Here is a 57,216-nt window from a genome sequence, read left to right as displayed (position 1 = left end):
CAATGTGATCCATATCTACATCAATCCAGGCGATCAGAAGGTTCATCCGGATGCGCTCGCCGTGCACGGCATCACCGACGAATTCCTGAAGGACAAGAAACCCTTTGCTGAGGTCGCCGAGGAAATCCTGACCTTCTTCGGCGACGCAAAGTGGATTGCCCATAACGCCACCTTCGATATGGGCTTCATCAACGCCGAATTGGCGCGGATCGGTTTGCCGCCGATCCTGCCGGAGCGGGTGCTGGACACCCTGTCGATGGCGCGGCGCAAACATCCGATGGGCCCGAATTCACTCGACGCGCTCTGCCGGCGCTACGGCATCGACAATTCGCACCGCACCAAACACGGCGCGCTGCTCGACTCCGAACTGCTCGCCGAAGTCTATATCGAGATGATCGGCGGCAGGCAGGCAGCTTTCGGCCTCAGCATGACCGCTACCTCAGGTCAGAACGGTCGCGGCGATGCGACTGAGGAGGACGATGTGGTGATTGCATCCGTGTTCGAGCGGCCTCGCCCGCTTGCCCCCCGGCTCAGCCAGTCCGAGGCGCAGGCGCATGAGGCGCTCGTCGCCAAGCTCGGTGAAAAAGGCATCTGGGCAAAATACGCCAGCCCGAACTAAACCGGCCGCAATTGAAAATGCCCGGGACTTGCCCGGGCATCTGCATCTCAAAACCGAAAAGATCCGATCAGTTCGGAACGGCCTCAACCTTTGCGCGGGCCTGTTCTTCGGCAACGCGCTGGGCGAACATCTGCGTGAAGTCGATCGGGTCGATCATCAGCGGCGGGAAACCGCCGTTGCGGGTGACGTCGGCGATGATCTGACGGGCGAAGGGGAAGAGCATGCGCGGGCACTCGATGAAGAGAACCGGCAGCATGTGTTCCTGCGGGAAACCGGCAACGCGGAAGACGCCGCCATAAGCGAGTTCTGTATGGAACACCGTCTTGTCGCCGTCCTTGGCTTCGGCATTCAGCGACAGCACGACATCGAAATCCGTATCCGAAAGCGGGTTGGCGTTAACGTTCACATTGATGTTGATCGTCGGCGCCTTGTCGCGGGCCTGCAGCGAACGCGGCGCACCCGGATTTTCGAAGGAGAGGTCCTTGGTATATTGCGCAAGGATCGAAAGGGTGGGGCTGGCCGCACCGTTGGTGTTGTTATCGTCTGCCATTGGCTTTTCCTCGAGGGGCATGGGAATGGTGCCGCCATCTAACATTTCAGGGAAGGGCTTACAACCCTGAGCGCTTGGCGCCGTTGATCGGTCGAAGCGCCTCAATCTCCGAGATGTTTGCCCGACCATGGCGAGTTGCGGTCCGGCTCCCTATGATAGTCCTCGTCGTCGAGGTCGACCACCTTCGAATTCCGGTTGCCGTCGCGGAAATCCGGTTGCGAGGAGGCGGAAAAGCCGCTCCTGGCGTTGACCGTGACGAAGCGTTTGGCGACCCACCGCCAGACGAAATCACGCACCGGCGGAATGAGGATCAGGATTGCGATGACATCCGTGATGAAACCGGGAACGATCAGCAGCAGCGACGCGATGACGTTCATCGCCGGCTGCAGCAGCTCGCGGCCCGGCATCACCCCGTTTCGTCCTTCGCTCGACATGCGGCGCAAAATACCGATGCCCTGCCGGCGCAGCAGAACCACCCCGAGAACGAAGCCCAGCATGACGAGCGCCAGTGTCAGCCACAATCCGATTGCCCGGCCGACGACGACGAAACCGGCAATTTCGGCGAGCGGCAGCAGTAGAATGAAAGCTGGCAGGATCGAAAAACGCATGGTCGTGATGTCCCGGGCTTGCCGGTCTCCTCTTGGCGCTGGCGAAGATGCCAGCCATCATTTGAATCATCTGTATAGGCAGACTATATGGGAGTACAAATCAGAGATGTTAACGGCGGCTGCGATACGATATGAGTTCGAACGACTTCATCACATTATTCTTCCTGGTCGCGGCTGTGCTGATTTTCTTTCAGCTCCGCTCCGTGCTCGGGCGCCGCACAGGAAATGAGAAGCCGCCGCGCGATCTCTATACGCCGCGCGATGCGGCTCCGGCCGAAACCGCCGATGCCGGCAAGGTCGTGACGCTGCCGCGCCGCGATGCGACGAGCGAGGATGAGGATCGTTTCGCTGCCATCGACGCCTTCGCCGCACCCGGAACGCCGCTCAACGAATCGCTGCGCGCGCTGAACAAGGCCGATCCGGCCTTCAGCCCGAAAGAGTTTTTGAATGGCGCCCGCATGGCTTACGAGATGATCGTCATGGCCTATGCCGATGGCGACCGGAAAACGCTGAAGAACCTGCTGTCGCGCGAAGTATACGACGGCTTCGATGCCGCGATCGGCGAGCGCGAAACCCGGGGCGAGAAAGTGAAGTCCACCTTCGTCGGCATCGACAAGGCCGAAATCACCCATGCGGAGACGAAGGGCAGTGAAGCGCAGATCACCGTTCGCATCATCAGCCAGCTGATATCGGCCACTTACGACAAAGCGGACGTGCTGATCGAAGGCGACGCCGAAAACGTCGCCGAGGTCAACGACCTCTGGACTTTCGCCCGCGACACCCGCTCGCGCGATCCGAACTGGAAACTCGTGGCGACCGAATCGGAACATGAGTGACCACGCATCGGACTTCGTCCTGCAGGCCGTAAGCTTCGACACTCTGGAAGGCTGGAAGGATGACGATCCCTCCGGCCTTTTTGAAGTCATGCGGCGCTGCCGCCGCCAGATCAGCGATGTCAAACTCTACCGCACCGGATCGCTTGGCCTGAGCTCGGAAGACCTGCTGCCGCTTCTGCACGCCGCCGAAGATTTCACGCCGTCATCGCCATCAGCGGCGCGCGCCTTTTTCGAGACGCATTGTCGGCCCTTCCTGATTCGCCGCAAGGATGGCAATCCCGGCTTCGTCACCGCCTTTTACGAACCTGATATCGAGGTGTCGGAGCGGCCGGACGAGGTTTTCCGTTTCCCTTTCTACCGGCGCCCGGACGATCTGATCGATCTCGACGATGCCAATCGCCCCGCCGATCTCGACAATTCCTATGCTTTCGGCCGCCTGCATGATGGCCGCATCGCTGCCTATCCGGATCGCCGCGCCATCGACCAGGGTTTTCTCGAAGGCCGCGGTCTTGAAATCGCCTGGGCGAAGTCGAAAGTCGACGTCTTCTTTGTGCATGTGCAGGGCGCGGCCCGTTTGCGTTACGGCGATGGCCGCATCGGCCGCATCACCTATGCGGCGAAGGCCGGCCATCCTTTCTCGGCGGTCGGCAAGCTGCTGATCGACCGAGGCGAGATCGCTCGCGCCGACGTCTCGATGCAGTCGATCCGCGCCTGGCTGGCGCGCAATCCCGAGTACGTAGACGAGGTGCTGTGGCATAACCGCTCCTATATCTTCTTCCGGGAAGCGCCCGTTGCCGATCCCGAGGCCGGTCCAGTCGCCGCCGCCAAGGTTCCGCTTTTGGCCGGACGCTCGCTTGCCGTCGACCGGATGATCCATACCTTCGGCTTTCCCTTCTTCATCCGCTCCGAAAGCCTCACCCATCTCGATGACGCCCGGCCCTTCCGCCGGCTGATGCTGGCGCTCGATACCGGCTCGGCGATCGTCGGGCCGGCGCGCGGCGATATCTTCACCGGCTCGGGGGATCTGGCCGGAGAAAGGGCCGGCACCGTTCGCAACGATGCCGATTTCGCCATCCTTATTCCCCAAGCTGCCGCCGGACGATTCGACTGATGGCCAGGGATCGGAAACTCAGCGCGGACGAGAGGATCCTCTGGGGCAAGGTTGCCCGCAGCACAAGGCCGATGCCCGGTAAGGCGGGTGAATTGACCGAACTCGATGCTTTTCTTGTCGAAGCCGAAGCGGCGGCCGAACAGGAGAAGGCAGGAAAGCAGACATCCGCCGCACCTCTGTCGCCGCAGCACGCAGCACCCTCGGCGCCGAAACCGCCGACAGGCGTGCATCATCCACTGGAAAAGCCGGTCAAGCGCAAGATCGCCAAGGGCCGGCTGGCGCTCGAAGCGCGGATCGACCTGCATGGGCTGGTGCAGAGCGAGGCTCATGTCATCCTGCTCGATTTCCTGATGCGCGCCCATGAGCGCGGCATGCGCCATGTCCTGGTCATCACCGGCAAAGGCAGCTCGATGGGCAGCGACGGCGCGCTGAAGCGGGCCGTGCCGCTTTGGTTCTCGAAGCCGGAATTCCGCTACCTGATCTCGTCTTATGAATCGGCCGCACAGCATCATGGCGGGGAGGGCGCTCTCTACATTCGCCTGTCGCGGCGGCATGGGGAAAAGCCATGACCCCTTTCGGAGAGGCGATTCGCAAGCTGAGAGCGCGTAAGGGTGTCTCGCAGAAGGAGATGGCGGAAGCGCTGAATGTCTCTCCCGCCTATCTCTCGGCGCTCGAACATGGCAAGCGTGGTTTGCCGACATTCGATCTGCTGCAGCGCATCGCCGGCTATTTCAACATCATCTGGGATGAGGCCGAGGAACTGTTTCTGCTCGCCCGCTCCTCCGACCCGCGCGTCGTCATCGACACATCAGGCCTGCCGCCGGAATATACCGAATTTGCCAACCGATTGGCGCGGCGGATCCGCAGCCTTGACAGCGCAGAGATAGGGCGGCTATCCGCTCTTCTCGAAAATGGCGTCAAAGGCGACGGAAAAGCGTCATAATCCCCTGTTTTATGCCTTGTTCAGGGGACTTGCCATTGGGAAGTGTGTCCAAAAAACCTATATACGAGAGTGAAGAAAGCCGGTGATTCGCAAGGCGCGCCGCAGCTTTACGACAACAGGGAAAATCTCGACAGAATGAGCGATACATCCGCGACGGAAAACGGCGTAAGCACCGAATATGGCGCAGATTCCATCAAGGTTCTGAAGGGCCTTGATGCCGTGCGCAAGCGTCCCGGCATGTATATCGGCGATACCGACGATGGCTCCGGCCTTCATCACATGGTCTATGAGGTCGTCGACAACGCGATCGACGAAGCGCTTGCCGGCCATGCCGACATCGTCACCGTCACGCTCAATCCGGATGGCTCGGTGACCGTCACCGATAACGGCCGCGGCATCCCGACGGATATTCATACCGGGGAAGGCGTATCGGCGGCCGAAGTCATCATGACTCAGCTGCATGCCGGCGGCAAGTTCGACCAGAATTCCTACAAGGTCTCCGGCGGTCTGCACGGCGTCGGCGTCTCCGTCGTCAACGCATTGTCCGTTTGGCTGAAACTGAAGATCCGCCGCCAGGGCAAGATCCATGAAATGAGCTTCACCCATGGTGTGGCCGATGCGCCGCTCAAGGTCACCGGCGAAGCGCCCAATGAGACCGGCACGGAAGTGAGTTTCATGCCGAGCACCGATACTTTCACCATGACGGAGTTCGACTACGGCACGCTCGAGCATCGCCTGCGCGAACTCGCCTTCCTGAACTCGGGCGTGCGCATCCTGCTGACCGACAAGCGCCATTCCGATATCAAGCAGGAGGAGCTGCGTTATGACGGCGGCCTCGAGGCTTTCGTCGCTTATCTCGACCGTGCCAAGAAGTCGCTCGTCGACAAGCCGGTCGCCATCCGCGGCGAAAAAGACGGCATCACCGTCGAAGTGGCGATGTGGTGGAACGACAGCTACCACGAGAATGTGCTCTGCTTCACCAACAACATCCCGCAGCGCGACGGCGGCACCCATATGGCCGGTTTCCGGGCAGCCTTGACGCGCCAGGTCGTATCCTACGCCGACAGTTCCGGCATCACCAAAAGAGAAAAGGTGACGCTGCAGGGCGAGGATTGCCGCGAAGGCCTGACGGCGGTGCTTTCGGTCAAGGTGCCTGATCCGAAATTTTCCTCGCAGACCAAGGATAAGCTGGTTTCCTCGGAAGTCCGTCCGGTTGTCGAAAGCCTCGTTAACGAGGCGCTGAACACCTGGTTCGAAGAGCATCCGAGCGAAGCCAAGATTCTGGTCGGCAAGGTCGTCGAGGCAGCGGCGGCGCGCGAAGCGGCCCGCAAGGCCCGCGAATTGACCCGCCGCAAGGGCGCACTCGATATCGCCTCGCTGCCCGGCAAGCTCGCCGACTGCTCAGAGCGTGATCCGACAAAATCGGAGGTCTTCCTCGTCGAGGGCGACTCCGCCGGCGGCTCGGCCAAGCAGGGCCGCTCGCGCGAAAACCAGGCGATCCTGCCGTTGCGCGGCAAGATCCTCAATGTCGAGCGTGCCCGTTTCGACAAGATGCTGTCGAGCCAGGAAATCGGCACGCTGATCACAGCACTCGGCACCGGCATCGGCAAGGACGAGTTCAACGTCGAAAAGCTGCGCTATCACAAGATTATTATCATGACGGATGCTGACGTCGACGGCGCTCATATCCGCACCCTGCTGCTCACCTTTTTCTTCCGCCAGATGCCGGAACTTATCGAGCGCGGCCATCTCTATATCGCCCAGCCGCCACTCTATAAGGTCTCGCGCGGCAAGTCGGTGCAGTATCTGAAGGACGAAAAGGCGCTGGAGGAATACCTCATCAGCCAGGGCCTGGAAGATGCGGCTCTGAAACTCGGCAGCGGCGAAGTCCGCACCGGCCAGGACCTGCGCGAGGTCATCCTCGACGCGTTGCGCATGCGCGCTTTGCTCGACAATCTCCATTCGCGTTACAATCGCGCGGCCATCGAACAGGCGGCGATCGCCGGCGCCCTCAATGCCGAACGCGTCAGCGATCGGGCAAGAGCGCAGGCATTGACGAGCGAGGTGGCAAGCCGCCTCGACATCATCGCCGAGGAAACCGAACGCGGTTGGCAGGGTGATCTGGCCAGCGATGGCGGCCTGCGCCTCGAACGCATGGTCCGCGGCGTCAAGGAAATCGTCGTGCTCGACATGGCGCTGATCGGCTCCTCGGATGCTCGGCACATCGACCAGCTGACGTCACGGCTCAAGGAAATCTATCAGACGCCGCCGTCCCTGCATCGACGCGAAGGCGACCTCGAGATCTCGGGCCCGCGCGCCTTGCTCGACGCCATCTTTGCAACCGGCCGCAAGGGCCTGACCATGCAGCGATACAAGGGTCTTGGTGAGATGAATGCCGAGCAGCTCTGGGAAACGACGCTGGATCCCAACGTGCGCTCCCTGCTGCAGGTCAAGGTCAACGACGCCACTGATGCTGACGGCCTCTTCGCCCGACTGATGGGTGACGAAGTCGAACCGCGGCGCGAATTCATCCAGGACAACGCACTGAGCGTCGCAAACCTCGATATCTGATTGTTATTTTACCAAGCAGAAGCCGCGCCGTCTCTAGATGGCGGGGCTTTTGCTTGTGAGGGGCGATTAATCCGCGAGGAAACGGCCGTTGAACGCGACCTCGGCGAGCGGTTTGCGCTGACTGGGGAATTCGCGCGCCTGGTTGCGTTCGGAAAGAACGCTCTTGTCGGCCAGACGGCCGACGGCAACGCCGGCTTCCACCCGGTAACCCTCGGGAATGCCGAAGCTCTTCATGATTTCCTGGTGTTTGATGCCGCCCATGCCATGGGCGTAGAAACCAGAAAGGCGCGCTTGCAGCGACAGGTGGCCCCATGCCGCGCCAGCATCGAAGGAATGGGTGTAGCTGGGTTTCTCCTCGCCGGAACCGGCAACGCCGGTAAAGCTGCGCGACACGACAAAAATCAGCGCCGAGGCATTCCTGGCCCATTCCTGATTGGCATCGACGAGCAATGCGACGAATTTCTCCCAATGTTCCGAACCCTTAAGCGCATAGATAAAACGCCAGGGCTGGTGATTGGACGAAGACGGCGCCCAATGGGCGGCATCGAGCAGGCTGAGCAGTTGGGCTTCCTCGATAATTTCGCCGGTGAAGGCGCGGGGTGACCAGCGGTCGAGAAACATCGGATCGATCGGATATTGGGATTCGCGGCTATTGCTCTTGGTCATGCTTATTCCCTGAGGGCAGAAATTTGGATCGGGGTTCGTGTTAGTCGGTCCAGACGATGTCGAGTTCCTCGCGAAAGGCGAAGCGCTTCAGATGATCGTCGATGACACCCTGCATTCTTAGCTGTTGTTCGGGGTCGGCGACGGAAAGTATCATGGTCAGCGCCGCATCATCGGCGGTGAACGTCACCTCTGCCGTCTCGCTGAACGGCACGCGGCCCTTGTTCGGATCGAAATCGACGCTGAATTTGTGACTCCAGTGTTTGCAGAGCTGCTGTAGATAGCGGCTTGCATGTTCCGTGCGCACGACAGCCTGGGAGAGATGCATTTTCGAACTCCACGTCATCTTCGGATCGGTTGGGAGTCATATTTCCTGCTTCATGGGCTTGGCAAGCGCAGCATCGTCGCAATTCGGGTGCACAGACTGTCTTCATAAAAGCGGTCTACGACATGCAAAACATCGCCGAAATCCGACTAAATTCGAGGAAAGCCGTACCGCTTCGCGCCAAAGCCGTAATGACACCGGTGAATAATTCGTTCATAGGTGGCTGCAAATCCGTTTTCGATGAGGAGGAAATTCCATGAAGCTGATGCGTGTTGGCCAAGCAGGCAATGAAAAACCCGCGCTTCTCGATGCCGATGGCAAGATCCGCGATCTCTCCGGTCATGTCGCCGATATCGCCGGCGAGGCGATCACGCCGGCCGGTCTTGCGAAGATGGCGGCGATCGATCCGAAGAGCCTTCCGGAACTTATGCCCGGCCGTATTGGCGCCTGTGTCGCCGGCACTGGCAAATTCATCTGCATCGGCTTGAATTATTCGGATCATGCTGCCGAAACTGGCGCCACCGTTCCGCCCGAGCCGATCATCTTCATGAAAGCAACATCGGCAATCGTCGGGCCGAACGACGATGTCATCATTCCCCGCGGTTCGGAAAAGACCGATTGGGAAGTCGAACTTGGCGTCGTCATCGGCAAGACCGCAAAATATGTGACGGAAGCCGAAGCGCTGGATTATGTCGCCGGTTATTGCGTCTCCAACGACGTTTCCGAGCGCGCTTTCCAAACCGAGCGGTCCGGCCAATGGACAAAGGGCAAATCCTGCGACACCTTTGGTCCGATCGGCCCATGGCTCGTGACCAAGGACGAAATCCCCGAACCGCAGAACCTCGGCATGTGGCTGACGGTCAACGGCCAGAAGATGCAGAACGGCTCGTCGAAGACCATGGTTTACGGGGTGGCTTTCCTGGTCTCCTACCTCAGCCAGTTCATGTCGCTGCATCCCGGCGACGTGATCTCGACCGGCACGCCTCCGGGCGTCGGCATGGGCCTCAAGCCGCCGCGTTTTCTCAAGGCTGGCGACGTGGTCGAGCTCGGCATCGAAGGTCTCGGCACACAGAAGCAGACTTTCGTAGCGGACCATTAACGACGCTTCCTGCTGAGAAACTTAAGTTTTCAGGGCGATTATGATGCCGGGGATCAAATCTCCGGCATTTCTTGTGTGGGTCTGGTTCGTCCATGTTGCTGTGCAACAAAAAACTGTTAGTCTGCGTTACGTGCCCGCGTAACGGAAAGAGTCGATGCCGCTCAATCGGCCTCATCTTTTCGATAGAGAAAGGTGGCGCCTTTGTTTTATCAGCTTTATGAATTGAACCATGCCGCCATGGCGCCGTTTCGCGCCGCGGCCGATATCATGCGATTTGCCTATGCCAATCCGCTGAACCCGTTTTCCCATACGCCGCTCGGCCGGACGATGGCGGCAAGCCTCGAAATGTTCGAACGCACGACGCGCCGTTACGGCAAGCCGGAATTCGGACTGAATCAAACGACGATCGGCGATCGGATGGTTTCCGTCCGTGAAGAGATCGTCTGGTCGCGGCCCTTCTGCAATCTCCTACATTTCGCGCGCAATGTTCCAGCCGCCCGCGGCAACGATCCGCGCATTCTGATTGTTGCACCGATGTCCGGCCATTATGCGACGCTGCTGCGCGGCACAGTGGAGGCGCTGCTGCCGAGTGCCGATGTCTACATCACCGACTGGATCGACGCCCGCATGGTGCCGATGACGGAAGGCACCTTCGATTTCGACGACTATGTCGATTACGTCATCGAGATGCTGCATTTCCTCGGTCACGACACACATGTCATCGCCGTTTGTCAGCCTTCCGTTCCGGTGCTGGCTGCGGCTGCGGTGATGGAGGAAGCCAATGATCCGCTGTCGCCGGCGTCGATGACGCTGATGGGCGGCCCGATCGATACGCGCATCAACCCGACGGCGGTCAACAAGCTCGCCCAGGAGCGGTCGCTTCAGTGGTTCTCCGACAATGTCATCATGAACGTGCCCTGGCCGCAGCCGGGCTTCATGCGCCCGGTCTATCCGGGATTCCTGCAGCTTTCGGGATTCATGTCGATGAATCTCGACCGACACCTCGTCGCGCACAAGGAATTCTTCATGCATCTCGTGAAGAACGACGGCGAACCGGAAAAGCATCGCGATTTCTACGACGAATATCTCGCCGTCATGGATCTGACCGCCGAATTCTACCTGCAGACGGTCGAGGAGGTCTTCATCAAGCATTCCCTGCCGAAGGGCGAATTGATGCATCGCGGCAAACGCGTCGATCCGGCAGCGATCCGCAAAGTGGCGCTTCTGACCGTCGAAGGTGAGAATGACGATATATCGGGGGTCGGCCAGACCAAGGCGGCGCAGACCATCTGCGTCAACATTCCCGAAGATATGCGCATGCATTACCTGCAGCCGGATGTCGGCCATTATGGTGTTTTCAACGGCTCGCGGTTCCGCCGCGAGATCGCGCCGCGTATCCTCGATTTCGTCCGCCAGCATTCCCGTTCTGCCGTGAAGCCTCCGGTTCCGCGTGTCATCAAGGGCGGGCGGACAGCCTAAATCAGGCATGGCTGAATTAGCAAAATGGATTCAAGGCCTTGTCCGATTTCACGGGCAATCGTCTTGAAGGTTGTTATTGCGGTAACCACATCGATTTCAGCGTTCGGTATCCTGCCGGACGTGGAAAGCGAGGGATACCCGCACGATGAACCAGTCAGCATTGCTTCGACCGGATTGGACTCCGGCTACCATTGCCCTGATGATTCTCGGCTTCATGGTTTTCTGGCCTCTGGGTCTTGCCATGCTTGCCTACATCATCTTCGGCGACCGTCTGCGCGGCTTCAAGCGTGACGTCAACCAGGCGACCGATGGCTTCTTTGCCTCCTGCCGCCGCTCGAACGGCCGTCACCGCCCGCATTTCTCGACCGGCAACGTCGCCTTCGACGACTGGCGCAAGGCCGAGATCGACCGGATCGAGGAAGAGCGCCGCAAGCTCGATGAAATGCGCGAGGAATTCGACGCCTACATGCGCGAACTTCGCCGCGCCAAGGACCAGGAAGAGTTCGATCGCTTCATGCGTGACCGCAAGAACGCCAAGCGTGACGACAATGGCCCGGTCGCCGAATACCAGACGCCTTGAAGGCCTGAGCGCTGAATTGATGACCGGCATCTTCCGATGCCGGTTTTTCTATGTCCGCTCCCTCGGCGAATCGGATAGAAAACACCCATGTTCTCGCTTCTGAAGACAAGGCCGAAAGCGCGGAAACCGGCGCCGCCCGAAACGCGGACGCTGGAGGTGGCCGGCCGGCTGATGCCGTTGACCATCAAGCAGCATGACCGGGCGACCCGCATTACCTTGCGCATCGAGCCGGGCGGCCGGGCCTTGAAGATGACAGTGCCGAAGGGTCTTGCGGCGCGCGAGGTCAATGCCTTTCTCGATCGGCACCAGGGTTGGCTGCTGACCAAACTTGCCAAGTTTTCGACCGATGCCGGCCTTCGCGACGGCGGCGAAATTCTTTTTCGCGGCGTTTCCCATCGCATCCAGCATACCGGCAGCTTGCGCGGGCTGACGGAGGCAGTTTCGATAGACGGCAGACCGGTGCTGCGCGTCAGCGGCATGGAGGAACATATCGGACGGCGCATCGCGGCCTTTCTCAAGAAGGAGGCGCGCGCAGAGCTGGTGAAGCTCGCGACGATGCATGCCGGAACGATCCGGGCGCCGATCCGCTCGATCTCGATGAAGGACACGCGCAGCCGTTGGGGCTCGTGCTCGTCGGAGGGAAATTTGAGCTTTTCCTGGCGCATCGTTATGGCGCCGCCCTCGGTGATCGATTATCTCGCCGCCCATGAGGTCGCCCATCTCAAGGAAATGAACCACGGCCCGCACTTCTGGGCGCTCTGCCGGAAGCTTTGCCCCGGGATGGACGAAGCGAAATCCTGGCTGAAGCGGCATGGCAGCCAGCTGCACGCCATTGATTTCGATTAGAGAATGTCGCGCAAAAGTGTGCAGCGGTTTTGCTAGGCAAGCGCTGAGCGCTTTTGCCGCAAACGACATGCGTAAAAACAAAGAGCTAAAGCGCGAGGAGCGAACCTGAAAGATCGCTAAGCGCTTTTGCCGAAGGCCGCTCTAAATACAGCTTTCCATGCAAATTGGCTCGACTCTTGCCGCGTTTCGTGTCACTTCGCTGCCATGAGACCGGATATCAAGATCTGCGGCTTGACGACGCCTGATGCTGTCGATCGCGCGCTGACGCGCGGCGCGACCCATATCGGTTTTATTTTCTTCGAAAAGAGCCCACGTTATATCGAGCCGGACTTGGCGGCAAAACTTGCCGAGCCCGCGCGTGGCAAAGCGAAGATCGTCGCCGTCGTCGTCGATCCCAGCAATGACGAACTGGACGAGATCGTCTCGCTGTTGAAGCCGGATATCCTGCAGCTCCACGGCAATGAGAGCCCCGAACATGTGCTGACCATAAAGGCGCTCTACGGTCTGCCGGTCATGAAGGTATTTTCGGTGCGCACCGCCGACGATCTGAAACGCGTCGAGGCCTATATCGGCATCGCCGATCGTTTCCTCTTCGATGCAAAAGCGCCGAAGGGTTCCGAATTGCCGGGTGGTAACGGCATTTCCTTCGACTGGAGCCTTCTGAGCTGGCTCGACGGCAGCATCGACTACATGCTGTCAGGCGGTCTGAACAAGAACAATGTCGCTGATGCGCTGGCGAATACCAAGGCACGTGGTATCGACGTCTCCTCGGGCGTCGAAACTGCGCCTGGCGTGAAGAACGTCGCAATGATCGATGAATTTTTCGATGCGGTCGACGAGGCGGATGCGCCTGTCATGGCCTCAGGGAGTTGAGAGTGAACGAGACGCCTAAACCGAATTCCTTCCGTTCCGGGCCTGATGAAGACGGCCGCTTCGGCATCTATGGCGGTCGTTTCGTTGCCGAAACGTTGATGCCGCTGATCCTCGATCTGCAGGACGAATGGGACAGGGCGAAGAACGATCCGGCATTCCAGGCCGAATTGAAGCATCTCGGCGCCCATTATATCGGCCGCCCGAGCCCGCTCTATTTCGCCGAGCGGCTTACGGCCGAACTCGGCGGCGCGAAGATCTATTTCAAGCGTGAGGAGCTGAACCACACCGGCTCGCACAAGATCAACAACTGCATCGGCCAGATCCTGCTTGCCAAGCGCATGGGCAAGACCCGGATCATCGCCGAAACCGGCGCCGGCCAGCATGGAGTTGCCTCCGCCACAGTTGCCGCCCGCTTCGGCCTGCCCTGCGTGGTCTATATGGGCGCCACCGACGTCGAGCGTCAGGCGCCGAATGTTTTCCGCATGAAGCTGCTCGGCGCGGAAGTGAAGCCGGTGACGGCCGGCAGCGGCACGCTGAAAGATGCGATGAACGAGGCGCTCCGCGACTGGGTCACCAATGTCGAGGATACCTACTACCTGATCGGAACGGCGGCGGGTCCGCATCCCTATCCGGAGATGGTCCGCGATTTTCAGTCGGTGATCGGCACCGAAGCGAAAGAGCAGATGCTGGCAGCCGAAGGCCGCCTGCCGGATCTCGTCATCGCTGCCGTCGGCGGCGGTTCGAACGCGATCGGCATTTTCCATCCTTTCCTCGATGATCCGACAGTGAAGATCGTCGGCGTCGAAGCCGGCGGCAAGGGCCTGCAGGGCGACGAACATTGCGCGTCGATCACCGCCGGTTCGCCGGGTGTGCTGCACGGCAACCGCACCTATCTGCTGCAGGATGGCGACGGCCAGATCAAGGAAGGCCATTCGATTTCGGCCGGTCTCGATTATCCCGGCATCGGCCCCGAACATTCCTGGCTCAGTGATATCGGCCGCGTCGATTATGTACCGATCATGGATCACGAAGCGCTCGAGGCCTTCCAGACCCTGACCCGCCTCGAAGGCATTATCCCGGCGCTCGAGGCCGCGCATGCGATTGCCGAGGTGATCAAGCGCGCACCGACGATGGGCAAGGACGAGATCATCCTGATGAACCTCTCCGGCCGCGGCGACAAGGATATCTTCACCGTCGGCAAGATTCTGGGAATGGGACTGTAAGACATGACCGCACGCATGGACAAACGCTTTGCCGAGCTGAAGGCCGAGGGCCGTCCGGCGCTTGTGACCTATTTCATGGGCGGCGATCCTGACTACGATACCTCTCTCGGCATCATGAAGGCGCTGCCGGAGGCGGGCTCCGACATAATCGAGCTCGGCATGCCCTTTTCCGATCCGATGGCCGACGGCCCGGCGATCCAGCTCGCCGGTCAGCGTGCGCTGAAAGGCGGCCAGACGCTGAAGAAGACGCTGCAGCTGGCGGCCGATTTCCGCAAGACCAACGACGCCACGCCGATCGTGATGATGGGCTACTACAATCCGATCTATATTTACGGCGTCGAGAAATTCCTCGACGATGCGATTGCTGCCGGCATTGACGGCCTGATCGTCGTCGATCTGCCGCCTGAAATGGACGACGAACTCTGCATCCCGGCGATCCGCAAAGGCATCAATTTCATCCGCCTGGCGACGCCGACGACGGATGAGAAGCGCCTGCCGAAGGTTTTGAAGAATACCTCCGGCTTCGTCTACTACGTCTCGATGAACGGCATCACCGGTTCGGCGCTGCCGGATCCATCGCTGGTTTCGGGCGCGGTCGAACGCATCAAGCAGCACACCCAACTGCCCGTCTGCGTCGGCTTCGGCGTCAAGACGGCGGAACATGCTAAGGTCATCGGCGGTTCGGCCGATGGCGTCGTCGTCGGCACCGCCATCGTCAATCAGGTCGCGACCAGCCTGACGAGTGACGGCAAGGCAACGGCGGACACGGTTCAGGCTGTTGCCACGCTGGTGCGCGGCCTTTCCACGGGAACACGTTCGGCGCGCCTTGTTGCTGCCGAATAGTTTTCCCACATTGGCGTCAAAGCATGTCGCACAGCGGTTTGGCGGCAACGACATGCGGGAACACAAAGACCGAAAGCGTGGCAAGCGATCTGAAAGATCGTGACGGGCTTTAGTCAATCAGGAGTATTCGAGTTGAACTGGATCACCAACTACGTTCGCCCGCGGATCAATTCCATGCTGGGCCGTCGCGAAGTGCCGGAGAACCTCTGGATCAAGTGCCCGGAAACCGGCGAGATGGTCTTCCACAAGGATCTGGAAGGCAACAAATGGGTCATTCCGGCCTCCGGCTATCACATGAAGATGCCGGCCAAGGCCCGCTTGGCCGATCTGTTCGACAATGGCGAATATGAATCGCTGCCGCAGCCGAAGGTCGCCCAGGACCCGCTGAAGTTCCGCGATTCGAAGAAATATAGCGATCGCCTGCGCGACAGCCGCCTGAAGACCGAACAGGAGGATACCATCCTCGCCGGGCTCGGGAAGGTGCAGGGACTGAAGCTCGTGGCGGTCGTGCACGAATTCAACTTTATCGGCGGTTCGCTCGGCATGGCTGCCGGCGAGGCCATCGTCAAGGCTTTCGAGCGTGCGACGTCTGAAAAGTGCCCGCTGGTGATGTTCCCCGCCTCCGGCGGCGCGCGCATGCAGGAAGGCATCCTGTCGCTGATGCAGCTGCCGCGCACGACGGTTGCCGTTGACCTGCTGAAGGAATCCGGTCAGCCTTATATCGTCGTCCTGACCAATCCGACCACAGGCGGCGTCACGGCCTCCTATGCCATGCTCGGCGATATTCATCTGGCGGAACCGGGCGCCGAAATCGGCTTTGCCGGCAAGCGCGTCATCGAGCAGACCTTGCGCGAAAAACTGCCCGAAGGCTTCCAGACCTCCGAATATCTGCTGGAGCATGGTATGGTCGATATGGTCGTCAAACGTCACGATATCCCGGAAACGCTGGCGCGCGTTCTGAAGATTCTGACGAAGAAGCCGGTGTCAGCGGCGAACGACATGAATAGCGGTACGATCGCCCTGGCGGCGAGCGCCTGATAACCGATAAGCAGGCGGGGTGCCGAATTGATACCCAGAGGCCAAACCGCGGTGAGTGAGGCAGCACAGGAGATCGACAAGCTCATGGGATTGCATCCCAAGGGTTTTGATCTGTCTCTCGATCGCATCACCCGTCTTCTCGATGTGCTCGGCAATCCGCACCGAAAACTGCCGCCGGTGATCCATGTCGCCGGCACCAACGGCAAGGGGTCGGTCACCGCCTTCTGCCGCGCTCTGCTCGAAGCCGGCGGCTACAGCGCTCATGTTCACACCTCGCCGCATCTCGTCAATTGGCACGAGCGTTATCGCATCGGTGTGGCGGGCGGGCGCGGGCAGCTTGTCGATGACGCTGTCTTTGCCGAGGCCCTGCGCCGGGTGGCCGATGCCAATGCCGGACAGCACATTACCGTCTTCGAAATCCTGACGGCGGTCACCTTCATCCTATTTTCCGAACAGCCGGCCGATGCCGCGATCATCGAAGTCGGTCTCGGCGGCCGGTTCGATGCCACCAATGTCATTTCCGATCCGGCGGTTTCGGTGATCATGCCGATCTCGCTGGATCACCAGCCCTATCTCGGCGATAGGGTCGAATTGATCGCCGCCGAAAAGGCCGGCATCATGAAGCCGGGGCTTCCCGTCGTCATCGGCCACCAGGAATACGACGCCGCACTCGACGTGCTGATGTCGACGGCCGAACGGCTGCATTGCCCGAGCGCCGTCTTCGGGCAGGATTTCATGGCGCATGAGGAATATGGCCGGCTCGTCTATCAGGACGAATTCGGTCTTGCCGACCTGCCCCTGCCGCGCCTTCCCGGCCGCCATCAATATGCCAATGCCGCCGCCGCCATTCGCGCCGTCAAGGCGGCGGGTTTTACCGTCACCGAGACGATGATGGAAAAGGCGATGAATTCCGTCGAATGGCCGGGCCGGCTGCAGCGCCTGGGCGAAGGCCGGCTGCTGGCGCATGCGCCCGCCGGCGCCGAGATCTGGATCGATGGCGGGCACAATCCTGGTGCCGGCGAAGTGATCGCCGAAGCCATGGCCAATTTCGAAGAGCGCCAGTCGCGGCCGCTTTTCCTGATTATCGGCATGATCAACACCAAGGACCCGGTCGGCTATTTCAAGGCCTTTGCCGGCTTGGTCGAGAAGGTTTTCTGCGTGCCGATCCGCAACAGCGATGCGATGATCGACCCGGTGATCTTGTCGAACGCCGCCTATGATGCCGGCCTGGTTGCCGAACCGATGTCGACCGTCGGCGATGCGCTGGAAGCCATAAAAGCCGTCCTCGATCCGGAGGGTCTACCCCCGCGCATCCTCGTCGGCGGCTCTCTCTATCTCGTCGGCGATGTGCTTTCCGACAACGGCACGCCGCCGAAGTGATGGGCGAAATGAAGAATACGAAATGAAAAAAGCCCGGTCGAGCCGGGCTTTTTCGTTAATGTGAACTGGGCGATATCAGGCGGCGCTGGAAATCCAGTTCGAAAGCGCGGTCTTCGCTTTGGCGCCGACAGAAATATCGGCGACTTCGCCGCCCTTGAAAATTGCCAGGGTCGGAATGGAGCGCACACCGAACTGTGCGGCGAGTTCCGGGTTCTCATCGATATTCAGCTTGGCGACCTTGACCTTGCCTTCCATCTCGACCGAGATTTCTTCAAGGCTTGGCGCAATCATCTTGCACGGGCCGCACCATTCAGCCCAGAAATCGACGACGACGGGCTCTGCGGATTCCAGAACTTCCGACTGGAAATTGTTGATATCGACTTTCACGGTAGCCATGGGCTGCTCCTTTACCTCGGGTGTTGAACCACATGTGATGGTGCGGTGCCGAATTTTCAATGTCCGGTATTTCACTTTGTCTTGACCGCTGCAAGCGCCAAACCGAGCGCCTTTTCGCTCAGCGTATAAAGCGAGGCGTTCTCGGTGTAGACAAGCATGCACTCGATTGGCTTGCCGGGATAGAGCGGCGCCAGGATCTCGCGATAGATCGCCAGCTGCGCCCGGTGCGCGAAGGGAATAGCCGCCTCCGTCGCCGGCGGCACCCGATTGGTCTTGTAATCGAGGATGACGACACGATCGGCAAAGACGGCGAGCCGGTCGATGCGGCCGGAGACGGCATAGCGCCTGTCCTCAAGAGTCAATGTTCCCATGATCGAGACCTCGGGCTGGGCCTCGTCACCGAGGACGGCCTGCAAACCCTCTTCGTCCAATAGTTTCAGAACCGAATCGACCAGCTTGCGCCGTTCGGCTTCCGGCCAGAACCGCGCCGCCCGTTCGGCATAGCGGCCTGCGGCATCAGCTCGTTCAGCAGGCGGGATTTCGGGAAGCGCCTGCAGCATGCGATGGATCAGCCGACCCTTCTCCAGAGACCGATCGCTGCGCTCCTTCTCGCCGAACAGTGGCGAAACGACGAGCAAACCGCCCTCGTCTTCGTCGATGATCGTGCCGGCGCCGGAGGGGCTGAGCGGCCGGGGCAGCTCGGCCTGCGGCGGCAATGGCCGCAACAGGCCGTCCGGCAGTCTCTCCTCGCTGTTGCGCTCCTGGCTGCGGTCGATGCGCTCGAAGCTTCGCTCCACCCGCGGCACACGCCATTCGATACCCGGCCATTGGCCATCGGGACTGGAGAATGTCGTCGCCTCGACATGCGGATGGTCGTCGCGCAGTGCCGTCGAAATCATCATATGCCAGGTGTCGTTGTTGAGACGCACGCCGCGATAGCCGCAGACGACCAGCCGGTCGGCGGCACGCGTCATGGCGACGTAGAGCAATCGGCGGTACTCTTCCTCCGCCAGCATCTGGATACGGACGGCGTCGTTCTGGGTCAGCGAATTGGCGAGATCGGAGACGGGAACCCAGACGGGCATCGGCGGTTCGTCGGCATCGGTCTCGATCAGGCGAAGTTTCGGCAGATGGGTATGGGTGAAGGCCTTCGAACCGCCGTCGACCAGGAAGACGATAGGTGCCTCGAGACCCTTGGAGGCATGCACGGTCATGATCCGCACCTCGTTGCGCCCCTTGTCCTGCTCGCGCTTGACCACCGGGGCTTCGAGCTCCAGCGTCGAGATGAAGGATTGCAGCCCGGGAAGGCCGGAGCTCTCATGGTCGATGGTGAAAGTCAGGAATTCGTCGAGGATATCGCTGACCTCGGTGCCGAGCCTGGCAAGGAATTGCCGCCGCCCGCCATGGCTGCCCAGCACACGCGCATAGAAATCATGAACCGACAGGCTTCTGGATTGGCGAAGGAACAGCTCCAGCCTCTCCACGGCCGCGCGGAAACGCTCGGTGCCGTCGGCGGCGAAGCGTTTGAGATGGTGCCAGACGCTCTCATTGTCACCGCGTAGCGCGGCGATAGCAAAGATGTCGTCCTCGGAAAGATCGAAAAGCGGGCTCTTGAGCACGGCGGCGAGCGAAAGATCGTCCTCCGGCAGCAGCAGGAAACGACCGAGCGCCAGCAGATCCTGCACGGCGATATGGCTGGTCAGCACCAGCCTGTCAGCGCCGGCGACCGGAATGTCGCCGCGGCGTTTCAAGGCGCGTGTCAAGGCATTGACGAAGGCGTCGCGCTTGCGCACCAGCACCAGGATGTCGCCGGCTTCGATCAGGCGCTCTTTGCCTTTGTCGACAATCGTCTCGCGGCCGACAAGCGTGCCGATCGAATGGGCGATCCGTCGTGCCAGGATTGCGGCCGGCGCGCTTTCCGGCGTTGCGTCGAAGGGCGCCGTCCAGTCCTCTTCCTTGACCACCGCCTCGGGCGCGACCATTTCCCAAAGATCCACGGCGCCGGGATGTCCGATGCGGCTGGAGCGATGCACGACCGGTTCGCCGAGCGCGCTGAGGCCGCGCGAATTGTCGGGTTCCCTGAATATGTGGTCGACGGCTTCGAGCACATCCGCGGTCGAGCGGAAGGAAAGCGGCAGCCGCACAGAGGAAAAGTTTTGCCCGCTGTCGGAGACGCGCCGTCGCGTCCGGTCGCTTTCCTCGGAAAAACGCTCAGGCCGCGCGCCTTGAAAGGAATAGATCGACTGTTTCTCGTCGCCGACGGCAAAGAGCGTGCGCACGATCGGACGGGCGCTTTCGCCGGAGAAGAAATCCTCGGCGAGCGACTGGATGACGCTCCACTGGATCGGGCTGGTATCCTGCGCTTCGTCGACGAGGATATGATCGATGCCGCGATCGAGCTTGTAATGGATCCAGGGACCGACGCCGCTTTTCGTCAGCAGGTCGGCGGTGCGGGTGATCAGATCCTCGAAATCGAGTTGGCTGCGCTGCTTCTTCAGCTCCTCATAGTCGTGATTGAGCCGCTCTGCCAGCACCAGCGCGGCATGCGTCGCGCCATGCATCCGTATCAGTTTCAGCCGGTCGCGGCTTGCAGCGACATGGGCGCGGGCAGCAGCAATGGCGCCCGCCAGCTGCGGCGCTTCGGCAAGCATCGCCTTGACCGTGAATTGCGAATCCGCCTTCGGCTCGCCCTTCACCGTCAGAAAGATTTTCTCGAGAAACTCGGCGCGTTTTGCGTCGTCACGTTCCCGCCCGGCAAGCCTGAGACCATAGGCAACTTCCTGTGCCTTCGCGCCGCCCCTCTGATCGGCAAGCGACAGATAAAGCTCCAGCATACCGCCGGAAAGCTCCGGCAACGGCCAATATTGCGCCGCGATCCGGCTCTCCGTGTCATCGGGGGCAAGACCAAGTCTTTCGCGCAAAACCACCTCGATGCCGCCCCGCCGTTCGGCCGTTGCCGTGAAACGACGGATGGCGTTGCGGTTGGCGACGATGTCGCCGAGCAGATTTTCCAGGCCGGATTCGTCGCCGAGATCGAGCACATAGGCGAATGCCTCGGCAAGGGCGCTGTCTCCCTCCGGCGCGGTCGCCGTCAGCAGTGCTCGGCGCGCATCGGACAGCAGCGCTTCCGCCGCGCGATCGTCGAGAACCGAGAAATGCCCGGCGACATTGGCCTCCAGCGGGAACTGATGCAGCAGCGCCTCGCAAAAAGCATGGATGGTCTGGATCTTCAGTCCACCCGGTGTCTCCAGCGCCTTCGCAAACAGCCGGCGGGCCTCGGCAAGCTTTATTCCGTCGGGAGCGGTCCCCTCGATCTGGGTAATCCGCCGGCTAAGGTCTTCATCGTCAAGCACCACCCAGTCCGCCAGCCGTTCGAAGACGCGGTTCGACATTTCGGAAGCGGCAGCCTTGGTATAGGTGAGGCATAAAATGGCGGAAGGCCGCGCACCGGCAAGCAAAAGCCGGATGACGCGCTGGGTCAGCACATGCGTCTTGCCGGAGCCGGCATTTGCCGAGACCCATGCCGAGCGCTCGGGATCGGAGGCGATCGCCTGCTGGATCGTCGTCCAGCCGATCCAGGCGCCCGGATCATCGTCATTGGGAAGCGCGGTCACGTCACTCATCACCGCCGCCTTCTTCGGTTTCTGCCGTCGACCATTCGGAAACGCGGGCGAGGTGATCATAATCGCCGCCGAAATCGAATTGCTGTGCCGGGATCAGCCGCGAGGTAAAGCCTTTCTCGCCGGACTGCAGCAAGCTCACGAACTTGACCAGCTGATCGATCGATTCTTCGGCGAGATCCATCGCCGATTTCGCCTTGTCGCTGCGCGCCGAACTTTCGTTGTTGACGGTGTCGACCTGAAAACGGCGTCCCGGCCGCAGGCGGACATAAAGCAGGTCCTGCGGCACGAGACTGCCGGCATCGCGGAAGGCACCGGCGCTCAGGGCCGCCGCTTCGAGCGCTAGCTGCGGATCGAGAAGCACCCGTGCCTGTGTCGGCGAGGGATTGTAGCCTGTCTTGTAGTCGATGATATCGGCGGCCTGCGGTCCGGTGACGTCGATCCGGTCGGCAACACCGTTGAGCCGGATATTGATCGCTTCCAGTTCGACGCCGCCCCGCACCTCCGTCAGCGTCTTGCGGATGCCGGGCCGCCGTCCGGCCTCCCAGTCGAGGAAGGCGCCGGCCACGGCGCGAAATCGCGGCCGCCACACCGCATCGATATGCGGCGGCAGCTGCTGCATGTCGAAGAGCTCGGAAAGAATGCGCTCCATCGCCGCTGCCGCATCCGGCGTGCCGGCGACATGTCCTTCGCGAATGAACCGGTCGATGATCGTGTGGTAGAGCGTGCCGCGTTCGGCCGCTCCCGGATCGCGGTTGAACGCATCGACGGGATCGAGCCGCAGAATGCGGCGGGCATAGATGGCATAAGGGTCCCGGCGCAGCCGTCCGACTTCGCTGAAAGAGTAGGATGTCGGCTGCAGTGTCAGCGGCGGTTTCGGCGAAGGCCGCTGCGCCGGGGCCTGGGGCTCGCCCCGGTCGATCAGGCCGGCCCATTGGAGGAAGCGGTTGCCGCTTCCCGTCAATTCCGCTTCGAAGGCCTCTCCGGCAAGCGCCAGCAGCCGCTGCAGCCAGCGCGAGGCGACCGTTGGCGTCGAGCCCTGGCGTAGCGCGCGCGAATAGATCAGATGGCGCGTGCCGTTCGCCATCTCGAAGTCATGCGCCAGTTGACCGATGCGCCGTTCCGGCGGCTCAAGGCCGATCTCCGTCTTCATCATGCGCGGAATGAAGGGATTGTTGGCGGTCTGCCCCGGCCAGGTGCCCTCGTTCAGGCCGCCGAGGATCATCGTATCGACGCTCTGCAGGCGGGCTTCCAGCGTGCCGAAGATGAAGAGGCGGGGATGGCTGAGCGCCCGCGGCTTCACCGCATGACCGGCGGCAAGGGCTGCCATGATGTCGATCCATTGCGGTCCGTCGGCCTCCATCTGGCCGTTGGTGTCGATCACTTCACCGAGCAGGGCGGCAAGCGCATCGCCGGCTTCGCCCGACCAGAGATCGGCGAGATTGCCATGCGGATCGGCCGCCACCGCTTCAAGCGAGCGGCCGGTGCGCTCCGCCCATTCGGACAAGGTAAAACTGGCCGTCCTGCCGCGATCTTCCGGCCGGTGCCGCATCAAGGCCGAAGCCAGCGGCTCGGTCGCTTGTGTGACCCGGCGGGCAAGGTCGTAAGCGGCATCGGCGGCGTCCGGCGTAACCGCTTTTCGCCATTGCGGCGGGTGCCTATCCTCAGCCTGTTCGGCAAGCTGTTGGGTGAGCAGGGGCTCGAGTCTGCTGATATCCACCTCCGTCACGCCGCCGCGCAGTGCCAGCAGCTCGAGCGCCTCGGTGGCGGAAATCAATGTGGCGCGTTCAAGGCCGAAGCGGGCCAGCGGATGTTTGAGCAGCGAGACGATCGCCACCGGATCGCCCGGGCGCAATGCCGCCTCCAGCAGCAATTGCAGAAGCGTACCCTGCGGCGTGGCCGCAAGCGGAGTGCCGGCCGAATCGTCGGCGAGGATGCCGAAGCGGGAAAGCTCGGCCATCACCCGGCGAGCGAGATTCCGGTCCGGCGTGATGAGCGCCGCCCGGCTTTCGCCGTCCTGCCCCGGTCTTTCCAACGCCAACCGGAGCGCAATGGCAATCGCCGTCGCTTCCTCGCGTTCGTTCGCGGCTTCGATCAGCGAAACATCGGCGAAAGCTGAAGAAAACGCGCCCTCAGGCAGCTCGCTCTTCCAAGTGCCCCAATCGCTGGTCGCCTCCGCCGGTACGAGTGCCCGGGACAGGATTTCGGCGCGCCGGTCAAGATCGGCTTCCGGCCTGTCGAGGAGCCTGACGTCGGCGCGCGTGAGCTTCAGTCGCTTGAGCAGCGATGACAGGCCATATTGCGGGTGGCTGCGGCTTGCGGGATTGGCATGCTGGCCCGGTGAAAGCTCCGGCGCCACCATCTGCCAGTGCCTTTCAGGCATGGAAAGATCAAGGCCCGGAAGCACGATCACGCCTTCGGGCATATTGGCGACGGCGGCGATCAGATCGGCGGTGGCAGGAACGGAGCCCGTCGAACCGGCAATGATGATCGGCCCAGCGGCCTTCGTCGCCGAAAGCCTTTTTGCTTCGGCCCGGAGAATGGCGTTTCGGTGTCGCGCCGGTGAGGATTTTTCGAGCTCGGAAAGCCGCTCCGGCCAGAAGGCGCTGGCGATCTGCAGGAATTCCGCCGTCAGCTGCCACCAGGCGGCATAATCGCCGGTGTCGAGTTTCGACAGCTCCGACCAGTCGAGGTCTTCGGTTTCGATGGAATCGATCAGTTCCGCGAGGTTGCGGGCGAGCCAGATCGCATCCGCCGGGCTTGCCGGCGCAACGAGCGGCGAGTCCGAATGAATGTGGCGGACGATCTCCGGCAGTTTGTTGCGCCAGGCGAGAATGAGGCGCGCAAGCTCCAGCAGGCGGGCCGTATTCGACAGCGGCTGGGCGAGATCGATCGTTGCCGGCAGCGCCTCGTCGAAATAGCCGCTGTCGTCGTCGGTTTCGCCGAGGGGACGAATAACAGGCAGGATCGCCGAGCGGCCGCCGAGCAGATCGACGAATTCCGAGCGCAGCACACGCACGGCGCGCCGCGTCGGCAGGTAGATCGTTACCCTGGAAAGCGACAGCGGATCATCGGCCTCATGCCGGAACAGCGGCGTCAGCCGGCCGTCGCAAAGCCTCGTCGCCAGCATTTTCAGGAAGGAGAGGCCCGCCGGGATCGTCAGAATGCGTGGCTGGTACCGCTCCGCCATATCTCACGCGAACGCCCGCAGCCGTCGGATCGTTTCCTCCGCCTCGCCGATTGCCTCCGGCGTTCCCACCGTCAGCCAGTGGCCCTCGAGCAGCATGCCGAAAAGCCGCCCGCGCGCGATCGCCTTGTCGAAATAAATATTGAGATTGAAGGCATCCTTTGGCGCATCGTCGAGCAGCGACGGGTTCATGACGATCGCGCCGGCATAGACGACGGGATTGGACGGATCGTCGCGATACCGCGCCAGCCGGCCGTCGGCCGCCATGCCGAAATCGTTCTTGCCGTTGTGACCCGTCGTATCCTCGATCCTCACACAGAGAAGCGCCATGTCCATGCGTTCGGCATCGAAGAATCCGGCTAAGCGCTGCAAGTTCGTCGGTCGCCCGAGCTGTTCGCCGATCCAGAAGAGATCGGCATTCATGACGAAAACGTTCTCGCGATCGAGCAGGTTCAAACCCTTCGCCAGCCCGCCGCCGGAATTCATCAGTGCTTCCCGCTCGTCTGAGATGATGATGTCTAGGCCGCGATAGGCCTCGAGATGGTCGAGCATCTGGCCGGCAAAGTGGTGAACGTTAACGACGGCCCGTTCGACGCCAGCCGCAACCAGCGAATCCAGCGCATAGTCGATCATCGGCTTGCCGTCGATTTTCACCAGCGGCTTCGGGATCGTGTCGGTGATCGGGCGCATACGGGTTCCAAGACCCGCGGCCAGTACCATGGCTTGTCTGATTGTCATCCTGATCCGGAACTTATGATTCGCTTTGGCCTATTCCAGCCCTTGCGCACCAATCACGCAAGGGGGCAAGCGCTTCGTGCTCGAATGCGACCTGGAGATAGGCGAGCGTTCGCGGCATATGCTTGAGATAGCCGGGCTTCCCGTCGCGCTGCAACAGCCGCACCCAAAGACCGGCGAGCTTGCAATTGCGCTGCGCAGACATGATCGCCCAGACCTTCATGAATTCGGCTTCGTCAAAGCCGCCTTGGGCACGGCGAAGGGCGAGATAATCATCCATCAGCTGCCGGAAGAGCGCCGGTTTGATCGTGACCCGCGCATCTTGGACGATGGAAGCCAGGTCATAGGCGGTCGGGCCGATCATCGCATCCTGAAAGTCGATGATGCCGATTTTGCCAATACCGCTTTTCTCATCGCGCCAGATGATGTTCGGCGAGTGGAAGTCGCGCAGCAGCAGGTTCTTCTCGGCTGTCGCGAGCTCGTCGATGAGCGCGTCCCAGATCGCCAGATACTCCGCCCGTTCGATATCGGTGGGAGGTGTGCCGCGCTTCCAGGCAATATGCCAATCGAGCACAAGCTGCACTTCCATCTTCATTGCCGTGCGGTCGAAGTCCGGAATGTGATGCGTGTGCGTTGCAGACACCGGGATATTCTGAGGGATCTGCATGGAATGAAGATGGGCAAGGCAGGCGACGCTTTGCCGGTAACGTTCGGCGATCGGCTGCCCGTCGTCATCGAGCACGCCTTCGGTGCCGAGATCCTCGATCAGCAGGATACCCTGCTCATAATCGACCTGATAAATCTCCGGCGTTGCAAAACCGCGCTCGCGCAAGGCATCGGCAATCGCAACGAAAGGATAGGCGTTTTGTGCCAGATGCGCGACCTTGGGATAGGACTTGCCGTCATGGACAGGCGGTCCCTCGGGATGCGGGCGCCAATCCATCAGTATTATTCGCGGGGCAGCGTCCGGATAGATCGCCTCATAGGCGCGCAGCGAAGCATCGCCGGTCAGGAAGCGGCGTTTGACAGTGGGAAAGCCGGCTTCGTCGAGGAAGGCACGGATCGCCAGGACCCTGCGGATGCGTGAGGCCTGCGGCTCTGCGGCTTTGATCGTTGCCCGGCGGCCGCTGCCGTCCTGGTCCAGCCTTAGTGCGATGCGATCGGCCGGCAGTTCGCCCTCAGCCATCTCGGGCCATTCGACGAGACAGATGCCGTTCTCCAGGGCCTCGTCGAATCCGAGCTCCGTCAGTTCGGCCGGATCGCCGAGCCGGTAGAGATCGAAGTGCGAAACCGGAATGCGCAGATCGTAGGATTGCACCAGCGTAAAGGTCGGGCTTGGGACTTCGAGCCCCTCGTCATCGGCCATGGCGCGCAGGATCGCACGGGCGAGTGAGGATTTGCCCGCGCCGAGATCGCCGGAAAGAGCCAGGCAATCGCCGGCTTTCAGGGCGAGCGCCAGATCGTCGCCGAAGCGGATCGTTGCCGCTTCGTCCTTCAGAAAAACCGAGATCGTATCGCCGGTCGTCATTCGGCGGCAGCGGAATGCGGGATATCGACCGAGGGAATGCGGCAGACGACGGTCGTGCCCTTGCCCGGCTCGCTGTCGATCGTCACGTCGCCATGATGCAGGCTGACAAAGCTGTCGACGATCGAGAGGCCGAGGCCGGCACCGCCGCGTTTGCCGCTTTTCGCTCCGGTCGCAAAGCGGTCGAAGACGGTGGCGATCATATCGGGTGAGATGCCGGGGCCGCGATCGCTGACGGCGAAAACGAAATCCGTGCCTTCGCGATGGCATTCCAGCGAGATCGAGGTGCCCTCGGGAGAGAAATTCGCCGCGTTGGAAAGCAGCTTCAAAAGGATCTGCTTCAGCCGTTGCGGGTCGGCGACGATCGAACCGAGATAGGCCGGCGCGGTGATTTCGAGCGCGACGCCGCTTTCATGCAGGCGATCGGCGATCTGCATCGAGACGTCGTCGAGCAGGTCGTTGAGATCGATATCCGCATAGTTGAGCCGCATGATGCCGGCATCGACGGTCGCGAGGTCGAGAATGTCGTTGACGAGCGTCAAAAGAACCGAGGACGAGGTCGAGATATGGTCGATATATTCGGCCTGCCGTTCGTTCAGCGGCCCGACGCCCTGCGTCCGCAGCAGGTCGGTGAAGCCGATGATATTCGTCAGCGGCGAGCGCAGCTCGTAGGAGACGTGCTGGACGAAGTCGTTCTTCAGCTCGTCGGCCTTGCGCAGCGCTTCGTTCTTCTCGGTCAGCGCCCGTTCGGCCCGTACGCTGTCCGTCATGTTGACGAAAGTCAGCATGGTCTGGGCATTCGGCAGCGGGATGACCGCATAGTCGAGCACCAGGCCGGAGAACAGTTCCAGCGTTCCTTGGCCCGAGCGGCGTTCGTCGTCGAAGCTGGTGATCAGCTCGGCGAAGGTCTTCCAGCCGTCCGGCCGGTCATAGGACGGCGCACAGGCCTCGCCCAACGCGCGGATATGGGTGCCGGGCTTGGCTTCGGTTTCGGTGATCCCCCAGAGTGCGCGGAAAGCCGGGTTCGACAGGCGGATGCGTCCATCCGGGCCGAACACCGCCACACCTTCGGAAAGATGGTCGATCGTTTCGCCCTGCACCTTGACCAGCGTGTTGTAGCGCGTTTCGAGATCGACCTGCTCGGTCAGATTTTCGAACACCCAGGTGGCGCCGCCCTGCGGATGGGCGGTCGCAAAGACGCGCAATGTCTGCCCGTTCGGCAGGTGCCAGAGATCGGATTGCGTGTCGAGCGCGCGGTAGACGGAAAGGGCTGCTTCCTTCCAGCTCTTCCAGTTGAGCTGGTCCGGCAGCTTCTTGGCTGCCCGCAGCCGCTCGAGCAGCTCGCTATTGTCCGGCCGGCCTTCCAGGAAGGCGATATCCAGCTCCCAGAGTGCGACGAAGGCCTGGTTGTAGAATTGCAGCCGGCGGTCGCCGTCGAAGATCGCGACCGGCGTGGCGAGATGGTCGAGCGTTTCGGCATGGCTCTTCAGCGTCCGTTCCAGCTCGGCGCGCACCGCCTCGATGTCGGACACATCGATTGCGATGCCGGCCGAGCCGCCGGGAAGCCTGACGTCGACGACGTCGAAGAAGGTGCGGTTGCCGTGCACCACCGTCGAGATCGTGTCGTGGAAGGGCGATTCCGGCGTCACCGTCGCGCGAATGCGTTCGCGCGCCACGGTCGTCAGCATCTCGCGGCCTTCATTGATCGCCTGCTGCGGCGAGCGCGCTTCGACGGCCTCGCCATAAGCCTGGTTGACCCAGGTGAGGCGGCCGGCGGGATCGCGCTGCCAAGCCGGCATGTCGATCGCGTCGAGCATGGTCTGGAAGGCCGAGATCGAGGTCATCAGCCGGTCGCGCTCGATCCTGAGCTCCGCAAGCTCGGCGCGCAGATTGTTGAGCGCCACAAAACGGACGAAGGCGCGGCCGCCGGAAACCCGGCCCTGTGCTTCAAGAATTTCATCGCGGATGGTTTCGACCACCATGTCGAAGCTCTGTGCCCCATCGCGCAGCCGGTCGATCGCCTTTTCCAGATCGGCGGCCGAGCGGGACTTCAGCCAGAGTCCGAAGGCCAGGAATTCGCCGTCCTGCGGGGCACCGGTCTCGGGCGGAAGCTGGCCGAGCAGTTCGGGACGGGCATTGCCGTCCCAGATGACGATCCGCCGGTTCTTGTCGGCGATCAGCGCCTGGTATTGCGAAATGCGCTGCTGGGCATCGGACAGCGCCGAGCGGATTTCCCGGCTCTCGCTTTCCAGATTGCCGCGCTGGCGCACCAGCCACAATGTCGAAAGCAGTGCTGCCGATATGACGCCGATGACGACGGAAACGCCGACGACCTGCGAGGATGTGAAAAGGTGAGCCGCGGCCGCCGCTTGCTGCTCCGTCTGGGCCAGAACTGGCCGCGCCAGCGCGGCAAGCGCCGTGCCAGCCGCGCAGGCTTTCAGAAAGCGCGCCAATGATCCATGCTCTTGCTTTGCGGCCTCGTGTGCCGTTGCATATTGCTGTTCTTGGCCCGCCATGAGCGGGCGGCGACCGGCGCGAACGCCATCATCCGCCTGACCCGGCAGGCTGTGTTTCAGTTCCGACATCCGCGGTATGTCTCCGTCCTTCAATGTGCCGCATTACGACAAGACATCCCATTTCCGGAGCGGCCGGACGGGGTCCGGCGCCACGAATCAAGTCTTAAAACAATACTTCGGATGGGAATCGGCGGGAAGAGAGCGCCCAAAAAATAAGCCGCGGCATTTGTCAATGCCGCGGCTTCTACATCTTGTGGATATTAACGATCAGATCAATATCTGTAGTGGTCGGACTTGAACGGGCCCTTCGGCGAGACGCCGATATAGGCAGCCTGCTCTTCGGAAAGCTCCGTCAGCTTCACGCCGAGCTTGTCGAGATGCAGGCGTGCGACCTTTTCATCGAGATGCTTCGGCAGGATATAGACCTGGTTCGAATATTGATCGGGCTTGGTGAAGAGCTCGATCTGCGCCAGCGTCTGGTTGGTGAAGGAGGCCGACATCACGAAGGACGGATGGCCGGTGGCGTTGCCGAGGTTGAGCAGGCGGCCTTCGGAAAGAAGGATGATGCGGTTGCCCTTGGGGAATTCGATCAGGTCGACCTGCGGCTTGACGTTGGTCCACTTGAGATTGCGCAGCGCGGCGACTTCGATTTCGTTGTCGAAGTGGCCGATATTGCCGACGATCGCCATGTCCTTCATCTGACGCATGTGGTCGATGCGGATGACGTCTTTGTTGCCGGTGGTAGTGATGAAGATATCGGCCGAGGAAACGACGTCCTCGAGCAGCACGACTTCATAACCGTCCATGGCGGCCTGCAGGGCGCAGATCGGATCGGCTTCGGTTACCTTGACGCGGGCGCCGGCGCCGGAGAGCGAAGCGGCAGAACCCTTGCCGACATCGCCGTAGCCGCAGACGACGGCAACCTTGCCGGCCATCATCACGTCGGTGCCGCGGCGGATGCCGTCGACCAGCGATTCCTTGCAGCCGTACTTGTTGTCGAACTTCGACTTGGTGACCGAGTCGTTGACGTTGATCGCCGGGAAGGGCAGCAGGCCCTTCTGGCTGAGCTGGTAGAGGCGATTGACGCCGGTCGTTGTTTCCTCGGTGACGCCCTTGATCGCGTCGCGCTGCTTGGTGAACCAGCCAGGCGAAGCGGCGAGGCGCTTCTTGATCTGTGCGAAGAGGATTTCCTCCTCCTCGGAATGCGGATGCGACAGCACGTCTTCGCCAGCTTCGGCGCGGGCGCCGAGCAGGATGTACATGGTGGCGTCGCCGCCGTCATCGAGGATCATGTTGGAAAGGCCGCCATCGGCCCACTGGAAGATCTTGTCGGTATAGACCCAGTAATCTTCAAGCGACTCGCCCTTGATGGCGAAAACAGGAACGCCGGCAGCGGCGATTGCGGCAGCGGCGTGATCCTGCGTCGAGAAGATGTTGCACGAGGCCCAGCGAACTTCGGCGCCAAGCGCCACCAGCGTTTCGATGAGCACGGCCGTCTGGATGGTCATATGCAGCGAGCCGGTGATGCGCGCGCCCTTCAGCGGCTTTGCGTCGCCGAATTCGGTGCGGCAGGACATCAGCCCCGGCATTTCGGTTTCGGCGATGGTAATTTCCTTGCGGCCGAAATCCGCAAGCCCGATATCGGCGACGACATAATCTTTTTCAGTGCTCATAGAGGCCTCCAGGCTGAAAAACGTCTCAAAATTGGCGCAAGCGCGAAGATGACCGCGCGATGGATGGGCCGCGTCCTGATGCAGGTCACCCGGAGATGCGCAGCGGTTCCGGGATGACGACATGCACAAAAAAGAGAGCTGAAGCGTGTCGCATGAAGCAAGTTCGATGCAACATGCGTTAGCGCACGGCATATCCGCCGTTTAGCAGGCTTCGGGTGGGAAGGCAATAAGGATATAAAGAAGTCTTTATATGTTTATATGAGCTCGGAAAGCTCACATCTCTTCGCCGAACCGGTTCTGGATCAGTTGGTCCAGGGCCTCGAGCGCTTCCGCGGCCTGGCTGCCGCTTGCCGAGACGACGACGCTCGATCCGGGGCTTGCCGCCAGCATCATCAGGCCCATGATCGAGGTGCCGCCGACCGTCATTCCGTCCTTGGAAACGGTGATGGCGGCATCGAAGGTCTCGACCATCTGCACGAATTTGGCGGAGGCGCGTGCGTGAAGGCCGCGTTTGTTGATGATGAGGAGTTCCCGGGAGAGCGATGTCATGAAGGGCCGTTATTTTCCGCTGAGCACGCGGCTCGCGACATTGATATATTTCCGCCCGGCTTCGGAAGCCTCCACCAGCGCCTTCTCCATGTTGTTCTCGCCACGCACGCCGGCGAGCTTGATCAGCATCGGCAGGTTGACGCCGGCAATGACTTCGGTATGGCCGCTGCTCATGACTGAAATGGCGAGATTGGACGGCGTTCCGCCGAACATGTCGGTCAGAATGACGACGCCATGGCCGTCATCGGCACCGGATACAGCTTCCAGAATGTCCTGCCGTCTTTGATCCATGTCGTCTTCGGGGCCGATACAGACCGTCTCGATGAATTTCTGAGGACCGACGACGTGCTCGACAGCATGACGAAACTCTTCAGCCAGCTTGCCATGAGTGACAAGCACAAGTCCGATCATGATATTACTGCTCCCATATACGCGAACGGTGGCCCCAATATCGCAATGCAGCAATTACGTCCACCGGTGGGGGCACATCTTGGCCATGAAAAGCCGAAGTGCAAGATAAAAATGCGAATATATAAGGCAGATTGATCAATCCGGAAGGCTTCAATGTCCGATATCGGGCGCTTTCGCCATCAACATTGCCAGCGGTGAAGCGACGCCTGTGAGCAGCCGCAATGCGGGAAGCGAAAGGCCGGGCGCGAGGCTGACGATTTCACCCTCCGGCGGCACGCGGTTTTCGCCGGACGCGCTGCCCGGAAGCACGGCATAATGCATCGCCGCCTGGGGCACATGCTCCTGTCGGACGATGCCGGTGCCGCGAAGCTCGATCAGCCCGGCGATCGATGGCGGGCATGTGGCCACCACGCTGCCGGTCTCTTCGGAGAGAAGAACCTGGTCGTCGGCGACCAATGCCGTAAACAGCCCGAGCCGGCGCGCCTCGGTCATGCAGGTGAAGGCAAGCATCGATTTTCCCCAGCCGGAGGGACCGCTGAACAAGAGCCCCGTCCTGCCAACGACGATCGCCGTCGCATGAATGTTCTGGAGCGCCGTCATGCGGCGGCATCGACGGGTAAAGCGAGGATAAAGCGGGCACCGAGCACCTGTCCGCCTTCGGCATCGGTGATGTTCTCCGCTCTCAGCGAACCGCCATGGGCCTCGGCGATCTGGCGGCTGATCGACAGGCCGAGCCCCGAATTCTGCCCGAAGCCTTCCGATTCCGGCCGGTCGGTATAGAAGCGCTCGAAGATGCGGTCGATATTTTCTGCCTGGATGCCAGGCCCGTTGTCTTCGATCGTGGTGACGCAGCGCGACCGTGTCCGCACCAGCCGCACGGTAATCTTGCCACCCTTCTCCGGCACGAAGGAGCGGGCGTTCTCGATCAGGTTGGCGATGATCTGGCCGATGCGCAGGTCGTGGCCGGTAACGACGAAGCGGGTCTTGACGTTCGGCTTGCGGTCGATCGCATATTCGATCTCCACCTGCTTCTTGGTGCTCCTGACCTGGCGCGAAACCTCGATGAGGTCGCGCAGCAGCACCTCCATGTCGACGGAACCGGCATCGACACGGGCAAGCTCGGCATCGAGGCGCGAGGCGTCGGAGATATCGCTGATCAGCCGGTCGAGGCGGCGGACATCGTGCTGGATGACGTCCATCAGCCGTTTCTTGGAATCGTCGGATCGGGCAAGCGGCAGCGTTTCGACGGCGCTGCGCAGCGACGTCAGCGGATTCTTGAGTTCGTGGCTGACATCGGCGGCGAAACTCTCGATCGCATCGATCCGGTCGTAGAGTGCCGTCGTCATTTCGCGCAATGCAATGGAAAGATTGCCGATTTCATCCTGGCGGGCGGAGAAGTCGGGAATCTGCTCACGTGTCTTTGCCCCGCGGCGCACCCGGATGGCGGCGGCCGAAAGGCGGCGCAGCGGATTGGCGATCGTCGACGAGAGCACCAGCGAAAGCAACACGTTGACGAGCGTCGCGACGCCGAAGACGCGCATGATGGCAAGCCGCTCGGCATGCACGATATTGTCGATGTCGCCTGCCTGCGTCGACAGCAGCAGCACCCCGAGCACGGCGCGGAAACGCTGGATCGGCACGGCGACCGAAACGATGAGCTCGCCTTTTTCGGTCGTGCGCACGACGGCGCCGCGCACGCCGGTTAGCGCGTTCATCACCTCGGGATAGATCGAGCCGTCGCCGCCCGGCGCTTCCTTATAGAGCGGTAGGTTGCCGGGCTGTAGCGCCTTGTTGAACAGGGTGGCAAACCATTCGCTCCAGGTCTGCTTCTCCTCTTCGACCGGCGGCAGGTCGAAGCGCAGCACCTGGCCGCGCGAATAAAGATGGCGGGAATCCAGCAGGAGATTTGCATCGGCATCGAAGATGCGGGCGCGCGTGCGCGTCGGAGATATCAGCCGGCGCAGAACCGGCGCGACCTTCTCGGGATCGATGGGGAATTCGAGGTCTTCGTCGTTCGGCACCGGGGTGATGCTCTGGCCGGCCTGCAGCTCGAGCAGCTTCTGCGGATCGATGGTGATCGAGTTGGTATCGACCGATGCGGAGGCCGAAATGGCGCCGGCGATGATCTCGCCTTGCGTCAAAAGGCTCTCGGCGCGGGCGTCGATCAGTCCCTCGCGAAACTGGTTGAGGTAGAGGATACCGCCGACGAGCACCAGCAGTGCGACGAGATTGAAGAAGACGATGCGCCGCGTCAGGCTCGAAAATACGGCATTGCCGAAGATGCGGCGGATCAGCGTGAAGGGATGCGACCAACGGCGGCCCCGGACGCGACGGGTGCTCACGCCCTCCGCATCGTCGAGATCCCTTTCCTGCACCAACTGTGCCAACGACTGGCCCTTTCGAAGGGCGAGGCCGGATAAACCGGCCCGCAGCCCTCAACAATGTCTCGCGCTGCGCCGTTTGGGCTCAGGCTGCTTCGCGGAAGCGGTATCCCACTCCGTAGAGTGTTTCAATCATATCAAAGTCGGTGTCGACCATCTTGAATTTCTTGCGCAGCCGCTTGATGTGGCTGTCGATGGTCCGGTCGTCGACATAGACCTGTTCGTCATAGGCTGCGTCCATCAGCGCGTCGCGGCTTTTGACGACGCCGGGGCGCTGCGCCAGCGAATGCAGGATCAGGAATTCGGTGACCGTCAGCGTCACGGCCTCACCCTTCCAGGTGCAGGTATGGCGCTCCTGATCCATGACCAACTGCCCGCGCTCCAGCGAGCGGGCCTGCTGCACGGCGCCGTTCTTCGGCGCGCCGACAGGGCTGGCGCCGGCGGCTGCGGCTTCACGGCTCGAGGCGCGGCGCAGCACGGCGCGGACGCGCTCGACCAGCAGGCGCTGCGAAAAAGGCTTGGTGATGAAATCGTCGGCGCCCATCTTCAGGCCGAACAGCTCATCGATCTCCTCATCCTTGGAGGTGAGGAAGATGACGGGAATATCCGACTTTTGCCGCAGACGGCGCAGCAATTCCATGCCGTCCATGCGCGGCATCTTGATGTCGAAGATCGCCAGCTGCGGCGGGCGCGCCAGCAGGCCGTCGAGGGCCGAAGCACCGTCCGTGTAGGTCTCGACCTTATATCCTTCGGCCTCCAGTGCGATCGACACCGAGGTGAGGATGTTGCGGTCGTCATCAACGAGCGCGATTGTCGGCATGGTGTTCGTCTCCGTCATCAGTGCGCAATCTCCCGGATTTGCTCTCCCCAGGCGGTCTCAGTGACCGGATGCGCTTATGGAGGATAAAGGTGGAACAAATTGTGGCAAAGATAAAGGGAAAGATTGTCGTGGAATTCGAAGGCAATCGTGAGTGGTGCGGTAAAATGTTTCAACGCGCCAATTTAAAACGATTTAAAATTATGGCATTAAATTTAAATCGATTAAATAATTGATATTACTATATTTTTTCAAGTTGTGTCTCTTGTGTTTTAAAAATTCTACCCGTATTTTCGCGATTAGTTTTAACGGCAACGAGCCTGAGCGAAGGGAACTAGCCATGGAAATGTTCGGAGTTCATAACCCGGCAACAGAGCTGGCAACGGTTGGATTGGGCGGCGCAGCCAGCGTTCGCTACAACTTTTCCGCCGCCGCGCTCTATGAAGAATCGATCCGCCGGGGCGAAGCCGAACTGACCGCTCAGGGGGCGCTGCGGGCTATCACCGGCCAGCACACCGGCCGTTCGCCGCGTGACAAGTTCGTCGTTCGCGACAGCAATACCGATGGCGAAATCTGGTGGGACAACAACAAGCCGCTCTCGCCGGAACATTTCGCGCTGCTGCGCGCGGATATGCTGGCGCATGCCGCGGGCAAGGACCTGTTCGTTCAGGATCTCATCGGCGGTGCCGAGGAAGGCCATGCTTTGCCGACCCGCGTCGTCACCGAATTTGCCTGGCATTCGCTGTTCATCCGCAATCTGCTGATTCGCCCCGACGCCGCAGCACTGCCGAGCTTTGCGCCGAAGCTGACGATCATCGATCTGCCGAGCTTCAAGGCCGATCCGGCCCGCCACGGCTGCCGTTCGGAAACGGTGATCGCCTGCGACTTGACCAACGGTCTCGTCCTCATCGGCGGCACCTCCTATGCCGGTGAAATGAAAAAGTCGGTCTTCACCGTCCTCAACTACCTGCTGCCCGCCAAGGGAGTAATGCCGATGCACTGCTCGGCCAATGTCGGCCCGAATGGTGACGCAGCGGTGTTCTTCGGCCTTTCCGGCACCGGCAAGACGACGCTGTCAGCCGACCCGGCCCGCACGCTGATCGGCGATGACGAACACGGCTGGAGCGAAAACGGCATCTTCAATTTCGAAGGCGGCTGCTACGCCAAGACCATCCGTCTGTCGGCCGAAGCCGAGCCGGAAATCTACGCGACGACCCAGCGCTTTGGCACCGTTCTTGAAAACGTCGTGCTGAACGAGCGCCGCGAGCCGAATTTCGATGACGGCTCGCTGACTGAGAACACCCGCTGCGCTTATCCGATGGATTTCATCCCCAACGCTTCGGAAACCGGCCGGGCCGGGCATCCGAAGACGATCATCATGCTGACCGCCGATGCCTTCGGCGTCATGCCGCCGATCGCGCGGCTGACGCCCGACCAGGCGATGTATCACTTCCTCTCCGGCTACACCGCCAAGGTGGCCGGCACCGAAAAGGGTGTCGTCGAGCCGGAAGCGACCTTCTCCACCTGCTTCGGCGCTCCGTTCATGCCGCGCCATCCGGCCGAATACGGTAATCTGCTCAAGGAACTGATCAGCCGCCACGGCGTCGAATGCTGGCTGGTGAACACCGGCTGGACCGGCGGCGCCTACGGCACCGGCAAGCGCATGCCGATCAAGGCGACACGCGCGCTGCTCGCCGCCGCCCTGACCGGCGAACTCGGCCAAGTCGAATTCCGTGCGGATTCCAATTTCGGCTTCGCCGTGCCGGTCTCCGTCAACGGCGTCGACAGCAGCATTCTCGACCCGCGCTCGACCTGGGCCGACAAGGCAGCCTATGACGCGCAGGCCGAAAAGCTGGTCTCGATGTTTATCGCCAACTTCGCCAAATTCGAAGGTCACGTCGATGGCGGCGTCCGCGACGCGGCCCCGGGCGTGAAGGTTGCGGCTGAATAAAACGAATAATCTTTAACTCACGTGAAACCCGGCATCGCAGGATTGCCGGGTTTTTCGGTTGACGGCCGATATTTTCAACTGGCTGCCGATGTGAGATAGAACGGCGCATGGCCAGCGACGCACTCTATATCGACGACAGGATCACCATATCAGGATGGGAGCTGACGGAACAGTTCGTTCTGGCGGGCGGGCCCGGCGGGCAGAATGTCAACAAGGTCTCGACCGCGGTTCAGCTGTTTTTCAATATCCCGAATTCGCCGTCGCTGAACGATCGTGTCAAAACCAATGCGGTCAAGCTCGCCGGTCGGCGTCTGTCGAAGGACGGCGTGCTGATGATCGAGGCGAGCCGGTTTCGCAGCCAGGACCGCAATCGCGAGGATGCGCGCGAGCGGCTGAAGGAATTGATATTGGAGGCCGCCAAGCCGCCGCCGCCGCCGCGCAAGAAGACCAAGCCGACCAAGGGTTCGGTCGAGCGCCGCCTGAAGGAAAAATCCGGCCGCTCGGAAGTCAAGAAAATGCGTGGCCGCCCTGGCGGCGGCAGTGGTGAATGACATGCTGGAGTTCTTGAGCGGTATTCGCCATCTTCCCGGCTATCTCGATCGGGCCCGTCAGGAGGCCTTGGTCGAGGTGATCCGCACGATTGTCGCCGAGGCGCCGCTTTATGTGCCCGTCATGCCCGGGACCGGCAAGCCGATGTCGGTGCGGATGACCAATTGCGGGCCGCTCGGCTGGGTGACCGACAAGGAGCGCGGCTATCGCTACCAGCCGACGCATCCGGCAACCGGCAGGCGTTGGCCCGATCTGCCGCAGGAATTGCTCGATATCTGGAATGATGTTGCCGGCTACGACAAACCGCCGGAAGCCTGCCTGATCAATTTCTATTCCGACGAAGCCCGCATGGGCCTGCATCAGGACAAGGACGAGAGGGATTTGCAGGCGCCGGTCGTCTCGATCTCGCTCGGCAACAGCTGCCTTTTTCGCGTCGGCGGCCTCAGCCGCAATGATCGCACGCTATCCGTCAAGCTCTCCAGCGGCGATCTGGTCGTTCTGGGCGGCGAGGGGAGACTGTGTTTTCACGGCGTCGACCGCATTCATCCGGCGACGTCGACGCTCTTGAAGAATGGCGGCCGCATCAATCTGACGCTGCGCCGCGTCAATCCTCCAAGCTGATGGTCAGCAAAGATCGCCTGCTATAGTTTCCGCAGCGCGACCTGTTCGATCAGGTGATCCTTGCCTTTTTTCAGGATCAGATCGGCGCGCGGCCGCGTCGGCAGGATGTTCTGCCGCAGGTTTTTCAGGTTGATGTTCGCCCAGAGATCCCCGGCAACTTCGAGCGCTTCCGCGTCGCTGATCGAAGCGTAGCGATGGAAATAGGAATTCGGATCGCGAAAGGCGGTCTCGCGCAGCCGCATGAAACGTGCGACGTACCAGTTGTGAATCAGGTCTTCGGCGGCATCGATATAGATCGAGAAGTCGAAGAAGTCGGAGACCATCGGCACGATCTTGCCGCCGGCCGGCAGGTCGCGCGATTGTAATACGTTGATGCCCTCGAAGATCAGGATGTCCGGCCGGTCGACGATCTTGTATTCGTCCGGCAGCACGTCATAGACGAGGTGCGAATAGCTCGGCGCCTTGACATCCGGCTGTCCGGCCTTGATCGCCGAGAGAAAGCGCAGGATTGCGGCCGTGTCGTAACTCTCCGGAAAACCCTTGCGCTGCATCAGCTTTTCCCGCTGCAGCACGGCATTCGGATGAAGGAAGCCGTCGGTGGTGACGAGATCGACCTTCGGGCTCGAAGGCCAGCGCCCCAGCAGTTCCTTGAGAACACGGGCCGTGGTCGATTTTCCCACGGCGACCGAGCCGGCGATGCCGATGACGAAAGGCGTCTTCGTCACATCGGAGATGCTGAGGAAGCGGTTGCGCTGCTCGAACAGCATCTGCGAGGATTCGACATGCGCCGACAGCAGCCGCGACAGCGACAGATAGATGCGCCTGACCTCGTCGAGATCGATCGGGTCGCCCATCGAGCGCAGCCGTTTGACCTCGTCGCTGGTCAGCGTCAACGGCGTGTCGGCGCGGAACTTCGCCCATTGTTCGGAAGAGAAGAAGTGATAGGGCGAATAGGAGTCCGACTGGAAGTGATCCAACGTTTCCGGCACCCCGATAATCTCAGTCGCGATACTCATGAACTCTGCCGGCCGGCCTTTTCCTTGAGGCCGGACTGCGCGGTTCTGCGCTCGAGTTCGGCCATGACATTCTCTAACGGTATTTCAGCAATCTTCAATACGACCAAAAGGTGATAGAGCACATCGGCGGCTTCATAGGTCAGATTCTCGCGGTCGCCGGTCACCGCCGCCATCACCGCTTCGATCGCCTCTTCACCTAGCTTCTTGGCCGCCTTCGGCTGGCCGGCGGCGACGAGCTTCGCCGTCCAGGATTGCTCCGGCGAGGCTGTCGAGCGCTCTGCGACGATGCTTTCGAGATCGGAAAGGGAAAATCCGCTCATATGTCCGCTTTCAAGGTTCAGTCGAGACGCATGTCGATGCCGCACTTCGACATATAGTGCTTCGCCTCGCCGACGGAATAGGTGCCGAAGTGGAAGATCGATGCGGCGAGAACGGCATTGGCATGACCCTCTTTCACCCCGGCGACGAGATCGTTGAGATCGCCGACGCCGCCGGATGCGATGACAGGCACACGCACCGCATCGGCAATCGCCCGCGTTAGCTCCAGATCGTAGCCGACCTTGGTGCCGTCGCGGTCCATCGAGGTGACCAGCAATTCGCCGGCGCCGCGTTCAACCATCTTCTGGGCGAATTCGACGGCGTCGATGCCGGTCGCATTGCGGCCGCCATGCGTATAGACTTCCCAGGCGCTGAGATTGTCGCCGCCGACCGCCTGCGTGCGTCTGCGCTTGGCGTCGATCGAGACGACGATGCACTGGTCGCCGAACTTGTCGGCCGCCTCAGTGACGAAGTCGGGATTGCTGACCGCTGCCGAATTGATCGAGACCTTGTCGGCGCCGCACAGCAAGAGCTTGCGTATATCGGCGATGGTGCGCACCCCGCCGCCGACCGTCAGCGGCATGAAGCATTGGTCGGCCGTGCGCGACACGACATCGAAGATCGTATCGCGATTGTCCGAAGAAGCGGTGATGTCGAGGAAGCAGAGCTCGTCGGCGCCGGCCGCATCATAGGCTTTCGCCGCTTCGACGGGATCGCCGGCATCGACGAGATTGAGAAAATTGACGCCCTTGACGACGCGGCCGTCCTTGACGTCGAGGCAGGGGATGACACGGGCCTTGAGGGTCATTTACGCAGTCTCCTTTGCCCTGCTGGCCTTGACCAGCGCCAGTGCTTCCGCGGGGTCGATACGGCCGTCGTAAAGCGCCCGGCCTGAAATTGCCCCTTCGAGCTTCTGCGCATCCGGCTCCAGCATACGCCTGATGTCGTCGAGAGAGGCAAGGCCGCCGGAGGCGATGACCGGAATGGAGACGGCTTCGGCAAGTTCCAGCGTCGAGGCCCAGTTGATGCCGGCAAGGATGCCGTCACGGTCGATATCGGTGTAGATGACCGCGGCGACGCCGGCGCCTTCGAATTTCCTGGCGAGCTCGATGACACCGAGTTCGGAAGCTTCAGCCCAGCCCTCGACGGCCACCTTGCCCCCCTTGGCATCGATGCCGACGGCGACGTGACCGGGAAATTTCCGGCAGGCTTCGATGACCAGATCAGGATTTCTGACCGCGACGGTGCCGAGAATGACGCGCCGCAGCCCCCGCGACAGCCATGCCTCGATATGATCGAGCGTGCGGATGCCGCCGCCGAGCTGCACCGGATTTTGTGTTGCCTTGAGGATCGCTTCCACGGCGTCGCCATTGGCCGAATGTCCCGCAAAGGCGCCGTCGAGATCGACCACATGCAGCCATTCGAAACCCTGGTCTTCGAAGGATTTCGCCTGGGCGGCCGGATCGGTGTTGTAAACCGTCGCCTGCTGCATGTCGCCGAGCCGCAGGCGGACGCATTGGCCGCCCTTCAGATCGATCGCGGGAAAAAGGATCATGTCGTCTTACGTCCGTAGAGTGGTCGGTACCATCAGCGCATTCCACGCATCTACGATATCCGAGTGAAAAAAGACAGCGGCAATGGTGGCCGCGCCGAAAAGCAGAAGAAGCAGCAGGGTGACGGTGAAACCGGCCCGAACCTGACGCCAGAAGCCGAGGCGCCGCTTCACTGATGTCTCGATGTCGCGCACCTCTCTCAGCGCCTGGCTGTTGACGGCGGCGAGCCGGATTTCCGGCTCCATCGCCTCTACATAGGTTTCGGCATAAGTCGAAAGGATCTGCGAGGCGCGATCGCGCAGCGTATTGCGCAGGTCGGTAGAGAGATAATTGCTGGCGACCGCGGCAAGCTCGGCCTCGTTGGGAGAACGGCCGGCGTTGCGCTTGCGATAGCTGAGGACGAAATCGCGCTTCTGTCGCTCGTAAAGGGCATAGGCAAGCAGGCCGATGAGATCGTCCTCGCCTTCAATATAAAATTCCAGCACGGCCTCAGCGATATCGTCGGCGTTGATGCCGTTGGCGCGCAGCTGCGAATTCTCGTTGCCGGCAAGAAATTCATGGATCATCGGTCCAGCCTTTCTTTCATCGCTTTGGCTGCATTGGAAAGCGCTCTTTTGTGAATGGTCTCATCGACACGGCGGATGATCGTTCCGTCGGGAAGCCGGATATCCGAGAACGGCGGCAGACCTTCTCTGGAGGGTCTCAGCATGTAGAACACCTTGCCTGATTTCCGCGAAGCCGGCATCGAGCGCACTCCTGTTCCGCCGTTTCCATAAAGGGGAAATAAGGCGGCGGTATTACGGGTTCCAACGCAGGAAATTGGCGATCAGCGCCAGGCCGAGCTTCTGGCTCTTTTCCGGGTGAAACTGGGCGCCGACCATGTTGTCGCGCCCGACGAGAGCGGTCATCGCACCGCCATAGTCGACGGTCGCGATGACATCGTCGGCGTTCTCGGCGGCAAGATGATAGGAATGCACGAAATAGGCATGCAGCCCCTCGGACCCCGTCGGAATGCCGTCGAACAACGGATGTTCGCGCTTCAGGTCGAGCGTGTTCCAGCCGATCTGCGGGATCTTTAGCGCCGGATCATCGGGCGTCATCTCGACGACGTCGCCGGGGATCCAGTTGAAACCGTGCGTCACGGTCTTCTCGAGCCCGCGCGAGGACATCAGCTGCATGCCGACGCAGATTCCGAGAAACGGCCGCGCCTTCTTCTCGACCGCTTCGATCAGCACCTCCGCCATATCGGGCACGGCATCGAGCCCGCGCCGGCAATCGGCATAGGCGCCGACGCCGGGAAGCACGATACGATCGGCGGCGGCAACATTTTCGGCTTTGTCTGTGAGATCGATATGCGCATCGATGCCCGCTTCACGGGCGGCCCGTTCGAAAGCCTTGGTCGCCGAGCGCAGATTGCCGGAACCATAATCGATAATCGCGACGCGCATCGTCAGCGTCCTCCATCAAAACCAAAGAGACCAAGCGAGGTGGCCTGGCCAGGCGGATTGTTCGGACGGGTCTTGTTCTCCCAGTCCGGTGCGGTGTCCTTGTTGCTGTCGGCAACGGCCGCCTTGTCCGAGAAATAGACGTCCTCGGCAATGGCGATCGTATCGGCTGCAACGAGCCCATCTTCGGTCCACCCCTTGGCGGCGAGGTGGCGGATGCGGAAATTCTGGCCCTCGAGGCCGACCAGCACATTCACGCCCAGCAGGAGGGCCGCTCCCGCCAGCCCGAGGCCCGGCTCGTCCATCAACGCACCGCCGATCGCCTGCAGCACGAAGACCGCGGCCGCATGCAGCCACAGCCGATGTGCGAGCAGCCAAACCCATGGAAACAGAAAGCCGAGCAGCGTGAAGCCGTCACGGATAGTCCGGGTCTCTTCGACCGTGGCGCGCGTGCCGCCGGGCGGCGTCAGGAAAATATAGCTGGATGTCATTGTCGCTGCTCCCTTGAGGGGCTCAGACGAGCGTGCCCTTCGTCGAAGGTACACGGCCGGCCTGTCTCGGATCGATCTCTGTCGCCGTGCGCAATGCGCGGGCGACGGCCTTGAAGCATGTCTCGGCAATATGGTGATTGTTGGCGCCATAATGGTTGAGAATATGCAAGGTGATGCCGGCATTCTGGGCGAGCGCCTGGAAGAATTCGCGAACGAGTTCGGTATCGAACGTGCCGATCTTCGGCGCGCTGAAGGCGACGTTCCAGACGAGGAACGGCCGGCCGGACAGATCGACCGCGGCCTTGGTCATCGTCTCGTCCATGGCCAGATCAATCGAGGCGTAACGCGTGATGCCGCGCCGGTCGCCGAGCGCCTTGGAGATCGCCTGGCCGATGGCGATGCCCGTATCCTCGACCGTGTGGTGGTCGTCGATATGCAGATCGCCCTGGGATTCGATCTCCATGTCGATCAGCGAATGCCGCGAAAGCTGGTCGAGCATATGATCGAAGAAGCCGACGCCGGTCGAAATCTTCGATTTGCCGGTGCCGTCGAGATTGACGGAGACGGAAATCGAGGTTTCGTTGGTCTTGCGGGAAACACTGCCCGTGCGGCTTGCTGCGGTCTCGGCCATATGGCCCTCCATCGGAATAAGGCCGTTCCTTATCAGGCGGATCGGCAAATATCCAGAAGCCGGGCAAGAGAAAAGCCGGCCCATTTGCAAACGGCGCCGGCCCCCTTACATAGGGCTCAACAGGGCCAATGTGTGGTCTCGCGTAAACGCCCGCGTCGTGGGCAGACAGGTGTTTGATGACAACGATCATTACAGTTCGAAAAGGCGGCAAGGTGGTGATGGCCGGTGACGGCCAGGTGAGCCTCGGCCAGACCGTCATGAAGGGCAATGCCCGCAAGGTGCGCCGCATCGGCAAGGGCGAAGTCGTTGCCGGTTTCGCCGGCGCCACGGCCGATGCTTTTACCCTGCTCGAAAGGCTTGAAAAGAAGCTGGAGCAATATCCCGGCCAGCTGATGCGCGCCGCTGTCGAGCTCGCCAAGGACTGGCGCACCGACAAATACCTGCGTAATCTCGAAGCCATGATGCTCGTCGCCGACAAGTCGATCACGCTGGCGATCACCGGCAATGGCGACGTTCTGGAGCCCGAGCATGGCACGACGGCGATCGGTTCTGGCGGCAATTTTGCCTTCGCCGCCGCCCGCGCCCTCATGGATACCGACAAATCGGCTGAAGAGATCGCGCGCCGCGCCCTCGAAATCGCCGCCGACATCTGCGTCTACACCAACCACAATATCGTGGTGGAATCGCTGGATGTCGAAGGCTGAATCTGAGGCCTTCCGGCCGCTCCCGCGGCGAACAAAGATGTATTTGCGGCCGGGCGCTGATGGCCCTGGACCGCCAGGAGAATGACACGCAATGACGACCTTTTCCCCCCGCGAGATCGTTTCCGAACTCGATCGCTACATTATCGGCCAGCATGACGCCAAACGCGCTGTCGCGATCGCGCTGCGCAACCGCTGGCGCCGCCAGCAGCTCGACCCGAGTCTGCGCGACGAAGTCATGCCGAAAAACATCCTGATGATCGGCCCGACCGGTGTCGGCAAGACCGAGATCTCCCGCCGCCTGGCAAAACTCGCCGGCGCGCCCTTCATCAAGGTGGAAGCCACCAAATTCACCGAAGTCGGGTATGTCGGCCGCGATGTCGAGCAGATCATCCGCGATCTGGTCGAGGTCGGCATCGGTCTGGTGCGTGAGAAGAAGCGGACCGAGGTCCAGGCCAAGGCGCATGTCAGCGCCGAGGAGCGTGTTCTCGATGCGCTGGTCGGCACCACGGCTTCGCCCGCTACCCGCGAAAACTTCCGCAAGAAGCTGAGGGACGGCGAGCTCGACGACAAGGAGATCGATATCGAGGTGGCCGATGCCGGTTCCGGCATGGGAGGCTTCGAAATACCCGGCATGCCAGGCGCCAATATTGGGGTGCTCAACCTGTCGGAGATGTTCGGCAAGGCGATGGGCGGCCGCACCAAGAAGGTCCGCACGACGGTCAAGGCCTCCTATACCGATCTGATCCGCGATGAATCCGACAAGCTGATCGACAATGAGGTCATCCAGCGCGAGGCTGTTCGCTCCACAGAGAATGACGGTATCGTCTTCCTCGACGAAATCGACAAGATCGCTGCCCGCGACGGCGGCATGGGTGCCGGCGTGTCGCGCGAAGGCGTCCAGCGCGACCTTCTGCCGCTCGTCGAAGGCACGACAGTTTCGACCAAATACGGGCCGGTGAAGACGGATCATATCCTCTTCATCGCCTCAGGCGCCTTCCATGTCTCCAAACCCTCCGATCTTCTGCCGGAGCTGCAGGGCCGATTGCCGATCCGCGTCGAATTGCGCCCGCTGAACAAGGAGGATTTCCGTCGGATCCTGACCGAGACGGAAGCAAGCCTCATCCGCCAGTACCGCGCACTGATGGAGACCGAAAGCCTGAACCTCGAATTCACCGACGACGCGATCGATGCGCTCGCCGATGTCGCCGTGCATCTGAACTCCTCCGTCGAGAATATCGGCGCCCGCAGGCTGCAGACGGTAATGGAGCGGGTCCTGGACGATATTTCCTATAACGCCCCCGATCGCGGCGGCACGGCCGTCACCATCGATGCCGCCTATGTGCGCGAACATGTCGGCGATCTCGCGCAGAATACCGATCTCTCGCGTTTCATTTTGTGATATCGGCGCACCGGTCCATGTCTTTCCCGACGTGAATGCCGGATTGTCACGCACTCTCTCTCGACAGCGGGCCTTTTACTTTTTAGTGAAGGCCCGTTTTGTTTTCCGCTCCGGCTTTATTCGGCCAAGATTCTGGTCCAGTCAGCCGCATCGCAAACACGACGATGGAACGGGACGGGATAGCGGATCGTGCGACGCCTTTTGACAAGCCTTTTGATTGCCGTTGCCCTGGTGAATTCGGCGCCTGCCTTCGCCATGCAGACGGTGCCGGCCGGCAATCGTCATGCCGAACAGCCCGATATTCCGGGCGCTTCCGTCAGGCGCACCAAGGGAACCAAGAGCAGCTTCGATCTGAAATATGAAAAGGTCCACGACCTGCTGGCGACCGATCGCGAGCTGATGGCCAAGATTCGCAAGGTCTCCAGCGCTTACGGCATCAATCCCATCCATGTCGTCGGCGCGATCGTCGGCGAACACACCTATAACGTCGACGCCTACGACCGGCTGCAATCCTATTATGTCAAGGCCGCTTCCTATGCCGGTGAAAGCTTCCGCTTCGCCTATGACGGCGAAAACGTCGATGAATTCGTGGCGCGGCCGCAATTTGCCGAATGCAAAGGCAAGAGTGATTCCTACACGCTGTGGTCCTGCCGCGAAGATGTCTGGGAAAGCGATTTTCGCGGCAAGACGGTGGGCGGCAAGAGCTTCCCCAACAACCGCTTCAGCGCGGTCTTCTTTCAGCCCTTCTACGCCGGCCAGACCTTCGGCCTCGGCCAGGTCAATCCGCTGACGGCGCTGATGCTCTCCGATCTCGTGGCCCGCGTCTCCGGTTATCCGAAACTGAACGAGAAGAATGCCGGCGCGGTCTACAGGGCGATCATGGATCCCGACATATCGCTCGCCTTCGTCGCCGCCTCGATCCGCCGGTCGATCGACGATTACAGGGAGATTGCCGGCATGGATATCTCAGGCAACCCCGGTCTGACTGCAACGCTTTATAATGTCGGCAACTCGCGCCAGCGCGCCGCCGCACTCGCTGCGAAGAACCGCTCTTCGGGTGCGACCGTCTGGCCGGAGGAGAATTATTACGGCTGGCTGATCAACGACAAGCTGGACGAACTCAAGGGCCTGCTCTAGCTTCAAGCTTGCCGGGAAGGCGCTGATCTTCCCCGAAAGGCTTTGACGATGGACATGCGTCCTGATCCCTTCTTTCCGCCGGCACCGCTGCCGCGCACCGTGCCGCCAAGCCGGTTGGAAATCATCCGCATCATCCTGCGCAATCCGCTCGAACTCTGGGGCGAGCCGTCCTATACGCTGCCCTGGATAAAGACGAGCTTCTTTGGGCAACACACGCTGATCGTCAACGATCCCGGTCTGATCAAGCATGTTTTGGTCGATAATGCCGGCAATTATCGCATGTCGGACATTCGCCAGCTGGTGCTGCGTCCGATCCTGCGTGACGGCCTCCTGACCGCAGAAGGTCCCGTCTGGAAGAGATCACGCAAGGCGGTGGCGCCGGTTTTCACGCCTCGCCATGCCCAGGGTTTTGCCGGGCAGATGCTGCGCCAGTCGGAAGATTATGCCCGCAAATATCAGAGTGCCGGCGAGACGGGGGCAATTTTTGATATCAGCACTGATATGACCGAGCTGACCTTCGCGATTCTCGCCGACACGTTATTTTCAGGCGAAATCGTCACCTCGAGCGGCCATTTCGCCGATGACGTCAATGCTCTCCTGCATCGCATGGGCCGCGTCGATCCGATGGACCTGATGCGCGCCCCCTCCTGGGTTCCACGTGTGACACGCATCGGCGGTCAGAAAGTGCTGGAGAAATTCCGTTCTATCGTCCGCAACACGATGGATATGCGAACTGCAAAGATGAAGGCGAATCGCGCCACAGCACCCGAAGATTTCCTGACCCTGCTGCTGGACCAGGCCGGCCCCGACGGGCTGACGAAGGAAGAAATCGAAGACAATATTCTGACCTTTATCGGCGCCGGGCATGAGACCACGGCACGGGCATTGGCCTGGACGCTCTATTGCGTCTCGAACAGCCCGCATATCCGCGAGGCGATGGAGATGGAAATCGACGCGGTGCTCGCCACCGGGGCCGAACCTGTGGAATGGCTGGATATGATGCCGCAAACGCGCGCTGCCTTCGAGGAGACGTTACGCCTCTATCCGCCGGCGCCATCCATCAATCGCGCCGCCATATCGGATGACTCCTGGACAAGCCCCAAGGGCGAGCGGGTCGAGCTCGAGGCCGGGATCACCGTGCTCATCATGCCCTGGACGCTGCATCGCCACGAACTCTATTGGGATAGGCCGCGCGCCTACATGCCCGAGCGCTTCCTGCCGGAAAACCGCGGCTCCATCGGCCGCTTCCAGTTCCTGCCTTTCGGCGCCGGTCCGCGTGTGTGCATCGGCGCAACCTTTGCGCTTCAGGAGGCGGTGATTGCCCTTGCCGTGCTGATGCATCGCTATCGTTTCGATTCCACCGATGAGACCAATCCCTGGCCGGTACAAAAGCTGACGACGCAGCCGCAGAACGGCCTGCCGATGCAGGTGACACCGCGCATAATTTCCCGATAAGCATAAATCTTTCGAATTATTGCGGAATTGACTGTGAATGAAAGCCGGGCAAAGTGGCAGCATTCAAAGTCGTTGCCAGGGAGAATGTCGCATGAGCCGCATTGATAAGAACGGTCTTGCCATCGAAGCCGTCCTTCATGATTTCCTCGTCCAGGAGGTTCTGCCAGGTCTGGGGATCGATGCGGACAAGTTCTTTGCCGATTTTTCGGCGATCGTCCACGATCTCGCCCCGAGGAATCGTGCCCTGCTGGCAAGACGCGACGAGCTGCAGATCAAGATCGACGACTGGTATCGCCAGCACGGCGCGCCTACGGATATGGACGACTACCAATCCTTCCTCCGCGGGATCGGCTATCTCCTGCCGGAAGGATCGGACTTCCAGGTTTCGACCCAAAATGTCGACCCCGAGATCGCCTTGATCGCCGGCCCGCAGCTCGTCGTTCCCGTCATGAATGCCCGTTATGCGCTGAACGCTGCCAATGCGCGCTGGGGCTCGCTCTACGATGCGCTCTATGGCACGGACGCCATTCCGGAGAGCGACGGCGCCGAACGGGGCAAAGGGTACAATCCGAAGCGGGGCGAGAAGGTCATCGCCTGGGTGCGCGATTTCCTCGACACAGCGGTACCGCTGCAGGACAGCAGCTGGAAGCACGTCGGCGGTTTCGCTATCAAGGATGGGGTGCTCGTTCTCCGATCGACCGATGGCGAACAGGCAATGCTTGTCGATGGCGGGCATTTTGCCGGCTATCGCGGCGATGCTGCGGCCCCGACGCATATTCTCTTGAAGAACAACGGCATCCATATCGAGATCGTCATCGATGCGACGACGGCAATCGGCAAGTCCGATCCGGCTCATATTTCCGATGTCTGGCTGGAATCGGCGATCACGGCGATTATGGACTGCGAGGATTCGATTGCCGCCGTCGACGCCGAGGACAAGACCGTAGTCTATCGCAACTGGCTCGGCCTGATGAAGGGCGATCTGCAGGAGGAAGTGGTAAAGGGCGGGGCGAGCTTCATCCGCAAGCTCAACCCCGATCTGGACTATACCGGTCCGGATGGCGCTGCCTTCGAGCTGCATCGCCGCTCGCTGATGCTGGTGCGCAATGTCGGCCACCTGATGACCAATCCGGCCATTATCGACCGCGACGGCAGGCAAGTGCCGGAGGGTATCATGGATGCTGTCATCACCGGCCTGATCGCGCTTTACGATATCGGCCCGGCCGGCCGGAGGAAAAATTCCCGCACCGGCTCCATGTATGTGGTCAAGCCGAAGATGCATGGGCCCGAAGAGGTCGCCTTTGCGGTCGAAATCTTTTCGCGGGTCGAAGATGCGCTTGGTATGGCGCGCAACACCATCAAGATGGGCATCATGGATGAGGAGCGCCGCACGACGGTCAATCTCAAGGAATGCATCCGTGCTGCCCGCGAGCGGGTCGTCTTCATCAATACCGGCTTCCTCGACCGCACCGGCGACGAGATCCACACCTCGATGGAAGCCGGCCCGATGATTCGCAAGGGCGACATGCGCCAGGCAGCCTGGATATCGGCCTATGAGAATTGGAATGTCGACATCGGCCTGGAATGCGGCCTCGCCGGCCACGCCCAGATCGGCAAGGGCATGTGGGCGATGCCGGATCTGATGGCGGCGATGCTGGAGCAGAAGATCGCCCACCCGAAGGCCGGCGCCAACACTGCCTGGGTCCCGTCACCGACGGCCGCGACCCTGCACGCCACCCATTATCACCGGGTCAATGTCGCCAGGGTTCAGCAGGGGCTGAAGGACCGCGCCCGCGCCAAGCTCTCCGACATTCTCTCCGTGCCGGTCGCGGTACGGCCGAACTGGACGCCGGAGGAAATCCAGCGCGAACTTGATAACAATGCCCAGGGCATCCTCGGCTACGTCGTACGCTGGGTCGATCAGGGCGTCGGCTGCTCGAAGGTGCCCGATATCAACAATGTCGGCCTGATGGAGGATCGCGCCACATTGCGCATCTCGGCCCAGCACATGGCGAACTGGCTGCACCACAAGGTCGTCACCGAGGCCCAGATCGTCGAAACCATGAAACGCATGGCGGCCGTCGTCGACCGGCAGAACGAGACGGATCCCCTCTACCAGCCGATGGCCGGTAATTTCGACGGCTCGATCGCCTTCCAGGCCGCCCTCGACCTCGTGCTGAAGGGCAGGGAGCAGCCGAACGGCTATACCGAGCCGGTGCTTCACCGCCGCCGCCTCGAGCTGAAGGCGAAGCCGACCGGTTGAGGGTATACTGAGAATATGAAAAGGCCGCCGGAACGACAGTTCGGCGGCCTTTTTTATACCGAATTCGGTCTATACCCTATTGGATAACGACGACCTTGGACGTGCCCTTGCCGGGGCGGACGCGGCTGTAAAGGTCGATCACGTCCTGGTTCATCAGGCGAATGCAGCCCGAGGAAGCGGCGGTGCCGATCGAGGCCCATTCCGGCGTGCCGTGCAGGCGGAACAGCGTGTCCTTGCCATCCTCGTTGAAGAGATACATGGCGCGCGCGCCGAGCGGATTGCTGAGGCCCGGGCCCATGCCGTCCTCGACATACTTGGCGACGTCAGGGCGGCGAACGGCCATTTCCTTCGGCGGGTGCCAGGTCGGCCATTCCTGCTTCCAAGCGACGTAGGCGGTGCCGGCCCATGCGAAGCCCTGCTTGCCGACGCCGATGCCGTAACGCATCGCCTTGCCGTTGGCGAGGATGTAATAGAGGAAGCGCTCGCGCGTGTTGACGATGATCGTACCCGGGCGCTCGGTGGTCTGGTAGCTGACGACCTGGCGGCGGAACTGCGGCTTGACCCTGTCGATCGGGATCGCCGGCAGAGAATATCCGGCATCCTTCGTCACGCCATAGGCGTCGTTGAAGATCTGGGCTGTCTGTACGGTCGGGCCTGCGCCCTTGTCGTCGACGGATGCGCGGTCTGATGTCGAGGAGCAACCGGCCAGTGCGAGCGTCGTCAGCAGGCCAAATACCGGGAATGCATTGCGGATGCGCATAGATGACTCTTGAAGTTTTAGGGCAAGGAGAACAGTCTTTCGACCATCGTTGATTATGGTTTATTTTCGATTAACTTGCGCTTTGCAAGGCTACTGCAGCGCGACAAATCTGTCTGCGGCGCAAATTAGAAGCGCATGGTTTTTTTGCAACAACACGCCAGCCCCTACTGTGGTTATCCATGACGATTTTGAGCGTTTACAATAACAATCCGTTAATCGATGGCCGGCAATCGGACAGAGCCATGATGGTGCGGCGCGGAACGCAGATTTTGCTGCATGAAATGCGCCATGCCGTGCTGCCCGAACTGCCGCTGGCCAGCGGCCGCCGTGCTGATTTGATCACCGTTTCGGAAAAGGGCGAGGTCTGGATCATCGAAATCAAGACGTCGATCGAGGATTTCAGGGTGGATCGCAAATGGCCGGAATACCGGCTGCACTGCGACCGGCTGTTCTTTGCGACTCACGAAGGTGTACCGCTCGACATCTTTCCCGAGGAGTGCGGGCTTTTCCTCTCGGATGGTTATGGCGCCCATATGATTCGCGAAGCGCCGGAACACCGTTTGGCCCCGGCCACACGCAAATCCGTCACGCTCAATTTCTCGCGCGCCGCCGCGCAACGGCTGATGATGGCCGAATGGGCGAACGGAAAGCCGTTCACCGTCGATGATGTTTGACGGATGTCTTGGCTATTTCGGCGCGCGTTTGGCGAGGATGCGCTGCAGTGTCCGCCTGTGCATGTTGAGGCGGCGCGCCGTTTCCGAGACGTTGCGCTCGCACATTTCATAGACCCGCTGGATGTGCTCCCAGCGCACCCGGTCAGCCGACATCGGATTCTCGGGAAGTTCGGCCTTTTCGCCCGGCCTCTGCGTCAGCGCCGAAAAGACGTCGTCGGCATCCGCGGGCTTTGCCAGGTAATCGACGGCGCCGAGTTTCACGGCGGTCACCGCGGTTGCGATATTGCCGTAGCCGGTCAGCACGATGATCCTGGTGTCGTCGCGTCGCTGGCGGATCGCTTCGATGACATCGAGCCCATTGCCGTCGCCGAGCCGGAGGTCGACCACCGCATATTTCGGCGGCCTGCCTTTCGATTTCGCAACGCCTTCCGCCACTGATTCGGCCGTTTCCACCTGGAAACCGCGCGTCTCCATCGCCCGGGCCAGCCGGCGCAGGAACGGTCCGTCGTCGTCGACGATCAGCAGGCTGGCGTCGGGACCAATATGGTCTTCATCCCCAGCGGCGAAATTTTCGTGATTATGGTCTGTCATCGTCTTGGCCCTGGCGCGTGAACGCCCGATCTGCGTCAACCGCTTATATCCTACTTATGCCGACAAAGTCACTTTGTCGAATTTGCGTCGATCAGCATGCGCGGCCATTCGATCCGGATACGCGCCCCCGCACTTTCCGGGTCGCGATTCTCGAAAATCAACGATGCGCCCGAGCGCTCCAGCAGCGTCTTGGCGATGAAAAGCCCGAGCCCGAGGCCGCCCGCCGTATCCTCCTTTTGCCGCTTGGTCATATAAGGCTCGCCGATCCGCGTCAGAATATCGGGGGCGTAACCGTTGCCGTCATCCTCGATGACGATCAGCACTTTGTCGTGATCATGCTCGACGGTGATCCTTACTTTCTCCCTGGCATAATCGACGGCGTTTTCAATCAGATTGCCGAGCCCATACATGATGCCGGCGTTGCGGTCGGTCACCGGCTCGTCCTTGCGCGGGCTCTTTTCGATCAGCTCCAGCGTAATGCCGAACTCCCGGTGTGGCGCGACGATCTCCTCGATCATCGAGGAAAGCGGCAGGCGGCGCATATGCGCTTCTCCTTCCGAGGAAAGTGTCGTCAAGCGCCGCAGGATGTCACGGCAGCGCTCGCTCTGGCTGCGCAACAGCATCACATCCTCGCGGAAACGATCGTCGTCCTTGAGTTCGCGCTCCATTTCCTTGGCGACGACGCTGATTGTCGCAAGCGGCGTGCCGAGTTCGTGGGCGGCCGCAGCCGCCAGTCCGTCGAGCTGCGAAAGATGCTTTTCCCGCTGCAGCACCAGTTCGGTCGCAGCCAGCGCATCAGCAAGCTGGCTCGCCTCCATCGACACCCGATAGGCATAGAAGGCGGCGAATGCCATCGTCGAGGCGATCGAACACCAGACGCCGAACTGCATGACGTTGTGGACATTGATCTCGACGCCGTCGAACCACGGCAGCGGAAAGGGCGAAAAGGCAAGCACCGTGATGCAGACCATCGCGAAGCCGATCAGCGCCGTGCTGTAACGGATCGGCTGCGAGGCAAACGAGATGATAACAGGCACGCAGACGAGGGCTGCGAAAGGGTTGGCGAGGCCGCCGGTGATGAAGAGCAGCGCGCACAGCTGCAGAAGATCGAAGCCGAGCAGCGCAAAGGCGGCCGGCGGTCCCAGCCGGTGTGTCGGCGGATAGCGGATCGTCAGATAGAAATTCACCCAGGCAAGCGCGGCGATCAAAGAGGAGCTGGCAATCAGCGGCAAGGGAAATTTCAGCCAGAAGGCCACGATGAACACCGTCAGCGCCTGTCCGCAGACCGCAAGCCAGCGCAGCCGCACCAGCGTCTGCAGGCGCAGCCTGCGGCTGCTGTGCCGGTCTTCCAGCGCATGGCTTTCCGTCTTGTCGATCATGCCGAGGGCTCCTCAAATGGTCCTCATGTACCACGCGGTTTTGCCCGTGTCGTCGGCAATGCCTCTTGCGGCCGCTCCGGCCAGGGATGCCGCGGATAACGGCCGCGCATATCGGCGCGCACATCCTTCCATGAGCCGGCCCAGAAGCCCGGCAGGTCGCGGGTCGTCTGTATCGGCCGATGCGCCGGCGAGGTCAGTTCGAGCAGCAGCGGCAGGCGGCCTCCGGCTATCGCCGGGTGCTGCTTCAGCCCGAACAGCTCCTGCACGCGGATCGTCAGCACCGGCTCCTCGCCCTCATATTGGATCGGATGCCTCTGACCGGTCGGCGCTTCGAAATGGGTCGGCGCAAGTCGGCTAAGGTCGCGCTGCAACTCATGCGGCACCAGGGACATCAGCCCGTTCGAAAGCCCGGCTGCGGAAATCTCGGAGAGGCCGCGGGCCTCCGTCTGAAACGGGCCGAACCAGTCGTCCAGCCGGGAAAGCAGGGCATCGTCGCTGACATCGGGCCAGGGATCGCCGATCGTCCGGTGAAGAAATCCAATTCGCTCGCGAAGTTGCACGGCCTCCTTCGAGAAGGCGAGATGATCGAGCCCGAGTTCGCGCACCCCCTCCACCAGCGCCTGGGTGACGGCGGCGCCGGAAGGTCGGGGCAAGGGCGTCTCTTCGAAGACGATCGCACCCAGCCGGGTTGCCCGCCGCGCCCGTATCTGCCGGCTTTGCCGGTCGAAAAAGATCTGATCGCCGGTTCTGATCTCGTCGGGCAGCTCGGCTTCGATGTCGCCGCGTGTCACCTCGGCCGCCGCCAGAACCCGCGCCTGCGCCGCCCGCCCGGTGAGATCGCCTATGACAAGCATCTGGCTGCCGGCCAGCCTCTCGGTTTCCGGCAGTTCCGCGCCGCGCCCGTTCGCCATCACGAATCGGCCGCGCCCGCCGCGCTGAAGGGCGATTCGATCCGGGAATGCATGTAGCAGCAACCGGCCCGCAAGCGCCGGCGCCGTGGCGGTCACTCTGTCGAGGCCGCTTGCCAGCCGTCCCGCCAGCCGCCGCGAGGCCTCCGCTCTTTCGCCGCGCTCGGCCTTGAAGCGTCGCAGCCGCTCCTCGATATCGATGCTCGTCCCGCCCATTCCCTGTTCGGTCAGAAGCACGGCGATCAATGCCGCATCCCGGGCGTGCCCCGATTCGCCTGCAGAAACGACCATGGCGGCAAGCCGCGGCGGCAAGGCGAGATTGCGCATGACCTTGCCGCGCGCCGTCAGCGCTCCATCCTTGTCGAGCGCACCGAGTTGGCCGAGCAGCACGCGCGCTTCCTTAAGCGTCGTCTCCGGCGGCTGGTCGACAAAGGCAAGCGATCCCGGATCCTGAACGCCCCAATGGGCGAGATCGAGCACCAGCCCGGAAAGATCGCTGGAAAGGATCTGCGGCGGTGTGAAGGCCGGCAGGGCCGCCGTCTGTCCCTGGTGCCATAGCCTGACGGCGATGCCCGGTTCCGTTCGGCCGGCACGACCGGCCCGCTGATCGGCCGACGCCCGCGACACGCGCACCGTCTCCAGCCTCGTGATCCCGGTCGACGCTTCGAACACCGGCAGACGCTGCAGCCCGCTGTCGATCACGATCCTGACGCCGTCGATAGTGATCGAGGTTTCGGCGATCGACGTCGCCAGCACGATCTTACGCATTCCTTTGGGCGCCGGTCGTATCGCCGCGTCCTGCTCTTTCTGGCCAAGATTGCCATAGAGCGGCGCAATCAGTGTTTCGCTTCCGAATCGTCCCTGCAGGCGTTCCGCGGTTCGGGTGATTTCCGCCTGACCGGGCAGGAAAGCGAGGATCGAGCCGGTTTCATCGGCATGGGCATCAAGTATCGCCCGCGTGACCGCATCCTCGATACGCAGGCCGCCTGGTCGATCCTGGTAACGCGTATCGATCGGAAAGCTGCGTCCCAGGCTTTCGATGACAGGTGGATGAGAGAGCAGGGCCGCCACACGCTCGACGTCGAGGGTCGCCGACATAACGAGGATCCGCAAATCCTCGCGCAGCGCCGATTGGACGTCGAGCGCCAGCGCCAGCCCGAAATCGGCATCCAGCGAACGCTCGTGAAATTCGTCGAAAATCACGACCGAGACCCCGGCGAGTTCCGGATCGTCGAGGATCATCCGGGCAAAAACCCCTTCGGTCACCACCTCGACCCGTGTCGCCGCCGATATCCTGTTGTCGAGGCGCATGCGGTAGCCGACCGTGCCGCCAACCTGTTCACCGAGCAATGATGCCATGCGGTTTGCCGCCGCCCGCGCTGCCAGCCGCCGCGGCTCAAGCAGAATGATCTTGCCGTCGCCGCGCCAGGCCTGGTCGAGCAGGTAAAGTGGCACCAGTGTCGTCTTGCCGGCGCCGGGCGGCGCGGAAAGAACGGCGCGTTTCTGCTCGGCCAGGGCGGCGCCGACGGCCGGCAGGACATGTGAAACCGGAAGCTCCGGCAATGATGCACTGATTGTCACTTTCGTCCTGTCATCGTCTCATAGGCAAGGAAGGATGGCGCCGGCCAGCTGTTCGTCGTCGAGAACAAGCATCCTTCACTCCGCCGGATCGGTCTTTCCTCCGAGATTAGCGAGTGAGGCGCGCTATAGGCAAGCACCTGGAATTCCGCTTCGGGCTTCCCATATAAGCCTTGCTCCCTCGCCGAAGCCTTTCTCTGGGAATTCGGCAAAAGCGAATCTCAAAAACCGCCCGATTGGGCGGTGGATTTCTTCGTTTTGAGAGATGAGCGCTAAAAGCCCTTCATTTTCAACCTGTTACAAAAATGTCAAAAAACTTTGGGTATGTGTGTTGACTGTTTGGGAGGGTTAGTTCTATAAGCCCACTCACTGAACGAGGGCGGCGGCGCTGCTGGC

Annotated in this window: 54 protein-coding genes (1 of these 54 only partly in view); 25 read left to right on the top strand and 29 right to left on the bottom strand. The window is 61.4% G+C overall.

What is annotated here, in order from left to right; translation table 11 throughout:
* A protein-coding gene (gene dnaQ, locus OS035_RS13295) for a DNA polymerase III subunit epsilon (protein ID WP_097625098.1) crosses the window boundary here: on the top strand, nt 1-619 show its 3' portion. The gene continues 104 nt to the left of window position 1, outside the view; only the last 619 of its 723 coding nucleotides appear in the window; the start codon falls outside the window, past its left edge; it ends in the stop codon at nt 617-619.
* A 67-nt stretch (nt 620-686) separates the two neighbouring features.
* Here the strand turns inward: dnaQ and secB are convergent, their stop codons facing one another.
* Both secB and OS035_RS13285 read right to left on the bottom strand, forming a co-directional pair.
* Entirely contained in the window at nt 687-1,169 is a 483-nt protein-coding gene (gene secB, locus OS035_RS13290) for a protein-export chaperone SecB (protein WP_003589527.1), read from the bottom strand.
* Between the two features lie 101 nt (nt 1,170-1,270).
* Nucleotides 1,271-1,777 carry an FxsA family protein gene (locus tag OS035_RS13285; protein ID WP_183857321.1) on the bottom strand — a complete coding sequence of 169 codons (507 nt, stop codon included), beginning with the start codon at nt 1,775-1,777 and terminating at the stop codon, nt 1,271-1,273.
* A gap of 131 nt (nt 1,778-1,908) precedes the next feature.
* Here OS035_RS13285 and OS035_RS13280 point away from each other — a divergent pair, with 131 nt between their 5' ends.
* The 5 genes from OS035_RS13280 (at nt 1,909) to gyrB (ending at nt 7,238) form a co-directional block, all read left to right on the top strand.
* Nucleotides 1,909-2,613: a Tim44/TimA family putative adaptor protein gene (locus OS035_RS13280; protein ID WP_097625100.1), complete on the top strand. Its 705-nt coding sequence runs from the start codon at nt 1,909-1,911 to the stop codon at nt 2,611-2,613.
* A complete protein-coding gene (gene mltA, locus OS035_RS13275) occupies nt 2,606-3,724 on the top strand; it encodes a murein transglycosylase A (RefSeq protein WP_183857319.1) in 1,119 nt (372 codons plus the stop codon). The genes OS035_RS13280 and mltA overlap by 8 nt, the downstream gene beginning before the upstream one ends.
* On the top strand, nt 3,724-4,293 hold the full coding sequence (locus tag OS035_RS13270; RefSeq protein WP_097625102.1) for a Smr/MutS family protein: 570 nt from the start codon (nt 3,724-3,726) through the stop codon (nt 4,291-4,293). The genes mltA and OS035_RS13270 overlap by 1 nt, the downstream gene beginning before the upstream one ends.
* Nucleotides 4,290-4,667 (top strand): helix-turn-helix domain-containing protein, encoded by a 378-nt coding sequence (locus OS035_RS13265; protein ID WP_012559396.1) that lies wholly within the window; start codon nt 4,290-4,292, stop codon nt 4,665-4,667. Before OS035_RS13270 ends, OS035_RS13265 begins: the two co-directional genes overlap by 4 nt.
* Nucleotides 4,668-4,802: 135 nt before the next feature.
* Complete coding sequence (gene gyrB / locus OS035_RS13260; protein WP_183857317.1) at nt 4,803-7,238, top strand: DNA topoisomerase (ATP-hydrolyzing) subunit B; 2,436 nt, start codon at nt 4,803-4,805, stop codon at nt 7,236-7,238.
* A 66-nt stretch (nt 7,239-7,304) separates the two neighbouring features.
* On the opposite strand, the gene OS035_RS13255 is transcribed toward gyrB, so the two are convergent.
* Together OS035_RS13255 and OS035_RS13250 are read right to left on the bottom strand one after the other, a co-directional pair.
* Complete coding sequence (locus OS035_RS13255) at nt 7,305-7,904, bottom strand: nitroreductase family protein (RefSeq protein WP_183857315.1); 600 nt, start codon at nt 7,902-7,904, stop codon at nt 7,305-7,307.
* A gap of 40 nt (nt 7,905-7,944) precedes the next feature.
* On the bottom strand, nt 7,945-8,229 hold the full coding sequence (locus OS035_RS13250) for a DUF2218 domain-containing protein (protein ID WP_097625104.1): 285 nt from the start codon (nt 8,227-8,229) through the stop codon (nt 7,945-7,947).
* Nucleotides 8,230-8,482: 253 nt separating this feature from the next.
* On the opposite strand from OS035_RS13250, the gene OS035_RS13245 reads away from it, so the two are divergent.
* From OS035_RS13245 to OS035_RS13205, 9 genes are all read left to right on the top strand, one after another.
* On the top strand, nt 8,483-9,325 hold the full coding sequence (locus OS035_RS13245; RefSeq protein ID WP_331813795.1) for a fumarylacetoacetate hydrolase family protein: 843 nt from the start codon (nt 8,483-8,485) through the stop codon (nt 9,323-9,325).
* 201 nt (nt 9,326-9,526) lie between these two features.
* The gene (locus OS035_RS13240; RefSeq protein WP_331813794.1) at nt 9,527-10,804 is read left to right on the top strand and encodes a polyhydroxyalkanoate depolymerase; all 1,278 of its coding nucleotides are present in this window, start codon (nt 9,527-9,529) and stop codon (nt 10,802-10,804) included.
* 145 nt (nt 10,805-10,949) lie between these two features.
* Nucleotides 10,950-11,384: a DUF2852 domain-containing protein gene (locus OS035_RS13235; protein WP_003571403.1), complete on the top strand. Its 435-nt coding sequence runs from the start codon at nt 10,950-10,952 to the stop codon at nt 11,382-11,384.
* A gap of 87 nt (nt 11,385-11,471) precedes the next feature.
* Nucleotides 11,472-12,230 (top strand): M48 family metallopeptidase, encoded by a 759-nt coding sequence (locus tag OS035_RS13230; RefSeq protein ID WP_097625107.1) that lies wholly within the window; start codon nt 11,472-11,474, stop codon nt 12,228-12,230.
* 204 nt (nt 12,231-12,434) lie between these two features.
* Complete coding sequence (locus OS035_RS13225) at nt 12,435-13,103, top strand: phosphoribosylanthranilate isomerase (protein WP_097625108.1); 669 nt, start codon at nt 12,435-12,437, stop codon at nt 13,101-13,103.
* Between the two features lie 2 nt (nt 13,104-13,105).
* Nucleotides 13,106-14,326, top strand: a complete 1,221-nt coding sequence (trpB, locus tag OS035_RS13220) for a tryptophan synthase subunit beta (protein WP_183778524.1) — start codon at nt 13,106-13,108, stop codon at nt 14,324-14,326.
* Between the two features lie 3 nt (nt 14,327-14,329).
* Nucleotides 14,330-15,169, top strand: coding sequence for a tryptophan synthase subunit alpha (trpA, locus tag OS035_RS13215; protein WP_183778526.1), 840 nt, complete (start codon nt 14,330-14,332; stop codon nt 15,167-15,169).
* Nucleotides 15,170-15,301: 132 nt separating this feature from the next.
* Nucleotides 15,302-16,207, top strand: a complete 906-nt coding sequence (gene accD, locus OS035_RS13210; protein ID WP_097625111.1) for an acetyl-CoA carboxylase, carboxyltransferase subunit beta — start codon at nt 15,302-15,304, stop codon at nt 16,205-16,207.
* 27 nt (nt 16,208-16,234) lie between these two features.
* The gene (locus tag OS035_RS13205; RefSeq protein ID WP_183778528.1) at nt 16,235-17,587 is read left to right on the top strand and encodes a bifunctional folylpolyglutamate synthase/dihydrofolate synthase; all 1,353 of its coding nucleotides are present in this window, start codon (nt 16,235-16,237) and stop codon (nt 17,585-17,587) included.
* A 75-nt stretch (nt 17,588-17,662) separates the two neighbouring features.
* Here the strand turns inward: OS035_RS13205 and trxA are convergent, their stop codons facing one another.
* From trxA to OS035_RS13145, 12 genes are all read right to left on the bottom strand, one after another.
* Nucleotides 17,663-17,983 carry a thioredoxin gene (gene trxA / locus OS035_RS13200; protein ID WP_003589503.1) on the bottom strand — a complete coding sequence of 107 codons (321 nt, stop codon included), beginning with the start codon at nt 17,981-17,983 and terminating at the stop codon, nt 17,663-17,665.
* A gap of 71 nt (nt 17,984-18,054) precedes the next feature.
* Complete coding sequence (gene addA, locus OS035_RS13195; protein ID WP_331813791.1) at nt 18,055-21,606, bottom strand: double-strand break repair helicase AddA; 3,552 nt, start codon at nt 21,604-21,606, stop codon at nt 18,055-18,057.
* Entirely contained in the window at nt 21,599-24,793 is a 3,195-nt protein-coding gene (gene addB, locus OS035_RS13190; RefSeq protein ID WP_331813790.1) for a double-strand break repair protein AddB, read from the bottom strand. Before addB ends, addA begins: the two co-directional genes overlap by 8 nt.
* A gap of 3 nt (nt 24,794-24,796) precedes the next feature.
* A complete protein-coding gene (locus tag OS035_RS13185; RefSeq protein WP_097625115.1) occupies nt 24,797-25,528 on the bottom strand; it encodes a nucleotidyltransferase family protein in 732 nt (243 codons plus the stop codon).
* A 13-nt stretch (nt 25,529-25,541) separates the two neighbouring features.
* The gene (gene tsaE / locus OS035_RS13180) at nt 25,542-27,053 is read right to left on the bottom strand and encodes a tRNA (adenosine(37)-N6)-threonylcarbamoyltransferase complex ATPase subunit type 1 TsaE (protein WP_183778542.1); all 1,512 of its coding nucleotides are present in this window, start codon (nt 27,051-27,053) and stop codon (nt 25,542-25,544) included.
* On the bottom strand, nt 27,050-29,635 hold the full coding sequence (locus tag OS035_RS13175; protein ID WP_131710937.1) for a PAS domain-containing sensor histidine kinase: 2,586 nt from the start codon (nt 29,633-29,635) through the stop codon (nt 27,050-27,052). The genes tsaE and OS035_RS13175 overlap by 4 nt, the downstream gene beginning before the upstream one ends.
* A gap of 203 nt (nt 29,636-29,838) precedes the next feature.
* On the bottom strand, nt 29,839-31,239 hold the full coding sequence (gene ahcY, locus OS035_RS13170) for an adenosylhomocysteinase (protein WP_097625118.1): 1,401 nt from the start codon (nt 31,237-31,239) through the stop codon (nt 29,839-29,841).
* 273 nt (nt 31,240-31,512) lie between these two features.
* Entirely contained in the window at nt 31,513-31,788 is a 276-nt protein-coding gene (locus OS035_RS13165) for an HPr family phosphocarrier protein (RefSeq protein WP_012559412.1), read from the bottom strand.
* 9 nt (nt 31,789-31,797) lie between these two features.
* Complete coding sequence (locus OS035_RS13160; RefSeq protein WP_003544139.1) at nt 31,798-32,199, bottom strand: PTS sugar transporter subunit IIA; 402 nt, start codon at nt 32,197-32,199, stop codon at nt 31,798-31,800.
* Nucleotides 32,200-32,349: 150 nt separating this feature from the next.
* The gene (locus OS035_RS13155) at nt 32,350-32,799 is read right to left on the bottom strand and encodes an HPr kinase/phosphorylase (protein WP_183778544.1); all 450 of its coding nucleotides are present in this window, start codon (nt 32,797-32,799) and stop codon (nt 32,350-32,352) included.
* Entirely contained in the window at nt 32,796-34,586 is a 1,791-nt protein-coding gene (locus tag OS035_RS13150) for a sensor histidine kinase (RefSeq protein WP_003589491.1), read from the bottom strand. Before OS035_RS13150 ends, OS035_RS13155 begins: the two co-directional genes overlap by 4 nt.
* Nucleotides 34,587-34,665: 79 nt before the next feature.
* A complete protein-coding gene (locus tag OS035_RS13145) occupies nt 34,666-35,400 on the bottom strand; it encodes a response regulator transcription factor (RefSeq protein ID WP_003589490.1) in 735 nt (244 codons plus the stop codon).
* Between the two features lie 89 nt (nt 35,401-35,489).
* Between OS035_RS13145 and OS035_RS13140 the strand changes: the two genes are divergently transcribed.
* The 4 genes from OS035_RS13140 (at nt 35,490) to OS035_RS13125 (ending at nt 38,518) form a co-directional block, all read left to right on the top strand.
* On the top strand, nt 35,490-35,633 hold the full coding sequence (locus tag OS035_RS13140; RefSeq protein WP_165503893.1) for a hypothetical protein: 144 nt from the start codon (nt 35,490-35,492) through the stop codon (nt 35,631-35,633).
* A 104-nt stretch (nt 35,634-35,737) separates the two neighbouring features.
* Nucleotides 35,738-37,348, top strand: a complete 1,611-nt coding sequence (locus OS035_RS13135) for a phosphoenolpyruvate carboxykinase (protein WP_097625120.1) — start codon at nt 35,738-35,740, stop codon at nt 37,346-37,348.
* 107 nt (nt 37,349-37,455) lie between these two features.
* Nucleotides 37,456-37,899 (top strand): alternative ribosome rescue aminoacyl-tRNA hydrolase ArfB, encoded by a 444-nt coding sequence (gene arfB / locus OS035_RS13130; RefSeq protein WP_097625121.1) that lies wholly within the window; start codon nt 37,456-37,458, stop codon nt 37,897-37,899.
* A gap of 1 nt (nt 37,900) precedes the next feature.
* Nucleotides 37,901-38,518, top strand: coding sequence for an alpha-ketoglutarate-dependent dioxygenase AlkB family protein (locus OS035_RS13125; protein ID WP_183778546.1), 618 nt, complete (start codon nt 37,901-37,903; stop codon nt 38,516-38,518).
* Between the two features lie 20 nt (nt 38,519-38,538).
* Here OS035_RS13125 and coaA read toward each other — a convergent pair whose 3' ends face one another.
* Genes coaA through hisB form a run of 9 tightly spaced genes read right to left on the bottom strand, consistent with a single transcriptional unit; the run spans nt 38,539 to nt 43,972 of the window.
* Nucleotides 38,539-39,534 (bottom strand): type I pantothenate kinase, encoded by a 996-nt coding sequence (gene coaA / locus OS035_RS13120; protein WP_183778548.1) that lies wholly within the window; start codon nt 39,532-39,534, stop codon nt 38,539-38,541.
* A complete protein-coding gene (locus tag OS035_RS13115; protein WP_097625124.1) occupies nt 39,531-39,854 on the bottom strand; it encodes a phosphoribosyl-ATP diphosphatase in 324 nt (107 codons plus the stop codon). Before OS035_RS13115 ends, coaA begins: the two co-directional genes overlap by 4 nt.
* A gap of 17 nt (nt 39,855-39,871) precedes the next feature.
* Nucleotides 39,872-40,660, bottom strand: a complete 789-nt coding sequence (gene hisF, locus OS035_RS13110) for an imidazole glycerol phosphate synthase subunit HisF (RefSeq protein WP_097625125.1) — start codon at nt 40,658-40,660, stop codon at nt 39,872-39,874.
* Nucleotides 40,661-41,407, bottom strand: a complete 747-nt coding sequence (gene hisA, locus OS035_RS13105; protein WP_097625126.1) for a 1-(5-phosphoribosyl)-5-[(5-phosphoribosylamino)methylideneamino]imidazole-4-carboxamide isomerase — start codon at nt 41,405-41,407, stop codon at nt 40,661-40,663. It abuts the gene before it with no gap.
* A gap of 6 nt (nt 41,408-41,413) precedes the next feature.
* Nucleotides 41,414-41,971 (bottom strand): hypothetical protein, encoded by a 558-nt coding sequence (locus OS035_RS13100; protein WP_097625127.1) that lies wholly within the window; start codon nt 41,969-41,971, stop codon nt 41,414-41,416.
* On the bottom strand, nt 41,968-42,150 hold the full coding sequence (locus OS035_RS13095) for a hypothetical protein (RefSeq protein ID WP_097625128.1): 183 nt from the start codon (nt 42,148-42,150) through the stop codon (nt 41,968-41,970). Before OS035_RS13095 ends, OS035_RS13100 begins: the two co-directional genes overlap by 4 nt.
* A gap of 52 nt (nt 42,151-42,202) precedes the next feature.
* Nucleotides 42,203-42,853, bottom strand: coding sequence for an imidazole glycerol phosphate synthase subunit HisH (gene hisH, locus OS035_RS13090; RefSeq protein ID WP_097625129.1), 651 nt, complete (start codon nt 42,851-42,853; stop codon nt 42,203-42,205).
* Between the two features lie 2 nt (nt 42,854-42,855).
* The gene (locus tag OS035_RS13085; protein WP_097625130.1) at nt 42,856-43,341 is read right to left on the bottom strand and encodes a DUF2628 domain-containing protein; all 486 of its coding nucleotides are present in this window, start codon (nt 43,339-43,341) and stop codon (nt 42,856-42,858) included.
* A 22-nt stretch (nt 43,342-43,363) separates the two neighbouring features.
* Nucleotides 43,364-43,972, bottom strand: coding sequence for an imidazoleglycerol-phosphate dehydratase HisB (gene hisB, locus OS035_RS13080; protein ID WP_054185459.1), 609 nt, complete (start codon nt 43,970-43,972; stop codon nt 43,364-43,366).
* A gap of 176 nt (nt 43,973-44,148) precedes the next feature.
* On the opposite strand from hisB, the gene hslV reads away from it, so the two are divergent.
* The 5 genes from hslV (at nt 44,149) to OS035_RS13055 (ending at nt 50,930) form a co-directional block, all read left to right on the top strand.
* Nucleotides 44,149-44,676 (top strand): ATP-dependent protease subunit HslV, encoded by a 528-nt coding sequence (gene hslV / locus OS035_RS13075; protein WP_003583308.1) that lies wholly within the window; start codon nt 44,149-44,151, stop codon nt 44,674-44,676.
* A gap of 91 nt (nt 44,677-44,767) precedes the next feature.
* On the top strand, nt 44,768-46,075 hold the full coding sequence (gene hslU / locus OS035_RS13070) for an ATP-dependent protease ATPase subunit HslU (protein WP_097625131.1): 1,308 nt from the start codon (nt 44,768-44,770) through the stop codon (nt 46,073-46,075).
* 189 nt (nt 46,076-46,264) lie between these two features.
* A complete protein-coding gene (locus OS035_RS13065; protein WP_097625132.1) occupies nt 46,265-47,212 on the top strand; it encodes a DUF1402 family protein in 948 nt (315 codons plus the stop codon).
* A gap of 48 nt (nt 47,213-47,260) precedes the next feature.
* Nucleotides 47,261-48,667 (top strand): cytochrome P450, encoded by a 1,407-nt coding sequence (locus OS035_RS13060; RefSeq protein ID WP_097625133.1) that lies wholly within the window; start codon nt 47,261-47,263, stop codon nt 48,665-48,667.
* 91 nt (nt 48,668-48,758) lie between these two features.
* Nucleotides 48,759-50,930 (top strand): malate synthase G, encoded by a 2,172-nt coding sequence (locus OS035_RS13055; RefSeq protein ID WP_097625134.1) that lies wholly within the window; start codon nt 48,759-48,761, stop codon nt 50,928-50,930.
* Nucleotides 50,931-51,006: 76 nt separating this feature from the next.
* On the opposite strand, the gene OS035_RS13050 is transcribed toward OS035_RS13055, so the two are convergent.
* Entirely contained in the window at nt 51,007-51,690 is a 684-nt protein-coding gene (locus OS035_RS13050; RefSeq protein ID WP_331813788.1) for a L,D-transpeptidase, read from the bottom strand.
* Nucleotides 51,691-51,869: 179 nt separating this feature from the next.
* Between OS035_RS13050 and OS035_RS13045 the strand changes: the two genes are divergently transcribed.
* On the top strand, nt 51,870-52,364 hold the full coding sequence (locus tag OS035_RS13045; RefSeq protein WP_003589465.1) for an MmcB family DNA repair protein: 495 nt from the start codon (nt 51,870-51,872) through the stop codon (nt 52,362-52,364).
* A 12-nt stretch (nt 52,365-52,376) separates the two neighbouring features.
* On the opposite strand, the gene OS035_RS13040 is transcribed toward OS035_RS13045, so the two are convergent.
* The 3 genes from OS035_RS13040 to hrpB form a co-directional block, all read right to left on the bottom strand.
* Nucleotides 52,377-52,955, bottom strand: a complete 579-nt coding sequence (locus OS035_RS13040) for an ActR/PrrA/RegA family redox response regulator transcription factor (protein WP_097625154.1) — start codon at nt 52,953-52,955, stop codon at nt 52,377-52,379.
* 68 nt (nt 52,956-53,023) lie between these two features.
* Entirely contained in the window at nt 53,024-54,334 is a 1,311-nt protein-coding gene (locus tag OS035_RS13035; protein ID WP_097625136.1) for an ActS/PrrB/RegB family redox-sensitive histidine kinase, read from the bottom strand.
* Nucleotides 54,335-54,357: 23 nt separating this feature from the next.
* Complete coding sequence (gene hrpB / locus OS035_RS13030) at nt 54,358-56,823, bottom strand: ATP-dependent helicase HrpB (protein WP_131710938.1); 2,466 nt, start codon at nt 56,821-56,823, stop codon at nt 54,358-54,360.
* Nucleotides 56,824-57,216 lie beyond the last annotated feature (393 nt).

Source organism: Rhizobium sp. 268, from assembly GCF_036571585.1.
GTDB lineage: Bacteria > Pseudomonadota > Alphaproteobacteria > Rhizobiales > Rhizobiaceae > Rhizobium > Rhizobium redzepovicii.
This window is presented reverse-complemented; position numbering and strand designations above follow the sequence as displayed.

Bases quoted from the DNA above. Each gene is read 5' to 3' on its own strand.
- secB (WP_003589527.1), bottom strand. From the start codon at position 1,169: ATGGCAGACGATAACAACACCAACGGTGCGGCCAGCCCCACCCTTTCG.
- OS035_RS13285 (WP_183857321.1), bottom strand. From the start codon at position 1,777: ATGCGTTTTTCGATCCTGCCAGCTTTCATTCTACTGCTGCCGCTCGCC.
- OS035_RS13280 (WP_097625100.1), top strand. From the start codon at position 1,909: ATGAGTTCGAACGACTTCATCACATTATTCTTCCTGGTCGCGGCTGTG.
- mltA (WP_183857319.1), top strand. From the start codon at position 2,606: ATGAGTGACCACGCATCGGACTTCGTCCTGCAGGCCGTAAGCTTCGAC.
- OS035_RS13270 (WP_097625102.1), top strand. From the start codon at position 3,724: ATGGCCAGGGATCGGAAACTCAGCGCGGACGAGAGGATCCTCTGGGGC.
- OS035_RS13265 (WP_012559396.1), top strand. From the start codon at position 4,290: ATGACCCCTTTCGGAGAGGCGATTCGCAAGCTGAGAGCGCGTAAGGGT.
- gyrB (WP_183857317.1), top strand. From the start codon at position 4,803: ATGAGCGATACATCCGCGACGGAAAACGGCGTAAGCACCGAATATGGC.
- OS035_RS13255 (WP_183857315.1), bottom strand. From the start codon at position 7,904: ATGACCAAGAGCAATAGCCGCGAATCCCAATATCCGATCGATCCGATG.
- OS035_RS13250 (WP_097625104.1), bottom strand. From the start codon at position 8,229: ATGCATCTCTCCCAGGCTGTCGTGCGCACGGAACATGCAAGCCGCTAT.
- OS035_RS13245 (WP_331813795.1), top strand. From the start codon at position 8,483: ATGAAGCTGATGCGTGTTGGCCAAGCAGGCAATGAAAAACCCGCGCTT.
- OS035_RS13235 (WP_003571403.1), top strand. From the start codon at position 10,950: ATGAACCAGTCAGCATTGCTTCGACCGGATTGGACTCCGGCTACCATT.
- OS035_RS13230 (WP_097625107.1), top strand. From the start codon at position 11,472: ATGTTCTCGCTTCTGAAGACAAGGCCGAAAGCGCGGAAACCGGCGCCG.
- OS035_RS13225 (WP_097625108.1), top strand. From the start codon at position 12,435: ATGAGACCGGATATCAAGATCTGCGGCTTGACGACGCCTGATGCTGTC.
- trpA (WP_183778526.1), top strand. From the start codon at position 14,330: ATGACCGCACGCATGGACAAACGCTTTGCCGAGCTGAAGGCCGAGGGC.
- trxA (WP_003589503.1), bottom strand. From the start codon at position 17,983: ATGGCTACCGTGAAAGTCGATATCAACAATTTCCAGTCGGAAGTTCTG.
- addA (WP_331813791.1), bottom strand. From the start codon at position 21,606: ATGAGTGACGTGACCGCGCTTCCCAATGACGATGATCCGGGCGCCTGG.
- addB (WP_331813790.1), bottom strand. From the start codon at position 24,793: ATGGCGGAGCGGTACCAGCCACGCATTCTGACGATCCCGGCGGGCCTC.
- OS035_RS13185 (WP_097625115.1), bottom strand. From the start codon at position 25,528: ATGACAATCAGACAAGCCATGGTACTGGCCGCGGGTCTTGGAACCCGT.
- tsaE (WP_183778542.1), bottom strand. From the start codon at position 27,053: ATGACGACCGGCGATACGATCTCGGTTTTTCTGAAGGACGAAGCGGCA.
- OS035_RS13175 (WP_131710937.1), bottom strand. From the start codon at position 29,635: ATGTCGGAACTGAAACACAGCCTGCCGGGTCAGGCGGATGATGGCGTT.
- ahcY (WP_097625118.1), bottom strand. From the start codon at position 31,239: ATGAGCACTGAAAAAGATTATGTCGTCGCCGATATCGGGCTTGCGGAT.
- OS035_RS13165 (WP_012559412.1), bottom strand. From the start codon at position 31,788: ATGACATCGCTCTCCCGGGAACTCCTCATCATCAACAAACGCGGCCTT.
- OS035_RS13160 (WP_003544139.1), bottom strand. From the start codon at position 32,199: ATGATCGGACTTGTGCTTGTCACTCATGGCAAGCTGGCTGAAGAGTTT.
- OS035_RS13155 (WP_183778544.1), bottom strand. From the start codon at position 32,799: ATGACGGCGCTCCAGAACATTCATGCGACGGCGATCGTCGTTGGCAGG.
- OS035_RS13145 (WP_003589490.1), bottom strand. From the start codon at position 35,400: ATGCCGACAATCGCGCTCGTTGATGACGACCGCAACATCCTCACCTCG.
- OS035_RS13135 (WP_097625120.1), top strand. From the start codon at position 35,738: ATGGAAATGTTCGGAGTTCATAACCCGGCAACAGAGCTGGCAACGGTT.
- arfB (WP_097625121.1), top strand. From the start codon at position 37,456: ATGGCCAGCGACGCACTCTATATCGACGACAGGATCACCATATCAGGA.
- OS035_RS13125 (WP_183778546.1), top strand. From the start codon at position 37,901: ATGCTGGAGTTCTTGAGCGGTATTCGCCATCTTCCCGGCTATCTCGAT.
- coaA (WP_183778548.1), bottom strand. From the start codon at position 39,534: ATGAGTATCGCGACTGAGATTATCGGGGTGCCGGAAACGTTGGATCAC.
- OS035_RS13115 (WP_097625124.1), bottom strand. From the start codon at position 39,854: ATGAGCGGATTTTCCCTTTCCGATCTCGAAAGCATCGTCGCAGAGCGC.
- hisF (WP_097625125.1), bottom strand. From the start codon at position 40,660: ATGACCCTCAAGGCCCGTGTCATCCCCTGCCTCGACGTCAAGGACGGC.
- hisA (WP_097625126.1), bottom strand. From the start codon at position 41,407: ATGATCCTTTTTCCCGCGATCGATCTGAAGGGCGGCCAATGCGTCCGC.
- OS035_RS13100 (WP_097625127.1), bottom strand. From the start codon at position 41,971: ATGATCCATGAATTTCTTGCCGGCAACGAGAATTCGCAGCTGCGCGCC.
- OS035_RS13095 (WP_097625128.1), bottom strand. From the start codon at position 42,150: ATGCCGGCTTCGCGGAAATCAGGCAAGGTGTTCTACATGCTGAGACCC.
- hisH (WP_097625129.1), bottom strand. From the start codon at position 42,853: ATGCGCGTCGCGATTATCGATTATGGTTCCGGCAATCTGCGCTCGGCG.
- OS035_RS13085 (WP_097625130.1), bottom strand. From the start codon at position 43,341: ATGACATCCAGCTATATTTTCCTGACGCCGCCCGGCGGCACGCGCGCC.
- hisB (WP_054185459.1), bottom strand. From the start codon at position 43,972: ATGGCCGAGACCGCAGCAAGCCGCACGGGCAGTGTTTCCCGCAAGACC.
- hslV (WP_003583308.1), top strand. From the start codon at position 44,149: ATGACAACGATCATTACAGTTCGAAAAGGCGGCAAGGTGGTGATGGCC.
- hslU (WP_097625131.1), top strand. From the start codon at position 44,768: ATGACGACCTTTTCCCCCCGCGAGATCGTTTCCGAACTCGATCGCTAC.
- OS035_RS13060 (WP_097625133.1), top strand. From the start codon at position 47,261: ATGGACATGCGTCCTGATCCCTTCTTTCCGCCGGCACCGCTGCCGCGC.
- OS035_RS13055 (WP_097625134.1), top strand. From the start codon at position 48,759: ATGAGCCGCATTGATAAGAACGGTCTTGCCATCGAAGCCGTCCTTCAT.
- OS035_RS13050 (WP_331813788.1), bottom strand. From the start codon at position 51,690: ATGCGCATCCGCAATGCATTCCCGGTATTTGGCCTGCTGACGACGCTC.
- OS035_RS13045 (WP_003589465.1), top strand. From the start codon at position 51,870: ATGACGATTTTGAGCGTTTACAATAACAATCCGTTAATCGATGGCCGG.
- OS035_RS13040 (WP_097625154.1), bottom strand. From the start codon at position 52,955: ATGACAGACCATAATCACGAAAATTTCGCCGCTGGGGATGAAGACCAT.
- OS035_RS13035 (WP_097625136.1), bottom strand. From the start codon at position 54,334: ATGATCGACAAGACGGAAAGCCATGCGCTGGAAGACCGGCACAGCAGC.